This window comes from Brevibacillus ruminantium (genome assembly GCF_023746555.1).
Taxonomy (GTDB): Bacteria; Bacillota; Bacilli; order Brevibacillales; family Brevibacillaceae; genus Brevibacillus; species Brevibacillus ruminantium.
The window spans coordinates 878,187-935,857 of record NZ_CP098755.1 but is presented as its reverse complement, the minus strand read 5'-3'; the positions used below and the strand labels follow the sequence as shown (position 1 = coordinate 935,857).

Sequence of the window (57,671 nt, the reverse complement as noted above, 5' to 3'; positions counted from 1 at the left end):
ACCAGTACCTTGGACCCGCGGGGACAATGGGCCATGATCGAAGACAAGTTCGCCATCGTTCCACTTGGCATCAAGCAGGCTGCTTCCATTCCGAGCATACGGGCAGCCAAGCTCTCCAGCTCATTGACTGTCTGATCCTGGCCATACACGTCATCACCGAGCACGGCCTGTTGTATCGCTTCCATCATTTCCTTGGTCGGCAGGGTTACCGTATCACTCAGAAAGTTCAGCAAAAGTTACACGCTCCTTCATCCCAATATCCACCACATCGATTTGATTCAGCAGATGACGAAGCTCTTTTTCGTCTGCTGCTACCGCGATCATATAGCCCAAGCGGCCATACGCATTGACCACCCTTGGCACAACTTGTCCTAGCTGTGCCCGGCATACGACTTCCTTCACTCCCGGAAGCTGTTTGAGCTGTTCCAGACCCGTGACCTCTCGAATTTCTCCGGCTTCTTTGGGTATCAAGAAGCGAATGCCTGCATACTGAAAAGGCCGACTGGAAAGATCAGGAGACAGCCCAACCGCTGCTTTGAGCTGTTCCTTCAGTACATCCATGCCCGTGGCATACCGAATCAGTTCCGGAATCATCCCGCCGGCCAATCGTCCATTGCATTCGACGAGAAATACCTTTTGATCGACGATTTTGATTTCCAGATGGCACGGGCCAAAACGCCACTTCAGTTTGTCTAGCAGGGCTAGCACTCCCGCTTCTACAATTTCTCTGAGCTCGTTCGTGGACAAGGACGGAAAAATATGGCCGGTCTCGATAAAATAGGGCTCTCCTCCCGTGCTCTTATCCGTAATGCCGATGATCGAATGCTCCCCGTTGTAAGAGAAAACCTCGACACTGTACTCCGGCCCCTCTACATATTCTTCGACCAGCGCTACTTGCGCGGCTGGTTGCTGACGTACATTTTGTTTCACAGCCAATATCTCTTTCACCCGCTGCCGCAGCTCTTCATAAGAGCGGCACACGACCACCTGGTTGGAGCCACTGTCGTCCACCGGTTTTACGATGCACGGGAAGTGGAGCTGCCCCTTCTTCTCCTCTGCCTCTTGCAGAGAATCGACAGGAAAAAACCAGGGCTGATACAGCTCGGGAAGCCCCTGGAGCAAGGTTCGTACCGCCGCCTTGTTCCGGCAGCTTTTCATCGTGGCCGGGGGATTGCCATCCCATCCAAAATGTTCGGCCAGCAGCGCAACGGTATAAATATAGTATTCGCTGGTCGTCGTTACCCCTGCGATCTCCTCCGTGCTGAACCGGCTCTTGATGCTGTCCTGCAGTCCATCTGGTTGATTCGTATCGCAAACGACAACTTCACACGCTTGGTCGCTTAGACCCTGATAACGAGTGGGATCGTTGGTAAACAGAACAGGATCGTAGCCGAGTTCTTTTGTCTTTTGCAAAGCAAGCATGCCGGTGCCCGTCGTATTTGACTCAATAAACAGCAACTTTTTCTTCATGCTCAAATTTCCCCTTCTGAAAGTGAAAATAGGCCCATGCAGAGACATCTTGTAATTTTTCAATATGCTGGGGGGATAGAGAGAGGCCGTCTGGATTCAGATGATGAGCCTGGAAAAAATCATCGCTGTAGATCGACTGCACATACCGGTCTCCCCTGTCGGGGAAAATGCAGGCGATCACCGCGTCTTCTGCTGCCTGCGTGCTCAGCCACCTGGCGACAGCGTACACGCTGCCCGAACTGTTGCCAGCGAAGATTTTCTCCTGACGGGCGAGCTCGCGCGTCCAGGTGAACGCTTCTTCATCATTTAACCAATGGACTTCGTCGATCACCGAAAAATCTACATTCGGGGAGCGCAAACTGTTGCCAAGGCCGCTTTGCAAACGCTTGGGATTATCCGTTTGATAAAAAATAACACTGCCTACGGCATCTACAGCGACGACGCGCAAATGAGGATTTTTCCTCAGCAATGCTTTCGCTGTTCCGCACAGTGAACCCCCACTGCCCACCGACCCGACCAGATAATCGACTCGCCCCAGCTCTCCTACCAGGTCATCGGCCAATGTTTCGTAGGCCAATGGATTTTGTGGATTTTCGTACTGTTTGGGCCAATAGGCATTGGGATATTTGAGCATCAATCCTTGCAAATACGCCAGCCTTGCGCTTTGCCACCCGCCGCTCGCCTGCATTTTCTCCACAATATGCACATGCGCTCCCAGTGCTTTGAGTTTCGCCAGGGTTAGCTCATCGATACGCGGGTCTGTGACGATGTGGACCTCATGCCCCAAGTAGGTTCCGATCATGGTAACCCCCAAAGCCAGCGTTCCAGAGGAGCTCTCAACGATCGGGGCACCGTCCTGCAGTTCGCCCGTCCTCTTCGCTTCCAGAATCATGGCTTTCGCTACTCTGTCTTTCATGCCGTAGGGATTGAGCAGCTCCAGTTTGGCATAGGCCAAAGCTTTGCTGCCCTCCCCCAATCGCAGCCGAATCAACGGTGTTGTCCCGATCAGGTCGATGATGTTCATGCACTGGTTCATTACACTGGCACCTTCTTTCTTTCGGAAGTGGACATCGAACGGAACATTTCAGTCGGGCATCCCAGCTCCCCTAGCAAAGAGAGTCCTTCTTTTACCTTTTCATGGTACGCACTGTCCTGTTCAGATATGAGGATGCCGATAAATGTCCCGCTATGAGCGGTAACGACACCTGTTCCCTGAATGGTGCGGCAAATCTCCCTGACCTTTGTGAACATCCTTTTGGGATGGAGCTTCTGGTTCATCTCAGCACTTCGGGTGGCGACTTCACCGATCGCCCCCACATCTTGCGTGCGGATGGCGGCCGTAATTTTCTCCAGCAGCAGCTGATACTCTTGCTTTTCGTCTGCGTTGAACGGTTTCGGTCTATTGTTGAAATCTACGGTACTGACTTCTCCCCCTTCATCGAGCGCAACGACTGTCAAGGGAGGGCATTCTCCTATCCATTCCCGGAGCCTCACTTCTTTGTGGTAGTAAGAAACGACGCCCGGGTACATGAGGCCATCGGATGGCTCGATTTCGCGAAGAACAGCCTCGATCACCTCAGGAGGGACAGCCATTTGATAGTAGGATTCTATCGCTCTCACTGTGGCCATCATATCTGCGGTGGAACTGGCCAAGCCTTTGCCCTGCTGAAGCTGGCTTTCCAGAAACAATGTTCCTTTCAAAGGCAATTGATAGTGTTGCAGGATCGCCTTGCCGAACTGGAGCGATTTTCGCTTCCAGGAAGGCTGGACGCTGAGATCCTCGTCCTTCGCCGAATAGACGTATTGGCAAGTCGAGTACTTATCCACAGGAAACGTCACCAGGAAGTCCTGGCCGCTTGGCAGCACCCCCTGCAACAGCTCGCCGAATGTACCGTGTGCTTCTCCTTTACCTACTTTTCCTCTCATGCTTTATGCTCCTTGCCTTCAGACGTCATCCATGTATCCAGCTCTTCCAGCTTTTGTTTGATAGCGGCAGAAATCCGATTGGCTGCCTGATCGAAATGAATCGCTTCTTTTGTTTGCAGAGCTATCACCTCTTGAACTGCTTCCGGATGGGTCGACCCGATCGATCTCTTCATGGTTAAGGCAGAATCCACAGCAAACAGAGCTTGCAGTTCCTCCTGGGTCAATGGATGGTCAAATCCGTACTCGCGGCAAATTTTCTGCAGGACCATCGTGCAGACATGCTGCGGAGAGTGTCCGGCTTGTATCGATGCCGTGATAAAACGGCCGGCAATCACCTGGGACTGGCGATAAGGGATGCCGCCCTGTGCCGTCAGTCGATTTGCAAGTGAAAACCCTCCATAATAATCTTTTGAGCAGCATGCTCTCATGTTCTCTTCCTGAAAGGTCATGTTCTCAAAGACCAGCTTGAGCAAATCCAGCAATCCATGCATTTCCTGGAAAAGGGAGAGGAGGTTTTTGCTCGACTCTTTGGAAACCTCCACCAGATTGCTGTAGGCGGTGTTTCGTTGTCCCAGCAGAAAATCCACGTAATACGTGAGGAGATGGCTCGTCTTCCCTCTTGCTCGCTCCAGAATCGGAAAATTGCGTTTTTGCGGCATCGAGGATGAAATGCCTGTCAGTTCATCGGGAAAATCAATAAATCGGTATTCGCTGCTGCCCCAGTTCATCAAGTCTGTCAAAAAACGGCTCAGATTGTTCGCAAAGAACGCCAGGCAGCCTCCGATATCCAGCAACCAGTCTCTTGATGCCACTGCGCTCAATGCATGGCCGGTGTAGGCTGAAAATCCCAATGAGCGAGCGAGATCGTGGTTGTCCATGGGATACTCCTGCCCGGACATGGCACCTGAACCGAGCGGGCAAGACCGGTTCAGGGCATCCAATGTCTCCAGCATTCTTCTTTCAGTCTCGAGAAAATGCTTGCTGATCGCCGTCAGATAAAAAGCAACACTGATAATCTGAGCAGACTGATAATGGGTATAGCCAGGCATGAGGACGTCAATGCCATTTTTCGCTTTGTCCAGAATGACATCGCGCAGGACTTGTATTTTTTCGATCAGCGTCAGCCACTGCTCCCTGGCAAACATGACCTGCGCGCATGCCTGATAATCGTTGCGGCTCCGGTCGATATGCCATTTTACAACAGGCTGCTCCAACTGCTTTTCGATCTCCCTCTCCAGGGTAAAAGCGATATCGGTCATATTTTCTTTTGCCGATTCCAGCAGCCTCTCTTTCTCAATCCCTTGAATCGCTGTCCATAGAGAGACTGCTTCTTCTTTTGTGAGAATCTCCGCTTTTTCGTATGCTTGTACCAATGCCTTTTCAATGGAAAGATAGTGCGAAACATAGTGCTCCCATTCATAGGCAAACTGCGGATAAAGTACAGTAGCTGTGTATACGTCATGCGGTGATTGTTGAATACGCCCCGTCAACTGCGCCCGCATCAGCTCATCCCCATTTCAAAATTTCCGAGATTTTCTGCCCCACTTGTTCGACCTGTGGAGATGACATCAGATTATTGTGGTGTCCGGGCAGGGAATAGGTGTAGACGTTTCCGCTCGTTCGCTCCCTCCACTTCTCCGCGTTCACCAGCTCATGGGAGGTGGCTGGATCGAGCTCCCGGCATACCAGGAGATGCAAATCGGTCTGGATGGGAGTGGTGAAGGAATACTGATCACTGGCCAGATTATTGGCTGCCATGACGTTGATAATGCGATGGACGTCCTCCAGTTCAGCATTTTGCGGCAGTCGCTTGCTGTGGATGGCGGCTTCGAGGATAATCTGGCATTTTTCCATATGGGGTCTTTCCCCAAATTTTTTCACATCAATGGACAAGCTTTTTGCCCAGACTGTTAACGGATCTTCGTGTTGCTTTTTCAGGGCCACCCGGTCAAAGGCATGTGCATCCAGCAGGCCGAGAAAGCGGATGGACTCCCCCTCTGCTTCCAGAATCCGGGCCATTTCAACTGCAATGGTTCCGCCCAAGGACCATCCCGCCATCTGATACGGTCCCCGTGGCTGGATCTTTTGCATCTCTTTGACATACAATGCCGCCATTTCTTTCAGATCGGCAAGCGGAGCCAGATTTTTTTCATAGCCTTGTGACTGCAGCCCGTACATGTCGATATCCCGATCAATGTTGCGGACGAGCGGCACATAGCAAAGCGTTCCCCCTCCCCCCGGATGGATGAGGAATAAAGGCGGTTCATCGCTTCGGCCTTCCTTCAGCTTGACCAGAATCCCGCTTTCTTCGCGCGTTCCTTCCGCTTGCAGGTACTCACTCAAGGCTTCCACCGTTCGATACAGGAAGAGATCAGAGGGAGCTAGCCGGACATTCATCCGCTTTCGCAATAACCCCGCCATCTCAATCACTTTGATGCTGTGGCCGCCGAGATCAAAGAAGTCCTCGTTGATCCCGATTGCCCCTACGTTCAGGACTTCTTGCCAGATGGCTGCCAGTTGCTGTTCAAAAGGGGTTCGAGGCTGTATTTTTTCGTTGCTGGCCAAATCGTTCCCCTCAAACGAAAGCCGGCTTTTGTCCAGCTTTCCATTCAGGGAGACAGGTAATTGATCCATCCATTTGATCACATGAGGGACCATGTAATGAGGCAGCTTTTTGGCGAGGCGTTTTTTCAATTCGCTCGCTGTGAGCGGCATGCCGGTTTTTTTGACCAGAAACGCAAAGATCTTTTTATCCCCATACACTTCTTCCACCAGAACAGCCGCCTCTTTGATTTCGGGCTGCTGCCCGATGATATGCAGAATTTCATCCAGCTCAATGCGAAAACCCCTGACCTTTACTTGCGTATCTTTCCGTGAAACGAACAGATATTCACCCGCTTCCCGCTGCTTGACCAAATCGCCGGTCCGGTAATATCGTTCCGGTCCTCCTGCTATCTCCAGCAGAGGAAAAGCTTTTTCACTCAGTCCCTGATTATTTACGTACCCTTTGCCCACGCCTGGCCCGCCAATATACATCTCCCCGATCACGCCTCTGGGTACGGGCTGAAGATTTTCATCCAGCACCAGGACTTGATAATGAGGAAACGGATTGCCGATCGGTGTAATCACATGGGGGTGGTCAGCATCGCATCTCCAAAAGGTAGCTGCTACACACGCTTCTGTCGGTCCGTACAGGTTAATCAGCGGCGCACCACTTTCCATATTTTTGTAAAACTTTTGAACCAGTTTATGCGGCAATGGCTCTCCGCCGGTAAATAGATAGCGAAAATGCGGATTGGCCGTAAAGGAAGGGTGATCCAATAGCTTTTCCAGCAGACTGTGGAAAAGCTGAGCTCTGGTAATTCCCTCATCCCGCATCATCGCTGCCAGATACTCAATGTCAAACTGCTTGTCATGATCGGTGATGACCAGAGTTCCTCCCGCGATCAGAGAACAGAAAATCTCTGTCATGGCCGGGTCAAAGCTGCAGCTTATATTTTGCAACACCTTTTCTTCCGGCTGAAACGGAAATTCCTGAAGAAAACCGAGAATGTGATTGACCAGCGATCCGTGGCTGATCCGGACACCCTTGGGCCTTCCTGTGGTTCCGGAGGTATAAATGACGTAAGCAATCGCTTCCTGCGGACAAAGAGAAATCGTGATCTCCGGATCGTCCGTCCGCTGCCGGCCAAACACCTCTTGCGGCTCCAGCAGCGTGAGGGTCTCTCTCCACGGATGGAATAACGGATCATCGGTAATGATGGCAGTCGACCGGGAGTCCTCGATCATGAGCTGCACTCGCTCCATCGGCAATGCCGTATCAATCGGCATGTAGACGCAGCCGCTTTTCATCACGCCCAAAATCGCCGCGATTTGTGCAGGCGAACGGCGCAGCCGCACGCCAACGATGTTCCCCGGCTGAATCCCTCTCGCTATCAGTTCATGCGCGATCTGGTTTGATTTCTGATCCAACTGCGCATACGTAAAGGATTGCTCATTTCCTTTGACTGCGATCTGCTCTGCAAGTCGCGGCACCTGATCCGTCATCAACGTGTGAATGAACTGCGGCTGCATCTGGGCAAGCAAGAAATTTCGGGATTCGAGCTGTTCTCTCTCTTCTTTGGTTAAAATGTTCAATTTGCTGACTGGCTTCTGAGGATGGCTCAGGATTTCGCTGATCAACGTGATGTAGTGCTGCTGAAAACGCTCAATGGTCCTGCGATTGAACAGATCGGTGCTGTATTCGATTTCCCCTGATATCGATTCTTTCCCGCAGGCGAGGTACAGCACGAGGTCGAACTTGGACGTGCTTGTGTGAATCTTTTCGTTTTCAATCGTAAAGGGCGCATCTGTCTCTTTTTCCTGGTCGTCATGCAAGGTAAAGAGCGCTTGAAAAAAGGGATGGTAGCTGCTGTCCCGCTCCGGCTTGAGCTCCCGCACCAATTTTTCAAAAGGCACTTCACTGTTTTCATACGTCAGCAGAAAGGATTTGATCGTCGTTTTCAGGATTTTGGAAAAACTGCTGTAAGGTTTGATATAGGTGCGAACCGGCAGCGTATTGACAAAAAAGCCGATCAAATCCTGGGTTAATGGATGCGTGCGATTGGCGATCGGCGTCCCTATCACGATATCCTTTTGACCGGTATACCGGTACAGAAGTACATTGAACGCGGCGAGAAAAAAGGTATAGTGAGTCGCCTGGTGGGCCCGGCAAAACGCGTTGATGGGTTCTACCAACGAACTGGGCAACTCAAACCTGACGTTATCCCCTGCGTATGACTGTTCCTTGGGCCGGGGACGATCCGTGGGAAGCTCCAGCAACGATGGGACTTGCTCCAGATGCTGCCGCCAAAAGGTCAGTGTTTTCTGCAATGCCTCTCCCTCCAGCCGCTCTTTTTGCCAATTGGCATAGTCTGCGTACTGCAAGGGAAGCTCTTCATATCCATCAGCCCTGCCCTGCTCAATCAGGGGATAGAGGTCTACCAGCTCTTTCTTCAAGACCTCCAGTGACCAGGCGTCAAAGATGATATGGTGAATATTGATCAGCAAGTAGTGCACGCTTGGATCGACCCGAATGAGTTGAAATTTGACTAACGGGCCTTCTTCGAGATCGAATGGCTCCCACGCAAATTTCTCCAAAAATTGGGGAAAGGGCTGCTCCTGTTCCACTTCCTCCATCGTTTTGTATTCGAGCACGAGCGAAGGGAGCTGAAGGGAAACCTTTTGCTTCAGTTCCCCTTCGATTTCTACAAAAGTCGTGCGCAAAATTTCATGTCGTTCCCTGATTTTATCCAGCGTTCGGGTCAAGATTTCCGGGTCTATTTCCCCTGTGATTTTCAGCAACAGCGGAATATGGTAGGTCGCACTATTTGGAACCATTTGCTCAAAAAACCAGATGCGGTTCTGACCATAGGAAGAGGGGAGCAAATAAACTTCATTCCCTACAGAAAATGAGCACATGTAATCCCTCCCTTTTTGACGTAGACAAGCTACAGCTTTTGTCTAACTCTTGTTACTTTTTGGATTGGAAGATCGGTTTTCTTCTTCTTCGTTTGCAAACGCGCTGCCAATTCTCTGATGGTCGGGTACTCAAAGACTTCCAGGAGACTCGTTTCATATCCAAGCAGTTCACGGATGCGGGAAATCATTTTGACAATCAGCAGGGAATGACCGCCGCATTCAAAGAAATTGCTGTTTGGCCCGATAGACGACACGGGCAGCAACGCAAGCCAAATTTTCTCCAGCTCCAGCTCCACGGAATTTTGGAACTGATCATGCTCCCTGCTTTCGACCACAGCCTGATAGCTCGCCAATTTTTTTCGGTCTACTTTGCCGTTTGCGGTGACAGGAACCTGATCGATCTGGATGAACCGGTTGGGAATCATCGCCAGAGGCAAATCCTGGCGCAGCGCCTTCCGCAGCTGATCGGGCTGCAGCAGTTGTCCCTCTTCCATCACGATATACGCCTGCAGCAGAATCTGATCGGCTTCCTGCTTTTCGATAATCACGCATTGCTTCGTATGTGCTTGCCGCAAAATTGCAGCCGCAATTTCATTTTTATGGATGCGAATCCCTCTGATTTTGAGTTGATCATCGACGCGACCGTGAATCTCCAGGTTTCCATCCGGACGATAGCAGCCGATATCCCCCGTTCTGTACAGAAGATCATCTGCGTCCTCCCGGAAGAAACTCTGGATAAAAGTGTCTACGCCCTGATCCAGGTATCCGCGAGTCCGATAAGGCGTCCTGACGACAATCTCTCCTTGTTCGCCTACTCCGCATAATTGATTCTGTTGATTGACGACGAGCAATTGCGTATCAGGAATCGGCTTTCCAATCGGCATGATTTCTTCAAAGAATTGGTCTGGGACGATATGGAAACATTTGGCCAGCGTCGTCTCCGTTTGCCCATAAAAATTATTGATCTGGGCATCAGTGACCTCGCGCCAGGACCGAACAAGAGCGCCAGGCAGCGGTTCTCCGGCAAAAAAGATATGCCGAAGGGTATCCGAGAACTCATCTTGGGGAGATTGCTTCAGCCAATGGTCGGCCAGAGACGGAACCGCGTGCAGCAAAGTAATCTCTTTTTCCGCCAGCCATCTGACTACCTCTGTTTCCTGATGAGCAGGAAGGACGAGTGTGGCACCACTGGTCAGCGGCAAAAAGACATCACGCAAATATACATCAAACGTGATATGCGTTAACTGAGCGCTGCGATCAGCTGGCGTTACGCTAAACTGCATCCGTTGCCAATCCAGAAAATGCGCCAAACCAGTGTGGGTGCCCAGAATGCCTTTGGGCTCCCCGGTTGTGCCCGATGTAAAGAAAATATAAGCATGCGGACAAACCTCTTCCGGAAGAAGGTCTTCCCGTTCCACCGCCTGATCGCCAATCAGCTCGCCTATCTGATAGCAAGGAAGCTCTGCATTCGCGGGGACGTGGCTGTGCATGGAATCAAGGGTCTCCATCACTACCATCAGACGCGGTTTGGCGATGTGCAGGATCGACTCCATTTTTTTCGCGGGCATTCGCGCATCGATGTTCATAAATACGGCATCTGCCAGATGTACCCCAATCATGGCGGCAATCATCTCGTAGCTTCTGTCTCCATACAGGGCGACGACGTCACCGGAGCCGACATTTCTTTTGCGCAAGCCCTTGGCGACTCGCAGAGCATCCCGGTAGAGTTCCTGATAGGAATAGCTCCTCTCCGTCCCCTCCACTGCGATGTGATCGGGGATTGCTTCGCTCCAGCGTCTGATGCAGTGAGTGATGCGCGGGTAATCCTGACAGCGCAGGCTTGCGGTTGGATCGGGCAGGATGCTCCCCGCTTCCGGCGTCACCAGGGAATACGACTCGATCACTTGATCGGTTGAACGGATGACCTGTCCCAACAAATGGACGTATTGGTTCAGGAATTCTTCCATGCGCCCCTGTTCAAACAGATGGTTTTGATAGGCGAGCGATAACTGGAAGCTGTCAGCGGTCTCCTCGATATAGAGGGTCATGAAAAACTTTGATTCAATTTCATCCAGTTCGATTTTTTCGACGTTGAGGTTATGGACGTGAGATTGCTTGATTTCTTCAAAGTTGCGGTAGTTGATCAGCACGTCGAACAAAGGGTTGCGATTCAGATTTCGCTTCGGATTGACAACCTCTACTATTTTTTCAAAGGAAATGTCTTGATGAGCAAAAGCCTCCAGAACCGTTTGCTTAGTCTGCTGCAAAAGCTCTTGGTACGACACCTGTTCGTCCAGGATCAGACGCAAGGGCAAGGTATTCAGGTATAACCCTACGGCTTTTTCCAATTCGGCAGCATTCCGATTGACGATCGGTGTACCAATGATCAAATCGCGTTGACGGGACAGTCTCGACAGCAGCAGCCCGAAAACAGACAGCATCGTCATAAACGGTGTGACCCGCTTCGCTTGGCTGAACGCTTTGATATCCGCTGCGGCCTGTTGCGACAAGGATCTTTTCAGGGTGTTGTTCCCTTCCCTCGCTTCTTTTTGCCGGTTTCGGTCATGAGGAAGCTGGAGCAGGGGAAGCTCCCCTTCAAACTTTTTCTGCCAATAGAAAAGCTGCTCCTGATAGTCGGATTGCTGAGTGAACTGGTTTTGCGCGGTCACGTAGTCCAAATACTGGACAGGCGGCGTCGCCAAAAATGATGTCTCCCCTGCGTATAGCTGCAGCAGCTCATCCATGATCACCTGCAAAGACCAGCCGTCGCTGATGATGTGATGGAAGACCAGGATCAACACATCCGCTGCCTTCCCTTTTACCAATCTCCCTCTGACCAAGGGGGCCACTGACAAATCGAATGGTATGGACATCTCGCGCTGGACGATCCGTTGCAAATCCTGCTGGTCCCACTCCTCCACCTGCAGAGTGAGAGATGCCTCTGGCAGTACGCTTTGTTGCGGCTCTCCATTTGCATGATGGAAAGCGGTGCGCAATGATTCATGTCTGGCGATCAGTTGATTCAGACAATCTGTTACTCTCTTTGCGTCAACCGATCCCTGGAATTTCAAAACCAGCGGCATGTTGTATTTCGTATCCTGGTGAAGCTGGTCCAAAAACCACAGCCGCTTTTGCGCATCGGAGAGGGGAGACGGCAGATTTCGATCTGCCTGTGCGAAAACCAGTTTGTCCGCATCACGGCTTAGGCGTCTGTCGAGAACCTCTGCCAATGTCTCAACCGTTGGATGCTCAAACAAATCTTTCACATACAGCTTTGCGCCAAATCTTTGATTGATTGCGGAAATGATTTGCACCGCCAACAAGGAGTGGCCGCCCAATTCAAAGAAGTGATCCTGCGTTCCGATCTTTTGAACGCCCAATTTCTCCAGCCAGATGGAGACAATCGCTTGCTCCTTTTCATTCTTCGGAGCGACATAAGCGCCGGTTACCGCCAGATGCTCCTCTGTTGGCTTCGGCAGCTGATGTCGGTCAATTTTTCCGTTAGCGTTCAGCGGGAAGGTCTCCAATGGCACGTAATACCCGGGAACCATGTAATCCGGCAGCCCCTTTTTCAAAGCATGTTTGAGTCGGCCAGGCTCCATCGGGCCATCTGTGCTCGTATAGTACGCTGCCAAGTATTGAATGCCGGATTCCGTGTTATGCACCGTGACGACGGCATCCGATATCCCGTCGATGGACCGGAGCGTGGTTTCAATCTCACCCAGTTCTACACGCATTCCCCTGAGCTTGATTTGATTGTCCTGCCGCCCGAGAAACATGATGCTTCCGTCTTGATTCAGGTATCCTCGGTCACCGGTCAGGTACATGTTTTCCCCGGGATAAAAGGGATCGGGCAAAAATGACTGACTGGTTCGCTCCGGATTATTGATATACCCTCTGGCAAGGCCGATACCGGCAATATACAGATCGCCCGGCACTCCCGGCGGCAGCGGCTTTAAAAACGAATCCAGCACATAGATGCGGTTATTATCGATCGGACGGCCGACGGAGACGATCTCTGAGCTGTTCTCCTGGTGCGGCTCGCAATCAAAACAGGTAGAGTCAATCGAAACCTCCGTGGCCCCCCAGGTGTTATACAGCCTGCCGGGCAGCTTTTCATAAAAGGAGCGGACCACGTCGGCATGCAAGGCTTCTCCGCTTGACACGACAATGCGCAGATTGGTCAACTGCTGTTTCTGTTGAGGCGTGATTTGCTCCAGGACCATCTTCAGCATGCTGGGAACAAATTGAAGCAAGGACACATTGTGCCGGATGGCATATTCAATAATGCTGACAGGGTCCCGATGAGCTCCCTTGGGCAGAAATGCGATCTTGGCTCCCACCAGCAGCGGCCAAAAAATTTCCACTGCCGCATCATCAAACGTCAAAATGGTTTTCTGCAACACCACTTCATGCTCCGCCAAACGATGCTTCTTCTGCATCCAGTTTAGGCGGTTTACCCAGCCTTTATGGGTGTTGCTGACTCCTTTGGGCTTTCCTGTCGAGCCTGACGTGTAATAGATGGAGACGAGATGGTCCGGAGTGACCGGAACATCTGGTTTCGTTGCGGGATAACCGTCCAGGAGATTCCCGTGGATCAGATATGAGAGCAGCTCGATCCCATGTCCGGCCTTCATATTCGTCCCCGGCTGCGTTATGCAGATCGACGCTTGTGCATCCTGGAGCATGGCATTAGCCCGTTCCCAAGGCGTCTCCGTATCAATCGGCAGGTAAGCCCCGCCTGCTTTCAGGATTCCCATGATGGATACGAGAAGCTCCAGCGAGCGTTCCATGCATACCCCAACCGGCGTATCAGGCTTTACTCCCTTTTCCCGCAGCAGGTGCGCGAGCTGGTTCGCCTTTTCATCCAGTTCCCTGTAGGTCAGGCACTCTCCTTCATACTCTGCAGCGATGTGGTTTGGAGTGCGCTGCACCTGGGCTTCGACCCATTCATGCAGCCCGACATCGGGGAAATCGCACTCGGTTTCGTTAAAACGATGGAGCACAAGCGCTTTTTCTTCCTCAGTCAGCAGTGAAAGCTGTTCCACTGGCTGTGACGGATGCTCCAATACCTCACGACAAAGCTGCAGGAAATGCGAGGTAAATCGCTTCATTGTTTCTTCCGGGTACAAATCCGTCCGGTATTCCCATTTTCCGATATAGGTATCCCCGCTCCGCTCCATGAACAAGGTCAGATCGAATTTGGCGGTTTGGTTATGAAGCAGAATCGGCTCACCGACAGTCAAATGCTTGGCTTCCACCGGTTCGAACGCAAAGTCCTGAAAGCTGAACATATGGGAAAACAAAGGAGACTGATTGACGGAGCGATGCGGCTGTATTTCTTCAACTACCTTGTCAAAGGGCACATCGCCGTGTGAAAAAGCTTGGACCGCGGTATCGCTCACCTGCTGAAGCAGCTCTACAAAGCTGCTTCCTTCCCGGATTTGATTGCGGATCACCAGCGTATTGACGAAAAACCCTATCAGCTTTTCTAATTCAGCGTGATTTCTGCCGACGGCCGTGGTTCCAATCGCGATATCCTTTTCATGCGACAATCGATATATCATCAGTGTAAACACTGAGAGCATTGCCGCGTACAGGGTACTGTGATGCTGTTTGCAAAAGTTTTGCAATTGCTCGATCACCTGGGGCGGTATGCGGAAAGTGCTGACGTCCCCTTCATGCCCCTGCTCGTAGGAAGGATTCTGACTGGCAACCAGCTTGAGGGCAGGTGATTCGACGTTTAATTGTGTTTTCCAATACGCCAGCTGTTCCTGGTATTCAGGGGAGTCGACGAAAGCTTGCTCCCAATTGATATAGTCCCTGTACTGGACAGCCGCTTCAGGCCTTTCCTCATCTGTACGGTCTGAACAGTCCATGCCGCCTTCCAACTCGTTGTACAACTTGAACAGGTCTGACTGGAAAACATACGAGGACCAGCCATCCGAAATGATGTGATGCAAATGAAAATAAAAAAGATACTGATCCTCGGAAAGCTGAAACAGCTTAAACCGGTAGAGAGGATCGGCAGACAAGTCGAACGGGATCCTCGCATCTTCCTCCATCTGTTGAAGCGCTGCCTGCCTCGCCGATTCATAGGGCTGATCCAACAGCGAGATCCACTCCAAATTGCTTGTACGCGAATCATCTATCACCTGGTAGGGATGACCATTTTCTGTGATAAAATTGGCTCGCAAGCTTTCATGACGGGCCAGCAGCTCTTCCAGACTGGCACGTAGAACATCGTGCTTGAGCGGGCCATTGATCTCGAAATAATTGGGCAGGTTGTACATCGAACGGGTGTCTTGCCATTCATGGATAAACCAAAGCCGTTTTTGTGCAAACGATAAATCTGTTTTCTTTTCCCTGTGTTTGGTCGGCTTCACTTTCAACGGTGACAGCTCTCCCGATGGAACTGACAGTGAATCAATCCAGTTGGCCAATTGATGAATGGTCGGATGCGAAAAGACATCCCTCAGGGAAATCGGAATCTGCAGCTGCTGCTTGATACGGGATACCAGGCGAGCCGCAAACAGAGAGTTCCCCCCTGCCGAAAGAAACGGCGTGTGAATGGAGACTTCCCCTAAAAACAGCAGTTCCTTCCAAAGGGAAGCTACCTTTTTTTCGGTTAGGGTTGTAGGCAGAGCATCTTTGGGCACCATCCTGTTTTTCCAGGGGGAAGGCAAGCTTTTCCGATCCACCTTCCCATTGGACGACAAAGGAAAAGCGTCTAGCCGGACAAAAAAGGAAGGGATCATGTAATCCGGCAATACTTCTTCGAGCTGTTGCCGCACATAGTTCTCGTCCCATTTCTCGCTGTCCTGCACACTCATATATGCCGCAAGATAAGTGTGGTTTTCTTCTGTAATCGCCGAAACGACACACTGCTTGATGCCGGGCAAGCGCTCCAATTCTGCTTCAATCTCACCCAGTTCGATACGGAAGCCCCGGATTTTTACCTGAAAATCGATCCTTCCCAGATACTCGATGGCCCAGTCTTCGCGATATCTGCACAGATCACCTGTTTTATAAAGACGTCCTCCTTCCTCGAAGGGGTTGGGAATAAATTTCTCTTCGGTCAGCTCCGGCTTGTTATAGTAGCCTCTGGCAAGCCCGATGCCGCCAATATGGAGCTCTCCTGCCACTCCAGGCTCAGTGATCGGGTTTCCCGCCTCGTCCAGAATATACAAGGAAATATTGCTGATCGGAAATCCGATGGGAATGACGGTTTCCTGTTCATCCCCGGTACATCTCCAGTACGTGACATCAATCGCTGCTTCCGTGGGTCCGTACAGGTTGTGCAGTTCCACCGTGTCGAATTTGGAGAAGAAGGCGCGTTCCATCGCTTTCGGCAAGGCTTCCCCGCCGCATATAACACGCTTGAGAGACGGAAGCGGTATATCCCTTTCATAGGCGTCCAGAAAGATTTGCAGCATGGAGGGCACAAAATGTATGGTGGTAATGCTCTGCTCCTGAATGGTTTGAATCAAATACGCGGGATCTCTATGTTCTCCCGGTCTCGCAACAACAAGGGTGGCGCCGGCAAGCAGCGGCCAAAAAAATTCCCAGACCGACACATCAAAACTGAACGTTGTCTTTTGCAGAACCCGATCTTTCTCATCAAGCTGAAGTACCTTTTGCTTCCACTGCAGCCGATTGTTTAGAGCCCGGTGTGTATTCATTACCCCTTTGGGATTCCCGGTCGAACCGGAGGTATAGATGATGTAGATAAGATTGTCCACCGTCAGCGGAATGGTCAGATTGGTTTTCTGTTGGCCGGACCATTCTTCCCGATGATCGACGACGATCAGCTTTGTATCTCCCAGACACTGCCCGGCAAAGAGCGCTTCTCTGCTTTTGGAGGTTACGATCACGGGAGCTTTTGCATCTGTCAGCATGTATTCCAAACGCTTTTGCGGATATTCCGGGTCCATCGGGACATAGGCGCCTCCCGCCTTTAACACGCCCAACAAGACGATGACCATTTCCAGCGAGCGATCCATGCACACCGCCACCGGATCTTCGATACTAAGCCCGCATTTCACCAGATAATGGGCAAACTGATTGGCCTTCTCATTCAATTCCCGGTAAGTAAGTGCCGTCTCTTCATAAATGACAGCTGTCTGATCTGGCCGTATCTCCACCTGCTGTTCGATCAGATGATGGATGCACGCCTCCATGTTTGGAAACTGCTCCGTATACATCCTATTTCCTCTCATTTTCGTTACGCTCATGGCGCTCCCCTCCACATTCATCCTTGCCATTCTTTTACGACGATACAGGCATTGTATCCGCCGAAGCCAAACGAATTATTCAAGACGGCCCGCAGGGTATGCGTCTGTGCTTCATTTGGCACATAGTTGAGATCAAATCCGTCATCAGGTTGATGGTGATTGATCGTGGGCGGCACGATCTGATGCTGAAGAGCCAGGATGCAAGCAATCAATTCAACGGAACCGGACCCGGCAAGCAGATGGCCGGTCATGGATTTGATGGAACTAACCGGAATCGATTTGGCATCCTGGCCAAACAGGCTTTTGATCGCAAGCGTTTCAATCTGATCATTCAAACGCGTGCTTGAACCGTGTGCATTGATATAATCGATATCAGCCGGTGTAAGCTCCGCGTCCAGAATCGCCTTTTTCATGGCCATAATGGCACCTTTTGCTTCCGGGTCCGGTGCTGTGACATGATACGCATCTGTAGTGGAACCGTATCCCGCAACTTCTGCAAGAATAGTGGCCCCTCTCTCCTTCGCTGATTCCTCGGATTCCAGCACAAGAATGCCCGATCCGGCCCCGACGACAAAGCCATCGCGATCCTTATCAAACGGTCGGCTCGCCTCCTGCGGGCTTTCATTGCGTGTGGATAATGCTTTGATTTTGCAAAAGGAGGCCAGATCAATAGGCGTGAACTGCCCTTCTGTGCCGCCGACAATCATGATATCTGCTTCTCCGTATTGAATAGCTCTGCAGCCTTCGCCTATGCAATTATTTCCGGTTGCACAAGCCGTAGACCAGGTACCGCTCTTTCCTTTTGCCCCAACCAGGATGGAGATTTCACTGGTGGGGGCATCGACAAGCGAGGCAAATGCCAAATACGAACTCACCTTCCGATACCCGTGTAGCCGCAACTGTTGATGATTTTCCAGGATCAGTCTGGTTCCGCCCATGCCTGTGCCCACGATCACTCCCACGCGATAAGGGTCCAGCTTGCCCATATCCAGCTTCGCTTGTGAGATGGCTTGTCTGGCAGCGACAACGGCGTACTGCGTAAAGGTTTCCATTCGGCTTTTCTCTTTGACAGTAAACCACTCATCGAGATCAAGGCCTTTTACCTCTGCGCCAATCATGGTTGAAAACCCATCCGCATCAAAAGCACGGATGTAATCCACTCCGCTCACACCGCGAACTACATTCTCCCAGAACGTTTCGATACTTACCCCAATTGGCGTAACGACACCCATCCCTGTAACGACTACACGTTTTTTCATGATGAGTCCCCTTTATCCAACAATTTACAACCATCATACAAAAGGGAGTTTTTCTCCTACATCCGTAATTCCCGCAACATTTCATTTTGGCAAATGACGCTCGAACCCGTGCATTCAAGAAAAATAGCCTCCACACAGAAAAAAATGGGAAGTGTCTTTTTACCTATTTTTGGATTTTTATCTTTATGGGAACCTTTTGTTGTGTATACTGAGTATATAGTTGTTATATACTCAGTATATAATTCGCGGGAGGTAACCAATGATCACCGTAAAAAACCTAACGAAATGCTATCCGGTCGGAGATACATCCTTTCAGGTTTTAAAGGGCATTGACCTGGAAATAGCTCAGGGAGAATTCGTGGCTGTCATGGGACCCTCGGGTTCAGGGAAGAGCACCTTTTTAAATCTGTTGGGCGGCCTGGATACCCCGGATTCCGGAGAGGTTTTGATTGAGGGAAATCCTATTCATGATCTGCAGGAGAGGCAGCGCACGTTATTTCGCCGGAAACATGTCGGCTTCGTCTTTCAAAATTATCAATTGCTGCCCACCATGACTGTCGAAGAAAACATCGCCTTTCCCATGGAAGCGGAAGGCTTGCCCAAAGCCGTCATCGCCGAAACGGTGGCGTCGCTGGTGAAAGCGGTCCATCTTCAAGGAAAGGAAGGCAATTTTCCTTCGCAGTTAAGCGGCGGACAGCAGCAGCGGGTTTCGATCGCCAGAGCGCTTTCCATGAAACCGCGCTTAATCCTGGCCGATGAGCCTACTGGCAACCTCGATCGGCGAACGGGAACAGAGATCTTGGATTTGCTCCTCTCCTTGCAGAAAAACGAGCAGTTAACCATCATTATGGTCACGCACGATGTCTTCTCCGCCAGCTATGCCGATCGGATTATTCTTCTGAAGGATGGCGTGATCGAGACGGATATCAAGCAAAAGGAAGGAGATCATCATGATGTTTTGGCGAGTATCCTGGCGCAACTTAACGCGTAAAAAATTGCGATCGTTCTTTACCATCCTCTCCATCCTCATCGGCGTCTCCAGCATTTTTGCCGTGGTCAGTACGGTGGAGACCGCCAAAGACGTCACAACGAAGCGCTTGGAGCTGTATACAGGCAACGCAGATTACTCCATTCTGGCAAACAGCTATACGTTCCCGGATCGCCTACTGGCTGACATCCAGCAAGACGGCCACGTACAAGCAGCCATCGGGGTAATGCATAAACAGGCGAAATTTGATTTGGGCGGCTCGCAAAATCCCTCCCAAACAAGCCTTCGCATCACGGGTCTGTCCTCCATCCAAAACGAACTGCTTACACTGGAGGTCATCTCCGGCAAGCCAACCAACGACGGGATAGTGATCCCGCGTAGCACCGCCCAATTATGGGGCAAGTCGGCCGGAGATCTGATTCATTTGCAGCTTCCTACTGGTGATCGGCAAGTCCCGATTGCAGCAATCGTGAAAGATACCCCGCTTCTGGAGGGACCGGTCAACTGGGAGGAAGCCAGCAGCAAAAGCTGGCGGGCGCTCTCTTCTCTGCAGGCCGTCCAGCATTGGTATGGTCTGGAGGGCCAGGTCCAGGAGATTCGGCTCCAATTCCGCGAGCAGGCTGACGAGCAGGCCTCCGTGGCCTCGCTCCGAAATACAACAGCGGGCTACCCGGTCTACCTCGAAAAAATTGTTCTGGATGAAAAACAAACCAATCAATTGGAAGAGTTGTATCTCATGCTGTATGCCATCGGCGGTTTGGCCATGATCATCAGCGCCTTTATTTTGTACAACACCCTGTATGTCAGTGTTGTGGAACGAAAAAATGAGATTGCCGTGATGAAAACCGTTGGGTTTATCCCGGCCCAAATTAAAAAGCTGTTTCTCTGTGAGGTTCTGATTCTGTCCTTGTTTGGGCTGCTTTTCGGCATTCCGCTCGGGTTCGGGCTTGCCACTGTCATGCAGGAGGGATTATTTAATTCCTTCCAGACCAACATCAGCTATTCACCATCATATGTGCTTACGCTGCCCATCACGATTCTCCTGGGCCTGTGCATCCCGCTTGTCGCCTCACTTCTGCCGGTTTCGTATGCCAGCAAGGTGGACGTGATTGCGACACTAAAGCAAGTCCCCACCCAAAAGAAGGCCCACACCAAAACTCGTGTGATCGTTGGTCTGGTGCTGCTGCTGGGGATGTTCGTGAACAGTATTGTCTCGCTTCTGTTTTTACTCGCAGGCATCACGCTGTTGTTCCCGTTTCTCATGGGGCAGCTCATCCGTCTTTTGAAAGCAGCGGGCTTTCTTGGCTACGAGGGGAAGGTGGCCAGCAACAATATCCTGCGCACCATCAGCCGCTCTGCCAATATGTCGGTAATTTTGGCATTTGCCATTTGTTTGGGTCTGTTCGTCTCTTCGATATTCACCTCTGTTGAAGCCAATATCGAATCAGAGGTGAATCGATCCTTTGGAGGAAACCTGCAGTTTTCCACGGAAACCCCGCTCACCTCGGAAAAGCTGGGGGTGATTAAGCAGTTTGACGGAGTTCAAGGGGTGATGGCTTACAAAGAAAAAGAGGTGCTGTGGAGTTCCGATAAGAAAACGAACCGCTTCACCATCATCGGCACGGATGCGGATTGGTACCAGAGCCATCCACTGTTTTACGATACCCAGAAGAACCATATCGACCTGCTCCGGCTTCTGAAAGAGCAATCGGATGGCGTGTTGCTGGGTGACTATGCTTTTCGGGAATGGGGCGGAAAAGTCGGTGACCCGATCACGATTATCCAAAATGATCAAGAAAAAGTTCTGACGGTGCTGGGCAAGGTCGGCACCTCTCAATACGGCGGGTATACCGCTTTTATGGAGGCAAACCATTTTGACAAGCTGTTTCCTGATTCCGAGCCTTACCGGGGCTTGATTACGGTGGGAGAGCTCTCAGTAGAGAAGCGGGTAAAAGACTCTTTGCTCCAAACCTTTCCCTTTGACTTGGAGCGCGTGCAGACTTCGCAGGAGGAGCTGGATAAGCAAAAACGTGCGCTTCCCGGCATACAAGCACTTTTTAACGGCTTGCTGCTGATCTCGATCATCGTGGCCGGAATCGGTATTCTGAATACATTGGTGATGAATGTCATGGATCGCGTGCGAGAGATCGGTGTGATGAGAGCAGTCGCGTTTACGGCTGGACAGGTCACCAAATCTATCGTGGGCGAGTCGGTCATGATGGGGATTTGCGGAACCCTGATGGGGATCATCACGGGAATCCTGATGACCTATGTAAATACCTTAACCATGGAGACGGCCGCCAGCTTCGTCATTCCCATCGATACGCTGATCCTGTCTGCCATCTGCGGCATTCTGATCAGTCTGCTGGCCGCCGTCATTCCTGCTCAAAAAGCCGTGAGATACAGACTGGACCAAGCGCTAAAACAAGATTAAACTAGAAGGAATGGATTTTTATGTCTGTGAAGCATGCGATACTCACGTTACTGTCGGAATCTCCCCGCCACCGCTACGATCTCAAGGTTTCCTTTGAAAGTATGGTATACCATCAATGGGAGCTGAATGCCGGTCAAATTTACACAACGATTGACCGGCTTGTACGTGACGGGCTTGTCGAAGAAACGATGGGTGACTCCTCTGAGCTCAAAATCTATCGGATATCGGAAAAAGGAAACGAAGAATTGTTTGCCTGGCTTCTTCAGCCTGTGGAGAAAACACTGCTGAAAGACGAGTTTTACTTCAAGCTGCTCTGTGCCAAAAAGATCAGCCACGCCTCCCTGCAACACATGATCAAAAGTCAGCAGGAGCACATCATCCAAACCATCTTTCAATTGCAAAAGCTGCGGAGAAGCATCGACCCGACCCGTGAAAATGAAGGTATCCTGTACCTGATTGAAGGAAAAATCTTGCACCTGGAAGCCGATATGAAGTGGCTTTCCATGTTCCCACACACTACGTAAAAAAGGAGACAGACGTATGGATTTTATACTCACGCATAAATGGGCGTTCCTGATTGCCGCGGAGGTCATCTTTTGGGTCTCCGTCATCACCTTCTTGATCGCCCGCTACTGGTTTGGCAAAAAAGCGCTCAGTGCCGTATTTTTGCTGCTTTTTATCCTGAATGATCTGTGGATTGCCACTTTGGGATTTTTTGACTATTTGCAAACGGGGCAATTTTCCAGTTATCAAATCATTGTTGTTGTGCTCTTCCTCTACGCCATCACGTACGGAAAAAGTGACTTTAAAAAGCTGGATTACTATGTCCAAATCAAAGTGGCAAAGTGGAAAGGACTGCCTGCCCCAGATATAGAAGCGCCCAAAAAACTGGTAGGAAGAGAACATGCTAAACGGGAACGGAGTAATCTCTATGTCCATCTCTCCGTCTATGTCGCCGCTCACCTGGTCTTCTTTTTTCTGGTTGGGTTATCCCCACGCGTCTATGAAATGGCAACCTGGAGTCAGTTTTTCACCGAGTTTTTCTCCGCTCAGGAAGCCCTGCTGCCCTTTCAGAATGAGACATTGAATAACCTCAGCCGCGTCTGGACCTTGATCCTCGGGATTGACACCGTCATTTCTCTTTCGTATACGGTATTTCCGAAAGGCGGGAGCTCCTCTTCGAGTGCCTAGACATACAGCCACCATGAAAACACTCTCCTTTTCGTGGTGGCTATTTTTCTACTGATTTGAATTTATAAAAATCTTGTCTGCATAAGTGCAACTAAGGCTTCTCCTAAAGCTTGGCGAAGCCAAGTTTTCTCATGAAAATTACCATTTTTTAAATTAATGGTTGTTTTTATCTGTTTCTAAATGTAATATATATACAAATTTACCTATAATTATAAATTTGCAAAGGAGTGTACTTGATTCATGCCCAAGAAAGTGAAGCTGTTTCCGTTAACGGTAAGTGCCTTGCTGGCAGGAGTGCTCAGCACCCACACCTTGGTGTTCCCCTCCCCTTCCTTCGCAGAAGGCCTTCATCCAGACCCCCAAATCGTACAAGCCCTGGAGCAAGCAGAAGACAGTCAGACGAGTGAAGCGGTTAAGCCCGATGTTGATCGCGGTGGCGGGGATGCCGCTTATGATGAGGAAAAGGATACTGGCGAGGATATCGGTACCGGTGAAGATACCGATACTGGTGAAAACCGCGATTCTGAAGAAGACGCTCCCCCATCTGAGCTGGACCCTGCCCCTGAGAATGACAGTCTTTACGAAGAGAATTCCGCAAGAGCGTTATCCGCCAAGTATGATCACACCAAATTTCTCACCCTGTTTGATAAAAAGAAAATCATCAAGAACTTTCGCTCCATGGATAAAATTTTCCCCAGCTACAAGATCCTCAATGATAAACGAAATGTCTTTCGGTTCGATCAAAAACCCCGCAGACTGCCTAACTTCACCTACCAATACAACAAGCAGACACATAGATTTGAAGATCTGTTGAAACGAACGGGAACGACAGGGCTGCTCGTCATCAAAGACGATAAAATGGTGACAGAACGCTATTACCATGGAAATGATGCAAAAGCGCTAAATACGTCATGGTCCATGTCAAAGTCGATCACCTCTGCTCTGGTCGGCATCGCTATCGATGAAGGGTATATCGAAAGCGTCGACGATCCGATCACCGATTATCTTCCCGAGCTGAAGGATTCCGGCTATGACGGCGTATCGATCAAGGATATCCTGAACATGGCTTCCGGCGTCAAATATCCGGTCTATGAAGAGCCTTTTCTCACCGAATGGTACCAGACGTTATTTGTAAAGAAGAAATCCTTCAATGAAATGATGACCACGCTGACCACCGCTGCACCGCCAGGCACCTTTACCTATAAAGGGTCGGATACACAGGTTCTCGGCATGCTCCTGAAGAAAACGACAGGCAAACAACCTTCCAAGTATCTGGAGGAAAAAATCTGGAAGCCGCTCGGCATGGAAAGCCCCGCGAACTGGAACACCGACCTGCACGGTGATGACATGACCTTTGCTTACCTGAATGCAACCCTGCGGGATTACGCGAAAATCGGCCGTCTCTACCTGAATAACGGCAATTGGAACGGAAAGCAGATCATTTCCGAAGATTGGGTGAAAGAAACGTACATTGGCAGTGAAGGCTTTCCGTTTTACAAATACCAGTGGTGGATTCCACCTAGCAATAACCCCAACAGCAAAGAAATTCTCGCCAGCGGCATTTATGGACAGTCGATCTACGTAAACCAGGATGAAAATGTGATTATCGTCAAAACGAGCGTAAACTCCACGGATGAGGACCTGGGCGAAGAGATTACCGTCTTCCGGGAGATCGTTGAAATTTTAAAATAGAGAAAGAGATTCCGAGCTTTCCCCGTCCCATCCCCTCCTCCATACTCCCCACTCATCGGTGGGGATTTTTGTTTTTTTGTCTTTGCCTTGACGCTTGTTTTTGCGATCTGGCATTTGTTCCATGGCGTGTACCACTATGACCTGTATGCCATTTTCACCGCGTGTGTTGCTGCGAGAAGGATATACTGCTCAATAAAGACGGGGGCTACACACGCGGGATCACTGCGGACGATAAGTTTCTATGTGACTTGGTTCGACCACCGTCGTGATGCTCCACTTCGTGCGAAGGAAAGAGTCGCACGTTTAGAAAATTACCACATGTATCATCAAACAAAAGGAAGGGGCCAAAGCTCGGCGCCCTTCCTTTCATTTTTTCGCAGCCTGATCTGATTCTTTCATGCTATTCCTGATCAAGCTCTTCATCATCTTCCATACTCTTCTTTTAACATGCCGAAAATCTCCAAATCGACGATACCTTTACCCGACCACAGTGCTGCTTGTCGCAGGGTTCCTTCTTTCACGAAGCCGTTTTTTAACAACACCCTCTTGGAAGGCTCGTTGGGAGGCATCACTTCGGCCTGAACTCTGTTGACGTTGACCTCCGTAAACAAAAAATGGAGCAAGATCTTTACCGCTTCCGTCGCAATCCCTTTTCCCCAGTGCGCTTCTGCCAAAAAGTAGCCAACCGTCACCATGCTTACCTTTTGCTGAAAATCAAAAGCTTCGATGATTCCAAGCAAGCGGTCGGGCTGATCGTTGGCGAATATCCCCCACTTGATCCTTGCCTTTTTCTGATAGTCTCTCTCAAAATGCCCGATCATGTTTTTTACCGTCTCTTTTTTGTGTTTCGGGATGATGCCGCAGTACGCAAATACCTTGTCGTTGCTGTAAATGTCAAAAACGTCGTCCAGATGGTGATCTTCAATCTTCTTCAAAACGAAACGATCGGATTTTAGGATCGGAAACTCCCCAAAGACTGCTTCGATATTCATTCCTTCCCCACTCACTCTCTATTTTTGATCGGAATGTCTGTGAACCCGCACTCTTGCAAAAACGGATTGTGAGTAACCAAACTCTTAAGCCGCTCAATGGTGTCTGGCCCACTTGGTGTGCCGCCGTATCTGTTCAGCAGCGTCCATCTGAGGCAAGCCAGCGCTTCAAAAACGGCAAGTTCTTTCTCCTGGATCGGATGCTCCAGCAGATAGGCAGACCGAAACACGGCGGCATACCGCTCCGGGATATACAGCTTCATCAGGATCAGTGACCAGACGAAATCATATCGCGCATCCCCTATCTGTGCATTCGTCCAGTCGATTACGGTGATCCTGTCCTGCTCCTCCAAGATGTTTTTCAAGTGGAAATCGCCGTGAATGATACAATCCTGCTTGATCGGTATGAGGGGAACCAGAGAGGTTACCGCCTGATAGATGTCAGCGTGTTCTTTCACTCCCGGATAAAAATAGTCGATAAAATCGTGCTGCGGCAGACGGAGATTTCCCAGCTCTTCCACGCGGATGCGGTGGATATGGGCCAGGAGTTTTGCCATTTCGGTCATTTTCTGATCTGACAGCTTATGAACAGGGATGCCGTCAAAGGTCGTGAGCAGCACATGATCCGCGTTTGCATCAATTCCCCACCCCACGGGCTTTGAGACAGATACACCTTGCTGATAAAGGGCATTCAACAAGTGAAATTGAAACCGAATATCCGGCTTGGAACGCTTATTCCATACTTTCCACACATAGCTTTCTTTCTCTATATTGATCTTGATGACTTCTGCTTCAAAGCCTTGTTCCATCGGCTCTGTGGTTACGAGAGCCGCTTTGCGCAACAAATCATCCAGCTTATCACTTTTGTCTACCCACTCTACCCGATCTATGAAAATGCCCAATTCTCATCTTCCTTCCATACTGTTCTGATCATTTCTTTTTGATTGGTATGTACAAATCGACTTTACATTTTCCTTCCGGGTCCCTGGCAGGATCATTCATGCAAAATTCAAGGCAGGGCCGATCGTCGGCATCATACTCACTATTTGGCAGCCATAGGCGAAATACGCTTTGATAGGCCAGGACAAATTTCTCCACGGTGTCGTAATAAGGATACCGGGCGTACAAACCGCCCGCTAGCGTTTGAAATGCTACATCCTTTTGATGACCGCGTTTCTCGAATCCCTGTGGCAATGTGACGCAAGCATCATAACGACAAGCATATTCCTCGACCAGGTTTCCGTCATCCAGGGAGATGCCGATAAACTGTTGATTGCGCGGAGTTAACTCCTGCCTGCTTGCCCAACGTCCCAGCTTGTCCCAGGCAACATGCGTATCCAGATAACTGCCAACATGCCGGACATATGCCACTTCATGTTCAGGAAGCTCCTTGATTGTGATCATATTCTGCCAAGCCCTTTCCAAAAGAGGATTTTTCCTCTTTCTATTGTAATCAGCGAGAGGGGCTAACTCTTCCTGCTGATTGCTGAGAAATGACGAAAAATTGCTATTTTTCCTGGCGTTTTTCCTCACCTCGCTGGGAGTCTTGGCATAGTACTTCTTAAAAAGAGCATGGAAGGTGGACAGGGATTCGAAACCGCATTGATTGGCAATCGCCAAAATGGCCTGGTCGGTCTCCACCAACTGAGAAGCCGCCTTTTGCACCCGCACTCGATTGACAAAGGCTACGGGTGTCACACCGACAATCGCTGTAAAGATTCTGGCAAAATGGTACTTCGAAAAGTTCGAAACGGCTGCCAATTGATCCAGCGTAAGTTTTTGCTCACTGTTTTCCTTTATATAGGTGATCACTTTTTCGATTCTTTCTTGATAGTCCGCATTCATTCCGCCGAACGCCCCAATCCCATCTCCTGATATGAGTACCAAAATTATATATCGGCCATACGATTTTGGGATAGCTGAATCTCATTTTCCTAAAAAATGCAAAAGGGACAACTCCCATAATGGATTGGAGCTGTCCTGTTTCTTCATTATATAGTCGATTTTTCTGGAGGTTGCCCCTCCGGCATACCGTCTGGGTTCAGCATCGACGACATGCCTGTGGTTTGCCTGTGGTTATTTCAAGTTGACCCAAACGCTTTTCACTTCGGTGTAGTTGTCGAGTGCATAGGAGCCCATTTCACGTCCGATCCCTGACTGTTTATAGCCGCCGAACGGAGCTGCCGCGTCTTCCAGGTTGTAATCATTAATCCAGACGGTGCCTGCTTTCAGGCGGTTCGCTACTTGATACGCGGTTTTAATGTTCTCTGTCCATACACCAGCGGCAAGTCCATATGGCGTGTTATTTGCCCGTTCGATCACTTCTTCCACCGTGTCGAACGACAGCACGACAACTACAGGGCCAAATATTTCTTCTTTTGCGATGACCATCTCATCGGTGACGTCAGCAAATACGGTCGGTTGGACAAAGTAGCCTGTTTCAAACGCTTTCCCTCCGCCGGCTACCAGTCTGGCCCCTTCGGCTTTTCCCTTTTCGATATAACCGAGTACACGCTCTTGCTGCTTTTTGGAAACAAGCGGCCCCATTTCCGTGCCCGTTTCCATGCCCGGCCCCAGCTTTACAAGGTTGGCCAGTCTCGCCAGTTCTTCCACTACGGTATCGTAATGCTTTCGATGGACAAACACGCGGGAGCCTGCGCTGCAGTTTTGCCCATGGTTGTACATGATCCCGTTGAAAGCACCTGTGATCGCCGCTGACACATCGGCATCTTCTAAAATGATATTGGGCGATTTTCCGCCAAGCTCCAACGTCACATGCTTGATTGTTTCCGCTGCCTGGCGCATGATGTATTTCCCCGTGTCTGTGGAACCGGTAAATGCCACTTTGTCGACGTCGGGATGATTGACAATCGCTGCCCCTGCTGTTTGACCAAATCCAGGTACGAAATTCACGACACCGTCCGGGAAACCGGCTTCTTTAAAAAGCTGTGCCGTATACAGCAGGGATAACGGCGTTTGCTCGGCAGGCTTCAAGACAATCGTACAACCTGTCGCAAGAGCGGCACCCATTTTCCACGCGGCCATGACCAACGGATAGTTCCAGGGAATAATCTGACCGACAACTCCAATCGGTTCATGACGGGTATAGTTGAAATAGTTCGGAGAAATCGGTGTTGTTTGGCCCAGGATTTTCGTAGCCCAACCGGCGTAATAGCGGTAATGTTCGACGGTTGCCGGGATATCGTCTTGCAAGGCGACGTGATATGGTTTCCCATTGTCCAGCGCTTCCAATTGGGCCAGTTCTTCTCCATGCTCTTCAATCAGATCAGCCAGCTTGTAGATCAAGCGCGCTCTTTCTGCCGCACTCAGTTCGGGCCATGGCCCTTTTTCAAATGCCCGCCGCGCAGCTTGCACCGCGATCTCTACATCTTCTTCCTGCGCTTCGCTGACGGAAGCAAGCACTTCTTCTGTCGCCGGATTATACGTTTCAAATGTCTTTGCGCTGATGGCCGGCACAAATTGTCCGTCGATGAAAAGCTCGATCTTCCCTTCCAGAAACGCTTTCACTTTTGGCTTTAATGCAATTTGTTCTGTTAGCATGCTCGTGCCTCCTAACGATTTCTCTCCCGCTCCCTATCTGTTTCTGTCTTCTCTATTTATGCCCGCGCCCCAGCAGTCAGGCTTGCCAAAATATCCTTCAGCTTTTGATCTTCCTCTGCAGTCAATCCCAGACGCGGATAGCGGGACGGGCCGCCTGCCTGACCGTTCAGTTCCATTGCACGTTTGACGATCTGCACATATTTTCCGGAGCCTTCAAGGAACGTGCAAAGCGGCAAAATACTGTCATTGATCGCCCAGGCTTGTTCCAGCTCGCCTTTTCGGAAATGATTGAACATGTCGGTAACCAGCTTGGGCACGACGTTCCCGGCGACGGAAATCCAGCCGGTCGCCCCCACCAAATACGACTCCATGACCAAATCCTCCGAACCGCAGAAAACCTGAACATTTCCTTGTCTCACCAGATCTCTTGCCTTGCGGATATCGCCGCTCGACTCCTTGATATGGGTGACTTTTTCACACTCTTTCCCGATCCGCAGCATCAGCTCTGTGCTCATGTCAACACCCGAGGTAAACGGATTGTTGTACAGCATGATCGGGATATTTACCGCATCGGAGACCTGTTTAAAGTGAAAGAAAATCTCTTCTTCTTTCGGTTTGCAGTAATAAGAGTTGATGATCAGCGCGCAATCCGCCCCGTATGCTTCAGCCTGCTTTGTATTTTCGATCACTTCCTTCGTCGTTTCCGCAGCCGTTCCCACGATCACCGGAATGCGGCCCTTTACTTCTTTCATGACCGTTTCTACCATTTGAAATTTCTCTTCTTTTGACAGGCTTACAAATTCCCCGGTGCTTCCGTTGATGACAATCCCCGCAACTCCTTGCTCCACGAAGTAGTTGACGTTGTTTTTGACGCCGCCCCAATCGATCTCCTGTGCCTCGGTCATCGGTGTAATGAGTACGGGATAAGCTCCTTGAATGGTTGCCATGTTTATCTGCTCCTCGCTGTTTTTTCTATATGGAAATTTTGGTTGCTGCTACTGTCACTGTTTTTTTGCTTTTTGGATTTCTTCATACAGTTCTTTTCCATTCGGAATGTCCTGCAGCAAGCTCTCGTGCGTTTTTTCCGCCTGCTGCTTGAACCCGCTCAGATCTGTTTCGATGATTTGCACACCCTGCTGTTTGGCTTTTTCCAGAGATTCCGCATAAGACTGCTTGTAGAAATCAATCCCTACCTGAAGGGCTTCATCGGCTGCTTCCTGCAACGCTTTCTGCTGATTCGGCGACATCTCATCCCAGTTCTTTTTGGACATGACCAACAGAGCAGGCAGATAATGCGTTTTCGTCAGGTTGTAGTATTTCGCCACTTCCACAAACTTGTCCATCATAAACTGGTCCGGGGAGATGTCACCGCCATCGATTACCCCTTGCTGCAACGACAGATACACTTCGGCATAAGACATGGGAGTTGGCTGCGCCCCGAGCTGCTCAAAGGTTTTGACATAGCCGGGAGCTTGCATTACACGAATTTTGAGTGCCTTCATATCCTCCACTGTTCTAACTGGTTTGGTGGAGAAGATGTTGCGTTCCATGGCAGACAGCCATCCCAGACCAACCAGATCATGCTGCTTGAGCATTTCCAGATACTTTTTGCCGACATCTCCCTTCAGTACCTTGTTGGCTTGATCGATATCGTCGAACAGGTAAGGAAGGTCAAGAATCGCATATTCCTTTACGGTATTCTCCAGCGCCGCTTGACCTGTGATAAACATGCCCAGGGTTCCGGAGCGAGCGGATTGAATCATTTTGACCTCTCCGCCCAATTGCGATTGCGGGAATGCCGTGATTTTAATCGTTCCGTTTGACTTCTGGTCGGCAAGCTCCACCAGCTTGTTGACCATGACCTGGTAGTGGCTTTCCGGTGTCAGGATGTGGCCCAGATTCAGCTTCACCACTTTGTCGCTTTCAGCAGCGCTGGCGGAACCTTTGGAACTGGACTCGGTGCCGCCGGAGCCGCCGGAACAGCCGGCCAACACGGTCGATAGAGCAAAAACACCAGAAATCATTGCGATCAGCAATTGTTTCTTCATACTTACATCTCCCCCTTTGTTCTATAGAAAAAGTTTACGAATTGCCTATTTCAAGAAAGACGGCAGCCAGGTGGACAGTGCCGGCACGTAGCTGATCAGCAGGACATCGAAAACCAGCACGGTCAGGAACAACAGGAGCGGCCGAATCAGTTGGTCGATCCGCAGGTTGGCAATCTGGCAGGCTACGAACAGGTTTACGCCGACTGGCGGAGTCACCATGCCGATTGCCAGATTGACAATCATGATCATTCCAAAATGAACGGGATCAATGCCGTACTGGATCGCCACCGGTGCGAAGATCGGAGCGATGATGATGATCGAAGCCAACGTTTCCATAAACATTCCGGTGATAAACAAGAAGATGTTGACCAGGATCAGAAAGAGAATCGGGCTGTCCGAGATTTGCGTAATCGCTTTGCCGACTTCGTGCGGGACTTGCTGCATGGTCAATATGTAGGCAAAGATAGAGGCAAACGCGACAATGACCATGATAATCGCCGTGGAAACGGCGGAGCGAGACAAGATGGCCAGCAGATTGGACCATTTGATTTCCCGGTAGATAAATTTCCCGACAATAAAACCGTAGATGACTGCCACTACAGATGCTTCTGTTGGAGTAAAGATCCCTTTGTAGATCCCGCCCAGAATAATGACCGGCATTAGCAGTGCGAGAAACGAGTCGGCGAACACGCGGACCAGCTCTTTGAACCAGTCGCCCAGGTTTCGCCTTTCTACCAAGTCAAAGCCTTTGATGCGAGCCGTAACTATCACCGTTAAGATCAGAGAAAGACCAATCAGAAGGCCCGGGATAAAACCGGCGAGAAACAGACTGCCAACCGATACGTTTGCCACAAGCCCGTAGACGACCATCGGGATGGACGGCGGAATAATCGAGCCCAGCTCGCCGGATGCGGCACATAGAGACGTGGCAAAAGGCTTGGGATATTTCTTTTTCTCCATCTCGGGAATCAGAGTGGAGCCAATTGCTGCTGTCGTCGCCGCCGAAGACCCGGAAATGGTGGCGAAGAACATGGACGTCACGACGGCAACCGAGCCCAGTCCGCCCCGGAACCAGCCAACCAGCACATTGGCAAGCGCGATCAGCCGTTTGGAGATGCCCCCCGTCTGCATCAGGTTGCCCGCCAGGATAAAAAACGGGATCGCCATGAGCGAAAAGGAATCGAGGCTTTCATACACGCTTTGGGCCAGCGTAACCAACGGAATGTCATGGGTTTGCAAGGCGATTACCGATGAAAATCCCAGCGATACGGCGATCGGAACACTGATGACGAAGAGAACAGCCAGGCAGATAAATAGTGTGGATATCACGGTGTTACCCCCTCTCTAGTTGTTGACCCGCAACCAAGTCAGCCTCTTCCTGTTCGTCATTGCCCGACTCGCGAATGTCTTTGCCCGTGGCAAATGTTTCGATGAGAAAAGCGACCGTGTTGATCGTCAGCAGAACGGCCCCCACCAGCATGGACGAATACACAAATGACATGGGTATTCTCATCACGGGAGCCGTTTCACTCAACCCGAACATCGTCCACTCCCAGCCAATGAACGCCATGATCAGGTAAAAAGCAATGGAAGCGAGATACGAAAGGACCTTTATCGTTTTTCCCGCCATGGCCGGCAATAAGAAGACCAGTGCTTCTACGGCAATCAGCTTGGCTCTGCGGGCGGCGATGGCGCTGCCGATAAACGTAAGCCAAATCATTAGGTAGCGGGCCAGCTCTTCCGTCCAGGGAGCGGAGAATTGACTGCCGAGTGAAGAGATCACGAAGCGAACCAATACCTGATAAAAAACAACAATCGTCATCAGAGCGAGGATCAAACCCACAACGATCTCTAACACCCTGCCCAGTTTGTCCACCCATTTTACAAAAGCCATACGATTCCCCCTCTTCTGGATAACAACGGAACGAGAAATGAGATTCGGAATTGAAATATTACTTCAATCAAATTGAAGTGGTACTGTAATACAATTGTAAAAAAAAAGAGGCTCATTGATTTGATTTTCATTATAGAATGAATTCTGAATACTGTAAACCTTTTCATTAAACAAAAATCATTTATTTCTCTTAACCTTTACTTTCCCTCCCGCTGATTGTATAATTCCTAAAAACTATTTATATGAACCTGAGAGGTATGTATGGAAGGAATCATCGGAAAACAGATAAAAGCACTCCGCCTTCAGAAAAAGATGACGTTGAAGCAAATTTCCGAAAAAACCAATCTGTCGATCAGCTTTCTGTCTCAGGTGGAACGCTCCCAATCTTCCATAACGTTAACTTCGTTGAAGAAAATCTCCAATGCTCTTGGTGTCAATCCGAGCTATTTTTTTTCTGAGGGTGAGGAAGACAGCAAGCCAAGCATTATCCGGCGCGGTTATGGGAAAGAAGTGCAGATCAACCGTTCCCAGTTCATTATTCAAAATCTCTCGGGCAAACTCTCCAACCCGGTTTTTGAGCCGGTCCTCGCGACGTTGATGCCCGGAGATAAAAAAGTGGCGTCCTACTCACATATCGGCCAGGAATTTATCTATGTGCTGGAGGGGACCCTCACTGTGCTGTTACAGGAAGAAGAGTATGATCTGCTCCCCGGAGACAGTATGCACATTGATTCGAACACGCCCCATAATTGGTACAACCGTTCGAAGAGTCCGGTCAAACTGTTATGTGTCAGCGCTCCCCCCATGTACGCAGGCGAATAACGGGAGCAACCTTCGGGAAACAGAAAAAAACAGCCCCGCTTTTTTTCGTTGGGGCTGTTGCTGACTTTTTGTGTTGTGGGAGATGTGTAACCAATATGATTCGCATCTGGATACGCCTATTATCGCTGAAGTGTCCCACAACCTGCCTCGACTCGAATCGTTTGCTTACAACTGATGCAGCTTATCCAGGGCTTCGGACTCCGTGCTCACGAACGCAACCATCTTTCCTTTATTGCTTTCGTAAATAAAGTCATTCAGGCTTTTGCTGTTATAGTGGCCAAATTCGCCAACGATGGCAATCTTCATCCGGTAGTTCGTAAATTTCTGCAAGATTTCCCCAGCCAGCCCCGTCTTCAGCTCGAAGAAGTCCTCCGTGATGTTCTCTTTTCTCACAAGCATTTTATCCATACCGTTATACCCGACGTTTCCCAAAATGTCCAATGCATCGTTTACATTTTCGATGAGGACCCCGTCGCCGGAAATGATCGCTACTTTCGAATCGTTCCTTTGATCCACTGTAATATTCATGAGTGATGACTCCTTTCCAAAACCTTTCCTAAAGTATCGGCTAACCATTAAAAATAGTCCATACTCATGGCTTCACGAATCTCTCGCATGGTTTCTTTTGCTACAAGGCGTGCTTTTTCTGTACCCGACATCAGAATTTCATCGACCCTTTTCGGATCATTTTGATACACGATTCTTCGTTCCCTCATGGGTTCCAGCAGATCGTTAATCCTTTCCGTGACTTTTCCCTTGCATTCCATACAACCGATTTGACCTTTTTTGCAGCTCTCAAAAATTTCATCGGAGCCCTCTTGGCGAAATGCTCGATGATACGCATAAACTGGACAAATTTCCGGATGGCCGACATCTGTTTTGTGGATTCGGGCAGGATCTGTTGTTGCTTTCTTTATCTTCTCCCTCACCTCTTCTTCAGAGGAATCCAAATAAATGGCATTTCCAAGACTTTTACTCATTTTATGGTTCCCGTCTAATCCAACAAGTCTTGGAATTTCCCCAATAAGCGGTTCTGGTTCTACTAACACAGGTTTATACAACTGGTTAAAGCGACGAACGATTTTTCTGCTTTGTTCAATATGAGGCAGCTGGTCCTCTCCTACAGGAACTAATGTCGCCTTGCAAAAGGCAATATCTGCCGTCTGGCTTACAGGGTATCCCAGAAATCCGTAATACATATCTTGAAATCCCCGTTCCTTGGCTTCTGCTTTAATCGTAGGATTGTGGCGTAAAGAATTGACCGTCACGAACATGGAAAAATAAGTCGTCAACTCAGCAATCTCCGGAATCAAAGATTGAATAAAAATAGTAGCTTGTTCAGGGTTAATTCCTGCGGATAAATAATCCAATGCTACATTACGCAAGTTTTGTTTGATCAACTCCGGATTTTCGAAATGGGTAGTCAGGGCTTGAACGTCTGCCAATATGAGATACGTTTCATATTGATTCTGCAGCTCCACTCGATTTTTTAAGCTCCCGACGTAATGTCCAAGGTGAAGTTTTCCCGTAATCCGATCTCCTGTTACTATTCGCCCTTTCATTTGTGAGCCTCCTCATAATTTGGTTTCTGTCATGTAAACTTGAGATCCACCAACCGTCATCCATGGACATCCCCCCTTTCAAGGAATAAAAAAAACCCCGCCCAGTAAAGGACGAGGTCATCGTGGTACCACCTTTTTTAACCGCAACAAAGCGATTCACTCTAAAGTACGGCAAGAAATAAAAGATCCTTACGATACTCCTCTCTTGATAACGGGGAGAGAATCCCGGCAGCGCCTACTCATTGTTCAGCGGAGCGATTCAGAAGCCCATTCGGCATCAGGTGAGGATCGGTTCGCAGCAACCACCGACTCTCTGAACCCCATGATCTGATACGTACTTGCTCTTCTTCAACATCGTTAATCCGGTCATTTATTTATTATCATTTTATGCGAAAATGATCAATAAAACAAGTCAACCAGCTTTCCTGAAATCGCTCAGACATGGGAACTGCCCTCTCCCTCCTCCAGCCTCATTGAAACTCCCACTTGGAAAACTTTCCATGATCTGTTATCATTTTTGTAATCTGTTTGAATGGAAAGGAGCTCGTCACACGTATGCCAACAACTACTTTGTAATGGATCACAAACTGGATAGCATTACCCTCGAAAAACAGCATGTTTTTCACCAGGGGGTAGTCTGCCCATTTTCCCATTACAAAGGAACGTGACGATATCTGTAGAGTTGACGCTTACGGAGATTCGCCCTTTGGGTGAATCTCCTTTTTTGATTGGATGAATGCTCTTTAGCCAATCCAACGCTTCACCCTACAAGACATTCAAATAGGCCATCGCGTTCCTTTATCTACTCGTGAGGTGAAGGATATGCATACCATCGAGCTTTTCTGGACGCTGCAAGCTTCAGCGAACACAGCTGGCAGCATCGAACGCCATTGCAAAAATTGCGGAAAAACAGTCCGCTTTACCGATACCAACATACGCCGTCACAACGCCAACGGAAAAAACGTATACCGTTTCTCCATCTACAAATGCGAAAAGGGGCATACATGGAACAAAAAGCTGGCTATTTACAAATCGTTCTCGGAGCATGCCGAGATTCTTGAAGAGGCGCTTCCCATCGACGGCGATGCACCCGAGCAAATCAACATCTCAGACTATCTAGCGTGCGGAATCAAGGAAGTAAAGATCATCATCGACCACGCGGACGGTCGCTTCCGTATCGATAAGCTGCTTGCCGAACAGCTTGTCGGCTGGAGCCGTACACAAATCGCCCAACGCATCAAGGCGGGGCTCATTCGATTGAATGACCAGCAAATCAAGCCGGGTGTCGCCGTCAGTGTGAATGACAGGATTTCCATTTTGATTGAATAGCGATACCCTGGATGCATCCAGAGTCGCAAAGGACCCGGAGTATTCCTGGATTCGCGTCCTTCTTTTGTGAATTTAATAGATGAGGGCCGCACCTGCCTGAAATCGGCGGTGCAGCCCTCTTCTTTTTATACGGTTACAGATTGTGTCCCCGTTTCATTGTACACATGAGTATCCAGCTCTTTTGTTGCTTTGCTCGTCAGCACGCCAGCCGTCATGCTTCCACTCACATTAAGCGCGGTACGCCCCATATCAATCAGCGGTTCTACAGAGATCAGCAATCCCACGATCGCAACCGGCAAATTCATAGTGGACAATACCAACAGCGCTGCAAAGGTTGCTCCTCCGCCCACCCCTGCTACCCCAAAAGAGCTGAGAGCAACGACAGCGATCAACGTGAGAATGAATGAAGGCGTCAGCGGATCAATCCCTGCCAGGGGCGCAACCATCACGGCGAGCATGGCTGGATAGGTCCCCGCGCATCCATTTTGACCGATGGAAAGACCAAATGAGCCAGCAAAGTTGGCAATCCCCTCAGGAACTCCTAAATCCTGTGTCTGTGTTTTGACATTCAGCGGCAAAGCTCCAGCGCTCGTGCGCGACGTAAATGCGAAGGTGAGGACGGGAAACGCCTTTTTGATATACGTAATCGGATTTAAACCAGCGAAAGCCAGCAGCAGCAAATGAACGATGAACATGAGAGCTAGTGCCACATACGAGGCAGCGACGAATTTCCCCAGCTGCCAGATCGCATTGTAATCGCTGGATGCTGCCACTCTGGTCATGATCGCGAGCACACCGTATGGAGTCAGACGCAAAATCAGTGTTACGACCCGCATGATCACCGTATGGAAGGTCTCGACGATTTTGGAAAACAGTTCGGCTTGTTCGGGATTTTTCTTTCTGATTCCCAAATACGCAATTCCGATAAAGGCTGCAAAGATGACGACCGCTATGGTAGAAGTCGGACGATCACCTGTTAAATCGAGAAACGGATTTGCTGGCAAGAGCTCCAGTACCTTTTGCGGCAGCGTCATGTTCTGGATCTCGCCCAAACGTTGCTCGACCTGACCGATTCGTGCTGTTTCTGCATCGCCTTGCTGGAACTGGGTACCATCCAGATGAAATGCCAACGTGGACGCTATTCCGATCGCAGCAGCAACGGCAGTCGTCCCCACCAGCAAACCAATGATGAGGCTACTGATTTTCCCGATATTATTGGATAATTTCATTTTGGTAAAAGCAGAGACAATCGAGATAAAAACCAGAGGCATGACAATCATTTGCAGCAGTTTGACATATCCTTTTCCGACGATGTTGTACCAGTCTAAGGTGGTTTTTAGGATATCGGATTTTGTTCCATAAATCCATTGAAGGATGAGTCCAAATAAAATACCTACACCCAAACCTACAAACACCCGCTTGGAAAACGAAATGTGTTTCTTTTGCATAAAGAACAATCCAGCAATGATGACAAGCATGATCACGATGTTAACAATCGTCCATAATGCAGACACTTTATTTCCCTCCATTCCGATTGGAAATCGGTTTTCGCAAATGAGAATACACATACTATATTACTGACAATACCTACAGGTCAAGTATGAATTATGCTTTGGGGGGAAAAAGAAGAAATTGCGGTGCATGGGGGTTATCCCTGCACCGCCGTTTCCTGCTTTTGGTTTATTGCCGTTTTGGTTTCGGCAGCAATCTGCTTACACCCTCGCTGTTCCCATTTAAACGGTAGTGTCCTCCCGCGATGCGTAACGTTCGACGGAAGGAGCACTTGACCAAATGGCATATCCGAACAGAATCCATGCGACGCTCCAGAACCCGAGCAGTATTGGCGAGGGCTCCCCGCTCGGGATAATAAAGAACACGATTTGGAACGGGATCATCGCTACGTAGTACAGCCCAACGAAAAGGGGAGCCATCCGCCGCCATCCTGTCAGCGATCGCGCAACGAACACCACGATCCCGAGAGTCAGCATGCCGACTCCAACCAGTAATGCACCTGCGGGATAAAAGAACTCCAGTTCATACCCGACAACGTACTTTGACAATGCCGCTGCCAAATAAGAACATATCCCCAGCAGGCTGATAGACGTACCAATGTGTCCGCCCCACCTCATCCGGCTGCTCCCGCTGGCGCGAAGTGCGAACAGACTTAGCGGCCCGCACGCCATGCCAAGCAACATCGGAACAGGGATCAGCAAATCGGTGACGATAGATGCTACTGATACCTGCAAGTGTTCGACAACAACAAGCACCGCCCATAGCACTCCGCCCATGAGGCAGGCCAGACCGGCGAAGCGAATACGTCCTGACGATGCGGCTGGTCTTGCTCGGCTAGATGGCTGCACATTTCCAACGATAGGAACCACCCCCTTCGTTTTGACAGAAGAAATCTTTATATGTATATATGTATCCTCAAGGACTTTGGAATCAGCATCTTCCAGCTTGTTACGACAAAATATCTATCCAAACTTTTGCTTACATCGTAGTTTTTGATGATCTCGGTGGAGATTTTATGCAAGTAGTCCAGTCCTTACGAGCATGGGAGATTTTCTCGTGAACACCGGCAACTTTCACCCGTTGCTTATGCCAATTTGGGCCACCTTTCTTTCTTCTCGATAAGATCCGTTGCTCTCTCGCCAATTTTTCTGCGAGAACGGGAGAATGTTGGATCAGTGGGACAGGTTTACATCAGGTTTACTGATCCGCTAGCTTGAATATGATCCAAAAACAATAATAATGAAGCCCAAGCTCGTTCTGCTTGGGCTTCAAGGTAAATCCCTAATATGCGTAAGATACTTCGTCATATTCGTATCGTCCTGGATGTTGTATGGATACCGAAAATGCGCAGCCACATCTTTGGCAAGAATCCGAAACAGTTCACATGCTGTCCGTACGGAATTCCACATATTCTCGTAATCGCTGTCTGAATAGGTTTGTTTATACATCTCCCAATAGGTTTCGGGAAGGTATGCTTTCATGTATTTTTCCATTTTGCCCAGAGAGACCTGAAAATCATTTTGGATGCCCACCCACCACGCAATCATTTCATGCAGACGAGGCCGGATCACTTGCTCAAACATCTGTTTTGCATACGGTAATTCATCTCGCCAAATTCCCTTCGCCACATTTTGCAGGCACCACCAAAATTCATTGCAACACCCCAGATATAATGGCTCTGTGGGCTTTTTCACCCAATAATCGGTGTTTGTGGGTGCAGGCAGGGCTGGCAGACAATTGTCTTTATCCAGCAGCGGCATCGTCAATGTATCATGCGCATATCTTTCCAGCATCGATTCTTTTGTCTCGATGCGAAGATCGATGCGGTTTCCATCTGTAAAGAGCATGAGATACGTGTAGGATCGGGTAAAATCCATATCCATTCCGATCGCCCGGTCATTTTTATCAGGCTCCTGCATCATCAGCAGTTCCCCAAATACATGTATCCAGTTTTCCTCCTCCAGAAAGGAAGACGTCTCGGTCACGACGTACACAATATCATAGTCCCGGAGAATATCTTTGGGCGCATGGGGATTGGTACGCGAGCCGTTCATATACACGGCGCGAACGCGTTCATCCTTCTGCGCCACTCCCAGGATCAGATCAAGCATTTCTTTCTCACTTCTCACGTACGTCCCCCTTCTGCGGTTTTTTCCTATGAAATTTAGAGTAGCATATTTGGGATATATTTACTGAGGTTTTTTCTACTTGCGGGTAACAATTGCTCTACCGGCTGGTCCCAGTCCCGGATGTTGATGTTACCATTCCCGTTCCTGCCCCCCAATCCTTTCACCGCATGTACATCGCATGACCAAAGTGTGCAATAATGACATATTGAGACAGAAAAACGAAAAGGGTGCGGAAACATGCAAACCTATGTTGTAATTGGCGCCGGGATACTGGGAGCTTCTACGGCCTACCAATTGGCAAAAAGCGGAACAAAAGTGATCATGGTGGACCGGGGAGATAAAGGACAGGCCACAGATGCCGCTGCCGGCATTATTTGTCCCTGGATATCGCAAAGACGCAATCAGGCATGGTATAAACTCGCCAAGGAGGGGGCGCTTTTTTATCCATCTTTGATTAAAGAACTTGAACACGATGGAGAAACGCAAACCGGTTATGCCCGTGTTGGCGCACTCAGTATCCATACGAATCGAGAAAAGCTGACCGAACTGGAAAAGCGGGCGCAAAAACGCAAGGAGGATGCCCCGGAAATCGGAGACATCACCCAGCTCGGCCCAAGCGAAGCGAAGCGTCTGTTTCCTCCGCTTTCCGATGGCTTTGCGGCTGTACATATAAGCGGTGCGGCCCGAGTGGACGGTCGTGCCCTGAGGGATGCTCTCGTGCGGGCCGCTGTCAAAAAGGGTGCTGTATTTCTCAGCGGTGAAGCCACTCTTCGATATGACGGGGCATGTGTGACAGGAGTCAGTGTAAATGGGGAATCCATCGATGCAGACGCTGTTATTGTTTGTGCCGGCGCGTGGGCCCATCCATTGTTGCAGCCTCTAGGCATCGAGTTTCAGGTGTCGTATCAAAAGGCGCAAATTGTTCATCTGGAATTGCCGGATGCAGGCACCAACAACTGGCCGGTCGTGATGCCGCCGAGTGATCAGTATTTGTTGGCATTCAATCATAACCGAATCGTCATCGGCGCAACGCACGAGAATGATATCGAAGGTTTCGACACCCGGATAACGGCTGGCGGCCTGCAGGAAGTTTTCAATAAAGCGCTGGAATTTGCCCCTGATTTGGCCCATAGCACGTTTCTGGAAGCAAGAGTAGGGTTTCGTCCCTTCACCCCAGGATTTCTCCCTGTCATCGGCCCGTTGCCCGGTTGGGAAAGAATTTTCGTTGCCAATGGACTTGGCGCATCAGGTCTGACGATGGGGCCGTATATCGGCTGGCAGCTAGCAAAGCTGGCTATTGGGCACGAAGTCGATATCGATTTGGACCATTATCTGGTGGAGGGTGCCATCGGGAAGCGGTAATGGCTGATGGCTGCATGCCCATGTCCATACGGAAAAAACTGTAACAACCTCCTCTGTCATTTCGTCCTTACAAAAGAATGGAAATGAAGGAGGTTACTTCATGAGAATTTTCTTTTTCGCATTATTGCTTTGTACTGCAATTACGGGATGCCAACATACAGATTCTTCGCAAACGGCAAACTCACCGATTGGGAACTCTTCCACAGAGAAAGGCCTTCAAAAAGAAGATATTCATGAAGCATTGAGGCCGTTTGTAGAGGCATCGACCTCAGATCCCACGTCATATGTGAACGACTTGCGTTATACATTGCAAGACTTGCGCGAGATCCAAATGGTCGCAAAAAAGCATGGAATTGAGAATCCCTTTATCCCGACAGAAGGCATTGCTACCGACGATGTTGTGTCTGTGGATGAAGAAACGGACACGCTCAAAATTACTTACCCGCATTTTAGCCTGCGGCAATCCAGGAAAGAAATAACACCAGATAGCGGGAATGCAGAGAGAATCGTAAAAAGCGATCGGGGCGAGTTCAACTGGGTGTATGCAGACGACACTCCCCTGCTTTTATTCACTGTAAGAGACGGGATTACGATTAGCATCAGCTCTGCAAAACCGTTTGAGACAAAAGAGTTTGAAACGGTAATGGAATCCCTCGTCCCTTTATTTGATCACGAGCTGGAAAATGAGGATGTGGAAAAAGGGGCATCGCCTACAATCGGCTAGCCCCTTCTTTCTATCCATCTTTACACGTTGGTTCAGTGAACTATTTCAATATGACTACCCGGCCGGTAAATGCCCCCTCAGCATCTTTTGAGAATTGAAGAGCTGATTTTCCGTCCTTTCCTTCCGATACGCTTATCGTTTTATACTCTCCCACTTTCCACTCTTTCGGGTCCAAGAAAACGTTTGCCTCGTAACCGTCATATTCATAGTGCGCCATGCCTTTTTTATCCAGCGTAACTTTTTTTACGGACTCGGGAATGACAACCCCGTGTTTTTCGATCTCCTCGATCTCCTTGTTCAACTCGGCCTCTAGTTCTCCGTTAGCATCGGAATCAGCCTCAAATTTTTGGAACAATTCTTTCAAATATTTGTCCGCTTTCTCATGATCAGCCTTTTGGGCATCGAGAGGCAGGTTGAAAAGTGCGTTTGCTCCTTCATAATTGGCATTACGACCGATTTCGCCGGTTTCTTCGTTGTAATGAAACGCATTGACATCAAAGAAGGTGCCGGTATTAATGCCAAGATAAAGTCCTCTGTCGGCAAACATTTCCACCCCGTCGCATTCAATCAGCCTGTACATGACGCCATCCTTGGTAAACTCCCTGTAACCGCCATTCAAGGTAGCAATGTTAACCTGCCAAGGCTTTTGCCCCTTAATGAGAGGAGTGACAAAAAACGGCTCTTGCCCATACGCTTCATCCTGCGTATCCGGCATTTTGCTGCCATCTTTTTTGGAAATGGAGACGACAGCGTAGGTTTTATTCGGGTAGAGATCGTTCACGTCGTCTGCAAAGTTGCTGATATTTTCGCCTGATACGATGCCCAGCAAAGTGAACACGTATGGTCCTGAAACAACAGATTCATTTATTTTCACTGCGTTTTTTTGTTCAAACGCTTTGGCAAGCTTTTGGTCTCCGAGTTGCTCGACCACCTGTTTTGGACTTAAATACTGCCAGGCGGCTACTGCCGTTATCGACATGGTTAAAGCAACGGTTGAAGCAATCAATGCAACAGATATCCTTTTTTTGTATACCGGCTTCATAGTATCATTCTCCTTTAACTGGTTCAATATTTTTTGATTTAGCTCTGCATCGGGCTCTATCGTTGAAGAAAGAGCTTTCTTGAGCAGACGGTCAAATTGCTCAGAATCGTGCATCTTGATCCACCTCCAACTCCAAAGTATTTCGCAAGGCTTTTCGCGCCTGGAAAAGCCTGCTTTTCACCGTTCCCGGAGGAATCTTCAAGGCTGAGGCTATCTCTTCTATGGACATTTCCGCCGTGTAGTACATATACAGAGGTATTTTCAATTTATCGTTCAAGGCATCTGTTGCGGCTGCGATCTTCACACAGCGCTCATTGGATAAAAGAATGTCCTCGGGTGTTGATTCATCCCTGAAAAGGTGGTCGCTTTCCACATCTTCTTTCATCTCCTGGATGGGAGCGATTCTTAGCCGCCAGGCAAATTTACGGCGCTTGTTTTTCCATAGTCCGATGGCAATCGAGATGAGAAACCCTTTCGGATTATTGTTTTTATCGATTTTATGGCGCAATTCCATCGCTCTGAGAAAGGTTTCCTGATAGAGGTCATCGGTATCGGACTTGTTTTTCGCGAGTTTATGACAAAATCCATAGATCGCATTACCATGCAGCGTCACAAGCTCGCTCAAATCTGAACTTTCCAAAAAACTTCTCCCCTTTCACCATTACGAAAGCCTCCTTTCTAAATATCTCTTCACCTCTATATTGTCACGAGATTCGAAACGGTTCATTTTTTGTGTCCGGGCATAAAAAGATGGGGCTGTCCAGAAAGTCGGTTTTAACTGACTTCCTGGGGCCCCTTTTTTTCAAAAATAAGCACAAAAAAATCGTCTCTTCTTGTAAAATGAAAGTTCCCACACCAACATTTTAGGAAGGACGATTTTTATGTGTAATCTTTCGATTACTCCCCCATATTATACCACGCAATTAACTCTTCCCCTAGAGGGAACAGTAGAAAATATTGTTTCCAAGAGACAATGCGCTCCTACATTCAAATCATATAATAACCGTCAGGTTCAAGTTATCTTCGATATCGAGGAACTTATTCCCGTGCACCATGTCGCACGTGTGGTAGATGAAATGGTTGAGGCCATTCCTGATGATAAGTTATTTTCTCATTATCCAGGCGGTGGCAGACCTTCGTTCCACCCTAAGATGATGCTAAAGGTCATCCTGTTTGGCTACTCCCAGAAGGTGTACTCTTGCCGTGGTATCGAACAGCTTACCCGTGAAAATATTCCCACCATGTGGCTGGCAGCGATGCAACAACCAGACTACCGTACCATCAACGAATTTCGTGGCAGACGGATGAAATCGATGATGAATGAACTTTACGAAACCATGATCTTGAAGCTCATCGAGGCCAACTATATCACCATGGAAAATTACTTTCTGGATGGGACAAAAATCGAAGCAAATGCCAACAAGTATTCTTTCGTATGGAAAAAATCAACGATCCGATTCGAGGAAAAACTGAAGGAGAAGATCCGAGAAACCTTGCGGCTCATTGAGGAGACAGCCAAGGAGGAAGAATTGGAAATCCTTGCGGATAACCTGATGGATACAGTGGAAGACCCCTCCAAATTGGAAGAGATTGCTGTTGGCTTGGAAACCCACATAGCCGTTTTATCAGATGAGATGGAAAATGAGACAAATACAGAAGTCCGTAAGGAAAAGCGAAAAAGACAGAGTACATGGAAGAAATCCCTTAAGCTGATCCGTAAAGATTTCCTACCAAGGCTTGCCAAATACAAAGCTCAAAACGAAACTTTTGGTGACCGCAATAGTTATTCCAAGACAGATAGTGACGCAACATTCATGCGGATGAAAGAAGATCATATGAAAAACGGTCAACTTAAGCCTGGCTATAACGTACAGATGGCAACGGAGAATCAATTTATCCTATTTTACACCATTCATCAACGTCCAACGGATACACGCTGCTTCATCCCCCATCTAGAGAAGCTGGCTTCTTCCTGGCTGCCCATGCCCAAAAATGTCATCGCGGATGCGGGGTATGGGAGCGAAGAAAACTATCTGTATGCGGTGGGGGAGGAAAAAGAACCACGGTTTGATTTCCTCATTCCTTACGGAACCTATTTGAAGGAAAAAACCCGAAAAGCCAAAAGGGACATCAAAAGTGTAATAAACTGGGTCTATGTTGAAAAGGATGATTGTTTTATCTGCCCAAATGGAATGAAAGTTACGTTTAAGAAATACCAGAACAAGAAGAACGCCTCTGGTCATGAACAAAGTTACAAAATTTATGAATGTGAGGATTGTTCAGGGTGTCCATTCAAATCGCAATGTACCAAAGGTAAAGGGAACCGTCAGGTTCATTGGAATACGATCTTTGAAGAAATGAAAGCAAAGGCAAAAGCAGCCCTTGAATGTGAAGACAAAGCAGCTATCTATGCCCGACGTAAAGTCGAGGTCGAAAGCGTGTTCGGTCACATCAAGGGCAATCGGTCGTTCCGCCGATTTTCTCTTCGTGGGCTCGACAAAGTGCATGTCGAGTTCGGAATTGTGGCACTAGCACATAACTTGTTGAAAGTGGCGGGCATCCGCCTGGCCACATTCCTCAAACCAATAAGGGCAAAAAAAGAAGCTGGGGGAAAAACGAAACGGTTTTCCCCCAGCTTCTTTACTTTTTAGGGACTTTTTAGACAGCCCCTCCTATTGTAATCTCTCGTCAAACATTAATTGTATTTGAATGCCGAACGGGTCTTTGATAATACCGTACGCTTTGCTAAATACATTCCTTGATAAAGGAACAATGATTTTCACTCTCTCATCTGAAACCAAGCTTCGATAAAATTGTTCAATTTCTTCCAGGTCAGCACTTTGAATACATAATGAAGTGTTATTACCAACTCTATATTCTTCACTGGTATCCATTGTATCTTCTGCGATCATTACTTTTGTTTTTCCGATGGATAAGACAGAGTGAGTAATATAATCCTTATTTTCATCAGTAAGCCGGATGGAGCTGTCACGTTTTGCCATGTCCTGATAGGTAACAAGCAACAATTCCTCTGCGTGAAAATGTTGTTTGTAAAAATGGATCGCTTCTTTTGCGTTTCCGTTCATAGATAAGAAAATCGCGATTTCCAATGTTGCACTCATGGTTTCAATCTCCTTTTCCATCATGGTTTTAGGCAGATATCTAATCCATTTGATCTATCACCTTGAGCTTATTATAATTTCTAAAAGCATCAAAACATGACACCTTTAACAGGAGATTGCTATGAAGAAATCGGAACGTTTACATGACATGATCAGATACGTAAACAGTCGAGAGTTCTTTAATTTACAAGACCTCATGGAGAAATACAATATTTCCAAAAGTACGGCTCTCCGTGATATCCGTTCATTGGAGCAGCTAGGTATGCCTATTTATTCGGAGCATGGCAAATATGGAAGATATGGTATCCTGAAAAATCGGTTGTTATCCCCCATTTTTTTCACGATTGATGAAGTGTATGCCCTGTACTTTGCCATGTTGACGTTAGAATCGTATCAATCAACACCCTTTCATTTAAGCGTTACGAAACTACATGAAAAGTTTGAAAGCTGTCTTTCTAAAAAACAAATTGATCAGATTCACAAAATGAAAAAGGTCCTGCAGTTTGAAGTTTATCAACATCATCATGTTAGTCGTTACTTAGACAAAATTTTAGAAAGCATTCTTCATGAACGTAACTGTAAGATTGAATATACAAAAAATAACCAGATAAAAAGTTACCATATTCAATTTTTTAAAATATCCGCTGCGTTTGGTCAATGGTATGCTACTGGAATCGAGTTGGATACGAATAAATATAGAGTGTTCAGATGTGACAGAATCACCTTTATTGAAGAAGAAGAAGAAGAGGATAGCAAACCCCACTTTTCAATAGATGAACTCGTTCGACGTTCGTTAGACATTTATAAATATGAGGAGAGTATTGCCTTTGAAGTAGAGATTTCAGAACAAGCAGTGGATCTTTTTTATAAAGAGCATTATCCTTCTATGAAATTAGAAAGTGGGGATAAAACGATCATTACGGGATTTTATCATCCAGGAGAAGAGGAGTTTATCACCAGCTATTTTATGAGATATGGGAATCAGGTGCGATCAGTGAAGCCTGAATCGTTAAAACAATTGATTCAGGATCGTGTGGAGAATCTCTTTAAGCACTATCAAAAGTTATAAATCTAAATAGGGATCACTATACTTTCGGGTAGTGTCACTTTCTAGTATTAAGTAACCATGGCTGACAATTCCCCAACGAAGATAAGTGGATAAAAGGACGAACAGGGTAACCGCCCTTTTATCCGTGGCACGTTGCAATTAATGCTGTCCAGAAATGACAGCAGCTCTTACTTGACGTATCAGCCATTACAATATTTCGATATACCCTTCTGTTCCATGCACGCGAATTCGTTGCCCATCTTTTATCAGTTTGGTGGCATTTTCCACTCCGACAACTGCTGGCAGGCCATATTCACGTGCGATAACGGCTCCATGGGTCATCAGTCCACCAACTTCGGTGACCAGGCCTTTTATGGATACGAACAAGGGTGTCCAGCTAGGGTCAGTAAAGGAGGTGACTAAAATATCTCCCTCTTCCAGGTCAGCATCTTCCATGTTTAAGATGACACGTGCCCGCCCCTCTATAACCCCGGAAGAAACAGGCAGACCCGCAATAGCTCCGGCTGGGAGATTTTCTCGTTTGTACTCACCTGCAATGATTTCACCATCAGACGTGATAACACGCGGTGGAGTTAGTTTTTCGTATACTTTGTACTCGTCTTTTCGTTGGCTGATAATCTGGTAATCCAGTTGATTGGTGCGGACGGCTTCGTGAAGTTCTTCAAAGGTGAGATAGTAGATATCTTCTTTTTTACGAATAACTCCCGCTTGCACGAGTTGTTCGGCTTCTTTGAGCAAAGCCTGCTTATAAACGAAGTAGCGGTTAATATAACTATATTTTGGATATTCCCGATACCCAATGAGATTCCGGACTAGGTCGATCATTCTTTTTGTCTCTTTGGCTTTTTGTTCGCCATCCGGTAATTGTTTCAATCGCTTCAATAACTCTTGTTCTTTTTTCAAAGCTTCCTGTCGCCCTTGCTCAAACTTCCGCTTTGCGGCATTAGGCTCAAAGTTTTTGATATTACCCAAAATCATGGGGACAAGTGTAATTGGTTTTTCGCTCCAACGAGGTCTGGTAATATCGATTTCTCCGGCGCATCGCATACCGTATTTGCTGAGATAAGCATTGATCGCATCATGTGCTTCCTGCCCGCCCTCAAACTTATGCAATTCATCCATAAAGTGATCATCTTGTACTTGCTGCAAATACGCAATGACTTCCGGATAAGGACGTATCACATCTGCGACATCCATTAGAGCCAGACCCATTTCCGAAGTGATATTGTTTGGTACAGATTGAGACAGCGTATCTGCTGCGTTTTTTTCACCCAACCACTCCATCATTTTTTCATTGATCCATGATGAAGCATTCATAGCAGTCATGATCACACCAAAGCTTCGTGGATCAGATACGCTCTTCCTCTCCCTTAATTCCTGGATATCTTTCAGGATAAAATCAAACAGATCGGCTCCTGATTTCGTTTGGATCTTATGTTTTAACTCCTCGATCGATGATTCACTTTGCTTAATCAACTCAGAGACGATTGTCGGATCGTAATCGTTTAGTGTTTGATAATCCGCAGGCGCCGGACCTTGATTGCTTTTTCCGTTACTCTGTTCTTTTTTGTCATCCGGTACCGATTTTATAAAATTCCCCCGCTCTATGACGGTCGTCAATGCATCTTTTATGAGCGGATCGTTTTTTCCCAGGACATTTATTAAAGTTTCCCTGCCGGAAGGTGAAGCCAGCATAAGTGAAACATCAACAAACAACCTTCCGCCGGCTTTACGCATGGGCGCAGGAGTTAGCAACAGGTAAAAAGACAATCCCAATGGTTTCATGGGGTCGGTCATCATTTGTTGGTGACCCACAGATACATAAACGTGATTTTCCTGATCATTCGCCTCAGGGATCGGGTATAAAGTCGTGATTTGACGGCTTTGGACGATATAAAATTCATTGTCAGCCAAACACCATTCAATATCTTGCGGCTGGCCGAAATAAGCTTCGATCTGTCTCCCGATGCGTGCCAGTTGTAAAATTTGCTCATCCGTGAGGGTTTGCGTGTTTTGCCGATCAGGATCGATCTGCTTTGTCTCCGTCCCCCCTTCTTTCCGTCCATAGATCGCTAAATTTTTGGCGGCTATCCTTTTATCGACGATTTCCCCATCCCGTACTTTATAACCATCGGCAGATACCAAGCCGGACACCAACGCTTCTCCAAGCCCAAAACTGGCATCGATGGACAGCAGCTTCCGGTTCGAAGTAATCGGATCAGCGGTAAACAATATCCCTGAAGCCTGTGGGAAAACCATCCTTTGCACGATAACGGATAAATAAACCTGACGGTGGTCGAATCCGTTTTGCTTTCGGTAGATGACCGCGCGATCGGTAAACAGCGACGCCCAACATTTGCGGATATGCTGCAAGATGGAATCGACGCCGATGATATTTAAATAGGTGTCTTGTTGACCAGCAAAAGAGGCATGTGGCAAATCTTCAGCAGTCGCACTGGAACGCACTGCATACGCATGTTCCTCACCAAACTGGGAGAGATAGTGAGTAACGGCGCACGCAACATCGGAAGGAATTTCTGCTTCCATTATGATTTGCCTGATCTTCCCGCTGATTTCACCAATTTCATCTCGATCTTCTACTTTTAGCACGGTTAGTCGATCCAACAATGCATGATACATTTCGTTTTGTTCGATGGCTTTTTGGTATCCTGCTGTTGTAACACAAAATCCTTCTGGTACTTGTATTCCTTCCATTTTTGATAATTCCCCTAGATGTAACCCTTTTCCGCCAACGAGCGAAAGCTGCGTTTTTTCCATTTCCTGAAAACTGAGAGCCAAAGAACTCATTCAATATCTCTCCTAACCATTAAATTGAGAAAAAACATTTGACATGAGTTTACCGGCATGGTACAATTAAAGTGTAAAATGATATAATTATATTTATTTTTAATAAAAAGACAGTCGTAGTCTGATTTTATCATCGTGCCTGATTATGTGCAATATAAAAGAACCTGGTAAAACCATCCAGGTTCTTTTTTGATTTCCCGCTATCATTCGTCATATCAAAAGCCGTGGTTCGAGCCGAACACGCCATCTCAGCGTGAACTCTTTCGGGTTCGATTGTTTATACGATTCCTCACGTTCAACCCAAGAAAGCAATCGAACGTTTTACCTTCCTTGCAAATGCAATCGGATTATCGATCGACTCCCAGTGAATATACATAAGACGCGGGTTTTCAAACAGCCAGTGATTATGAACTGCTGTTACTTTGATCCCGTTATTGCGAAGATTTGTCAGCAATCGCTGTACCTGGTTTTGGAAGAGGGCCGTTTCCCCTAAACAGAGTGCGCGGCCCGAGCTGTCCAGTGATTCAAACGAGAACAGTTGATAACGGACCAAAGGAGATGTCGTACGCCTTCCTAAAATAGAAGCGTTTACCTTCCTGTTTCTGCTGACAAAACAAACGGGACCTTTTGTAATTTCATGCTCTGTCCCACCTAAAATGGTTGAAAATTGGTTACATAGTCTTTTAAAACGGGCGCTTACCTTCACTTTTCCCGTCATACAAAATCATCCTTTCCTGAATAGGATTTTACATACAGCTCCACAGCTCAACTCCCTTAACCCAGGAATGCGATAGATTCTTTGGTTTTTCTAGCAAATACAACCGGCTTCTCGATGGCCTCCCAGTGCATATACATTAAGCGTGGATTTTCTTTTAACCAGTGATTATGAAGTGCAGTTACTTTTATCCCACGTTTACGGAGATTCGAGAGCAATCGATTCACCTGATTTTGGTGTACGGCAGTCTCACCTAAACAAAGAGCGCGGCCCGACTTATCAAGAGATTCAAACGAAAACATTTGCATTTGAACCAATGGGGAGCGGGTTCTTCTTCCCAAAATCGTTGCCGGCAGGTTCGTCATCCGCGTGACAAAACAAACCGGACCTTCATCAACTTCCGACTTTCCTCCCAGGATTTTTCCAAATTGGTTACAAAGTCTTTTGAATTGCGGGCTTACCTTCACTTGTTTTGCCATATACATCCTCCTTCGATCATTTTCGAAATATCGTATGACCATACAAGGAAAATGTATTGGACGAAACACCTGAGTGATTAAATCTATTTTTGTGTCCATGTATCCTGCGTTGCATCACAGAGCTTGAAAGTTGATTCGTTAAAAACACATAACCCCGCCCTGATTTAGGACGGGGTTAAACTTAACATAACCAAAGAGTCGTTTAGAACTAGCATTTCATCTATTTCGACATAAAGTTACTTCTGCACGATCTGAATAAGGTTGCCGCATGTATCGTCGAAGACGGCTATTGTGAGTTCTCCCATTTTTGTCGGCTCCATTGTAAACTTCACGCCGTTTTCCAATAATCTTTTGTACTCATTATGAATATCAGCAACCCCAAACATGGTTGCGGGGATGCCATCGGCAAATATCTTCTTTTGATACTCTTTGGCAGCAGGATGGTTATTCGGTTCGAGTAAAAGCTCCGTACCGTCTTGATCATCCGGGGAAACGAGCGTTATCCACCTATATTCTCCGACGGGAACGTCATGCTTTTTTACAAAGCCCAGCGTTTCTGTATAAAACGCCAGTGCCTTGTCTTGATCTTGAACGAATATACTCGTAACGATGATTTTCATATTGTTTTTGCCTCCTTTTGGTTCAGCAAATTTTTAAGTGGTTCGTTGTTGAATAGAACCACTCGATATAATAGTTCACCGCCCAAAATCAACGTATTCAGCCAGAGTAACAAGCCCTTGCCAAACGTAAAACGGCACTGGAATCCATCCTCGAAGCACAAAAAGACAGGGGCAGACCTAACGGAATAATTCATGTTAGGTTTGCCCCTAATGTATATTGCTATTACTGTTGATCTCGAACTTCCAACATTCTGAGCAGCATTACTACCGCTTCCGCCCTTGTCGCCGTATCGTTCGGAACGAAATTGTTGCTGTTGCGGCCACTAGCGATGCGCTGTTTGCGAACCATCTCCACGGTGCCTTTCGCCCAATTCGGAATCTCCCCGTCGTCTGCGAAGCTGGTTGTTGCATTCTCGTCAAGGGAGAACCTTAACACTCTGGCAATCATGACCGCCATCTCCGCGCGGGTGATCCGCGCATTTGGCCGGAAGCTGCCGTCCTCGTACCCGCTGACAATGCCCGCCTTCACTGCCAGGGCGACCGCTTGCTTCGCCCATGCGCCGATTTGATCGTTATCCGTGAATGCAAGCGCCTCACTTGATCCTTCCAGTTTCAAGGCACCCGCAAGCATCACGGTAAACTCGGAACGGGTGATCGGTCCGTTCGGATTAAATGTGCCGTCTGGATAGCCACTGACGAAACCCATGCGAACGGCTTGCTTGATATTTGCCTTTGCCCAGTGTCCCGAAAGATCACTGAAGTTGACTGGTTGTTTCGTGTCTCCATCTCGGTCTATTGCGAATACCGCAAATTTTCCTAAGTGGTTGACTTTTACGGTGATTGTATTGCCGTTTACCTTGCCGCCGATATCAACCCAAACCTGCTTCGATTCGTCATAATAAAATACAGAAGGCTTTTGATGATCTTTCAAGCTTTTCGGATCGAAGGTAAAAGTAAGGGTAATCAGATTGCTGAAGTCCTCCGAAACGTTCTTCCAAATTTCGAATACCGGGCTGGCCAGAACGTCTTTGCTCGTGAACAGGTTCTGTGTATTTGCCACTTTGTTGATCGTTAGTTGCAGTTCTTTATCGAAAGCATCGGCAGGAATAACGATCTTGATCTCATCACCTAAGCTAAGTTCACCTTTTTTGCCTACTGGAAGCGTTAATTTGCCGTTTGTCGAAATCACCGTATCACTCGGAGGCTTTGATGATGAACCCCTATCAGATGAATCTTCTCTGGAAGAACGGTCTCTGGAAGAACCGCCCGTATGGTTGACCTTCCACTTCGCATATAGCGTGACGTTCGCCGTGCCCATCGTGAACGTGTCTCCTGCGGCATAGCTCGTTCCGCCGCCGTCCGCCTGCGTGTTCCAGCCCGCGAATGTGTAGTCCGTCTTTGCCAGTTTACCGCTGTTGCCAAGTACCTTGACCGTCGTTCCTTCCTCATATTCATTGCTGTCGATCGGTACGTTGCCGGATGTAGCACCGTTGTCGTGATAGGTTACGGTGTAGGTTGGTGTCGGATGCGGCGTCTGTTTCGCTCTCCACTTCGCATATAGCGTGACGTTCGCCGTGCCCATCGTGAACGTGTCTCCTGGGGTATAGCTCGTTCCGCCTCCGTCCGCCTGTGTATTCCAGCCCGCGAATGTGTAGTCTTCCCTCGACAGATCGCCGCTGTTGCGAAGCACGGTGACCGTCGTTCCTTCCTCATATTCATTGCTGTCGATTGGCACGTTGCCGGAAGTAGCGCCGTTGTCGTGATAGGTTACGGTGTAGGTCGGAGTTGGATGCGGTGTCTGATTCGCTGTCCACATTGCATACAGCGTCACATTCTCCGTGCCCATCGGGAACGTGTCTCCTGGGGCGTACCTCGTTCCGCCGCCGTCCGCCTGCGTGTTCCAGCCCGCGAATTTGTAGTCTTCCTTCGATAGATCGCCGCTGTTGCGAAGCACGGTGACCGTCGTTCCTTCCTCATATTCATTGCTGTCGATCGGTACGTTGCCGGATGTAGCACCGTTGTCGTGATAGGTTACGGTGTAGGTCGGAGTTGGATGCGGTGTCTGATTCGCTGTCCACATTGCATACAGCGTCACATTCTCCGTGCCCATCGGGAACGTGTCTCCTGGGGCGTACCTCGTTCCGCCGCCGTCCGCCTGCGTGTTCCAGCCCGCGAATTTGTAGTCTTCCTTCGATAGATCGCCGCTGTTGCGAAGCACGGTGACCGTCGTTCCTTCCTCATATTCATTGCTGTCGATCGGTACGTTGCCGGATGTAGCACCGTTGTCGTTATAGGTTACGGTGTAGGTCGGTGTCGGATGCGGCGTCTGTTTCGCTCTCCACATCGCATACAGCGTCACATCCTCCGTGCCCATCGTGAACGTGTCCCCTGGGGCGTACCTCGTTCCGCCGCCATCCACCTGCGTGTTCCAGCCCGCGAATGTGTAGTCCGTCTTTGCCAGTTTACCGCTGTTGCCAAGCACCTTGACCGTCGTTCCTTCCTCATATTCATTGCTGTCGATCGGCACGTTGCCGGATGTAGCGCCGTTGTCGTTATAGGTTACGGTGTAGGTCGGAGTCGGATTAGGCGTCTGATTCGCCGTCCACATTGCATACAGCGTTACATTATCCGTGCCCATCGGGAACGTGTCCCCTGGGGCGTACCTCGTTCCGCCGCCATCCGCCTGCGTGTTCCAGCCCGCGAAAGTGTAGTCTTCCCTCGACAGATCGCCGCTGTTGCGAAGCACGGTGACCGTCGTTCCTTCCTCATATTCATTGCTGTCGATTGGCACGTTGCCGGATGTAGCGCCGTTGTCGTGATAGGTTACGGTGTAGGTCGGAGTCGGATTAGGCGTCTGATTCGCCGTCCACATTGCATACAGCGTCACATTCTCCGTGCCCATCGGGAACGTGTCTCCTGGAGCGTACCTCGTTCCGCCGCTATCCGCCTGCGTGTTCCAGCCCGCGAAAGTGTAGTCTTCCCTCGACAGATCGCCGCTGTTGCGAAGCACGGTGACTGTCGTTCCTTCCTCATATTCATTGCTGTCGATCGGCACGTTGCCGGATGTAGCGCCGTTGTCGTGATAGGTTACGGTGTAGGTTGGTGTCGGATGCGGCGTCTGTTTCGCTCTCCACATCGCATACAGCGTCACATCCTCCGTGCCCATCGGGAACGTGTCCCCTGGGGCGTACCTCGTTCCGCCGCCATCCGCCTGCGTGTTCCAGCCCGCGAATGTGTAGTCTTCCTTCGACAGATCGCCGCTGTTGCGAAGCACGGTGACCGTCGTTCCTTCCTCATAATCATTGCTGTCGATTGGCACGTTGCCGGATGTAGCGCCGTTGTCGTGATAGGTTACGGTGTAGGTCGGTGTCGGATGCGGCGTCTGTTTCTCTCTCCACATCGCATACAGCGTCACATCCTCCGTGCCCATCGGGAACGTGTCTCCTGGGGCGTACCTCGTTCCGTCGCCATCCGCCTGCGTGTTCCAGCCCGCGAAAGTGTAGTCTTCCTTCGACAGATCGCCGCTGTTGCGAAGCACCGTAACTGACGCTCCCTTGTGATACGTATTACTGTCGATCGGCACGTTACCAGACGTACTTCCGTTGCCGTCATAGAGAACCGTAAAGAACGGATAAACACGAAAAAAATAAGGATAACCGTTGTTTATTCCTTCGCGGATGCTCCATATTGAGGAGAAATTCCATCCGACATAGGTACTTTTCTGCCACATCTCATCTGTACGTTTGCCTTCCCCTTTTCCTTCATCCGTTTGCCCTGTTGTTTCCTTATCATAATAGGATTCGATAACGGTAGAGTTATTTATCCCCACAAGTCCGCCAACGCCAGATCTCGTCATGTTTGCAACCACCGCTCCGGTCGCATAGGTGTCCACAATCCTTTCGGAATCATGTACCCCCACCAATCCGCCAACGACTTGGTCACCTGTTACCGAACCTGTCGCATAGGCGTCTCCTATGTAACCTTCATTCATCCCAACCAACCCACCGACATAATAACGCCCAGTTACTTCGCCCGTCGCAAAGGATAGTTGAATCGAACTGGCTTTGTTACTCCGACCCGCTAACCCGCCGACTTCATCTACAGCTTGAACTGCACCTGAAGCATTGGATTCCAGAATGGAGCCGTAGTTGTACCCGACCAGCCCGCCTGCATGTTTATTGCCCTCGACTGTTCCTGTTGCATAGGATTTGGAGATGGCGCCGTTGTAGTCATTGGCGCCGATCAGTCCGCCGACATTATCGCCAATGCCCTGACTCTTTACTGGTCCTGTCGCATAAGTGTCTGATATGATACCTCCGTTATTGTAACCAACCAGCCCGCCGGCCCCGTATTGGGTGCTCGTTACTACCCCTGTAGCATGGGAGTGCTGAATAGTCCCATTATTTTTACCGACAAGCCCGCCAACATCGCTGCTGCCTGTGACTGCACCTTCGGAATAGGAGTCGGCAATAACCGAAGAATTCTCACCTACCAGCCCACCTACATTTTGACCATTGCCAGTTAATTCGGTTGTCGCGGAGGAGTTAGAGATTGATCCGTAATTGTATCCCGCAAGCCCTCCGACAGCAAAGTTGCCGGCTACCGTTCCGGAAACCCAGGAATTCGTAATCGAACCGTTGTTATTGCCGACGAGAGCGCCAACACCATTGTTACCGGTTACGTCCGCTCCAGTGAAACCAACATCCTGAAGTTCGGCATTGTGTGCCGTATATCCAAATAACCCTTGGTTATCTGCGGCAGGTCGATTAATACGTAACCCCGTAATCACCTTTCCGTTCCCGTCGAAAGTTCCGGTAAACGGTGCGCCTGCCGTTCCAATCGGCACCCAGCCCGCGCCGCCGTTATATCCTTCGCCACCATCGGAGAGATATTCGGTTAAATCAATATCCGCGATCAGCTTATAAGAAGCGCTCAATGCGTTCCTTACACGACTCAGTTGATCAACCGTTTGAATTTCGAAAGGGGAACCTGCCGATCCGTCTCCACCCGCAAATTTCGCTGTCCACATCGCATACAGTGTCACATCCTCCGTGCCCATCGGGAACGTGTCTCCTGGGGCGTACCTCGTTCCGCCGCCATCCGCCTGCGTGTTCCACCCCGCGAAAGTGTAGTCTTCCTTCGACAGATCGCCGCTGTTGCGAAGCACGGTGACCGTCGTTCCTTCCTCATATTCATTGCTGTCGATCGGCACGCTGCCGGATGTTGCACC

40 protein-coding genes, 1 pseudogene and 1 other annotated feature (2 of these 42 cut by a window edge) are annotated in these 57,671 nt (G+C 48.8%); of the genes and pseudogenes, 11 read left to right on the top strand and 30 right to left on the bottom strand.

The annotated features are described in order from the left end of the window. The 8 genes in view from ltaE to fabF are tightly spaced (at most 29 nt apart) and all read right to left on the bottom strand, a layout consistent with a single transcriptional unit that may run on beyond the window. Positions 1–233: the 5' end (the start) of a low-specificity L-threonine aldolase gene (gene ltaE / locus NDK47_RS04610; protein WP_251873695.1), read on the bottom strand. The gene continues 814 nt to the left of window position 1, outside the view; only the first 233 of its 1,047 coding nucleotides appear in the window; the start codon lies at positions 231–233; the stop codon falls past the left edge of the window. Further along, the gene (locus tag NDK47_RS04605; protein ID WP_251873694.1) at positions 214–1,470 is read right to left on the bottom strand and encodes an ATP-grasp domain-containing protein; all 1,257 of its coding nucleotides are present in this window, start codon (positions 1,468–1,470) and stop codon (positions 214–216) included. The genes ltaE and NDK47_RS04605 overlap by 20 nt, the downstream gene beginning before the upstream one ends. Beyond that, the gene (locus NDK47_RS04600) at positions 1,445–2,506 is read right to left on the bottom strand and encodes a cysteine synthase family protein (RefSeq protein ID WP_251873693.1); all 1,062 of its coding nucleotides are present in this window, start codon (positions 2,504–2,506) and stop codon (positions 1,445–1,447) included. The genes NDK47_RS04605 and NDK47_RS04600 overlap by 26 nt, the downstream gene beginning before the upstream one ends. After that, positions 2,506–3,396, bottom strand: a complete 891-nt coding sequence (locus NDK47_RS04595; RefSeq protein ID WP_251873692.1) for a GHMP family kinase ATP-binding protein — start codon at positions 3,394–3,396, stop codon at positions 2,506–2,508. Before NDK47_RS04595 ends, NDK47_RS04600 begins: the two co-directional genes overlap by 1 nt. Continuing rightward, the gene (locus tag NDK47_RS04590) at positions 3,393–4,898 is read right to left on the bottom strand and encodes an argininosuccinate lyase (protein WP_251873691.1); all 1,506 of its coding nucleotides are present in this window, start codon (positions 4,896–4,898) and stop codon (positions 3,393–3,395) included. Before NDK47_RS04590 ends, NDK47_RS04595 begins: the two co-directional genes overlap by 4 nt. A 4-nt stretch (positions 4,899–4,902) precedes the next feature. Further along, positions 4,903–8,856: a non-ribosomal peptide synthetase gene (locus tag NDK47_RS04585; protein ID WP_251873690.1), complete on the bottom strand. Its 3,954-nt coding sequence runs from the start codon at positions 8,854–8,856 to the stop codon at positions 4,903–4,905. A 29-nt stretch (positions 8,857–8,885) separates the two neighbouring features. Continuing rightward, positions 8,886–17,090 carry a non-ribosomal peptide synthetase gene (locus NDK47_RS04580; RefSeq protein WP_251873689.1) on the bottom strand — a complete coding sequence of 2,735 codons (8,205 nt, stop codon included), beginning with the start codon at positions 17,088–17,090 and terminating at the stop codon, positions 8,886–8,888. A 17-nt stretch (positions 17,091–17,107) separates the two neighbouring features. Beyond that, entirely contained in the window at positions 17,108–18,349 is a 1,242-nt protein-coding gene (gene fabF, locus NDK47_RS04575) for a beta-ketoacyl-ACP synthase II (RefSeq protein WP_251873688.1), read from the bottom strand. A 259-nt stretch (positions 18,350–18,608) separates the two neighbouring features. Here fabF and NDK47_RS04570 point away from each other — a divergent pair, with 259 nt between their 5' ends. The 5 genes from NDK47_RS04570 to NDK47_RS04550 all read left to right on the top strand — a co-directional run bounded on the left by NDK47_RS04570 (position 18,609) and on the right by NDK47_RS04550 (position 24,654). Beyond that, positions 18,609–19,340: an ABC transporter ATP-binding protein gene (locus NDK47_RS04570; RefSeq protein ID WP_251873687.1), complete on the top strand. Its 732-nt coding sequence runs from the start codon at positions 18,609–18,611 to the stop codon at positions 19,338–19,340. Then, a complete protein-coding gene (locus tag NDK47_RS04565) occupies positions 19,300–21,771 on the top strand; it encodes an FtsX-like permease family protein (protein WP_251873686.1) in 2,472 nt (823 codons plus the stop codon). Before NDK47_RS04570 ends, NDK47_RS04565 begins: the two co-directional genes overlap by 41 nt. 20 nt (positions 21,772–21,791) lie before the next feature. After that, positions 21,792–22,295, top strand: coding sequence for a PadR family transcriptional regulator (locus tag NDK47_RS04560; RefSeq protein WP_251873685.1), 504 nt, complete (start codon positions 21,792–21,794; stop codon positions 22,293–22,295). A 16-nt stretch (positions 22,296–22,311) separates the two neighbouring features. Further along, positions 22,312–22,962 (top strand): hypothetical protein, encoded by a 651-nt coding sequence (locus NDK47_RS04555; RefSeq protein WP_251873684.1) that lies wholly within the window; start codon positions 22,312–22,314, stop codon positions 22,960–22,962. A 240-nt stretch (positions 22,963–23,202) separates the two neighbouring features. Beyond that, a complete protein-coding gene (locus NDK47_RS04550) occupies positions 23,203–24,654 on the top strand; it encodes a serine hydrolase domain-containing protein (protein ID WP_251873683.1) in 1,452 nt (483 codons plus the stop codon). 422 nt (positions 24,655–25,076) lie between these two features. Here the strand turns inward: NDK47_RS04550 and NDK47_RS04545 are convergent, their stop codons facing one another. The 8 genes from NDK47_RS04545 to NDK47_RS04510 all read right to left on the bottom strand — a co-directional run bounded on the left by NDK47_RS04545 (position 25,077) and on the right by NDK47_RS04510 (position 33,146). After that, positions 25,077–25,646 carry a GNAT family N-acetyltransferase gene (locus NDK47_RS04545; RefSeq protein ID WP_251873682.1) on the bottom strand — a complete coding sequence of 190 codons (570 nt, stop codon included), beginning with the start codon at positions 25,644–25,646 and terminating at the stop codon, positions 25,077–25,079. A gap of 11 nt (positions 25,647–25,657) precedes the next feature. Then, entirely contained in the window at positions 25,658–26,545 is an 888-nt protein-coding gene (locus tag NDK47_RS04540; protein ID WP_251873681.1) for an aminoglycoside phosphotransferase family protein, read from the bottom strand. A gap of 28 nt (positions 26,546–26,573) precedes the next feature. Further along, the gene (locus NDK47_RS04535) at positions 26,574–27,488 is read right to left on the bottom strand and encodes an AraC family transcriptional regulator (protein WP_251873680.1); all 915 of its coding nucleotides are present in this window, start codon (positions 27,486–27,488) and stop codon (positions 26,574–26,576) included. Between the two features lie 231 nt (positions 27,489–27,719). Continuing rightward, a complete protein-coding gene (locus NDK47_RS04530) occupies positions 27,720–29,204 on the bottom strand; it encodes an aldehyde dehydrogenase family protein (RefSeq protein WP_251873679.1) in 1,485 nt (494 codons plus the stop codon). Between the two features lie 56 nt (positions 29,205–29,260). Continuing rightward, a complete protein-coding gene (dapA, locus tag NDK47_RS04525) occupies positions 29,261–30,151 on the bottom strand; it encodes a 4-hydroxy-tetrahydrodipicolinate synthase (protein WP_251873678.1) in 891 nt (296 codons plus the stop codon). A 54-nt stretch (positions 30,152–30,205) separates the two neighbouring features. Continuing rightward, on the bottom strand, positions 30,206–31,252 hold the full coding sequence (locus NDK47_RS04520) for a TRAP transporter substrate-binding protein (protein WP_251873677.1): 1,047 nt from the start codon (positions 31,250–31,252) through the stop codon (positions 30,206–30,208). A 45-nt stretch (positions 31,253–31,297) separates the two neighbouring features. Further along, positions 31,298–32,581 (bottom strand): TRAP transporter large permease, encoded by a 1,284-nt coding sequence (locus tag NDK47_RS04515; RefSeq protein ID WP_251873676.1) that lies wholly within the window; start codon positions 32,579–32,581, stop codon positions 31,298–31,300. A gap of 4 nt (positions 32,582–32,585) precedes the next feature. Further along, positions 32,586–33,146 (bottom strand): TRAP transporter small permease, encoded by a 561-nt coding sequence (locus tag NDK47_RS04510; protein WP_251873675.1) that lies wholly within the window; start codon positions 33,144–33,146, stop codon positions 32,586–32,588. 261 nt (positions 33,147–33,407) lie between these two features. On the opposite strand from NDK47_RS04510, the gene NDK47_RS04505 reads away from it, so the two are divergent. Beyond that, entirely contained in the window at positions 33,408–33,968 is a 561-nt protein-coding gene (locus NDK47_RS04505) for a helix-turn-helix domain-containing protein (protein WP_251873674.1), read from the top strand. Between the two features lie 165 nt (positions 33,969–34,133). On the opposite strand, the gene NDK47_RS04500 is transcribed toward NDK47_RS04505, so the two are convergent. Next, the gene (locus NDK47_RS04500) at positions 34,134–34,496 is read right to left on the bottom strand and encodes a DUF4180 domain-containing protein (RefSeq protein ID WP_251873673.1); all 363 of its coding nucleotides are present in this window, start codon (positions 34,494–34,496) and stop codon (positions 34,134–34,136) included. A gap of 47 nt (positions 34,497–34,543) precedes the next feature. Then, positions 34,544–35,530, bottom strand: coding sequence for a tryptophan--tRNA ligase (trpS, locus tag NDK47_RS04495; RefSeq protein WP_251873672.1), 987 nt, complete (start codon positions 35,528–35,530; stop codon positions 34,544–34,546). Between the two features lie 104 nt (positions 35,531–35,634). Next, positions 35,635–35,891 (bottom strand) — a binding site (T-box leader). A 461-nt stretch (positions 35,892–36,352) separates the two neighbouring features. On the opposite strand from trpS, the gene NDK47_RS04490 reads away from it, so the two are divergent. After that, on the top strand, positions 36,353–36,859 hold the full coding sequence (locus tag NDK47_RS04490) for a S4 domain-containing protein (RefSeq protein WP_251873671.1): 507 nt from the start codon (positions 36,353–36,355) through the stop codon (positions 36,857–36,859). Between the two features lie 125 nt (positions 36,860–36,984). On the opposite strand, the gene NDK47_RS04485 is transcribed toward NDK47_RS04490, so the two are convergent. The 4 genes and pseudogenes from NDK47_RS04485 to NDK47_RS04470 form a co-directional block, all read right to left on the bottom strand. After that, entirely contained in the window at positions 36,985–38,373 is a 1,389-nt protein-coding gene (locus NDK47_RS04485; RefSeq protein WP_305883370.1) for an L-cystine transporter, read from the bottom strand. A gap of 219 nt (positions 38,374–38,592) precedes the next feature. Then, on the bottom strand, positions 38,593–39,240 hold the full coding sequence (locus tag NDK47_RS04480; RefSeq protein ID WP_251873669.1) for a hypothetical protein: 648 nt from the start codon (positions 39,238–39,240) through the stop codon (positions 38,593–38,595). Between the two features lie 110 nt (positions 39,241–39,350). Then, a pseudogene (locus NDK47_RS04475) lies at positions 39,351–39,520 on the bottom strand (transposase); the annotation flags it as partial. Positions 39,521–39,639: 119 nt separating this feature from the next. Beyond that, the gene (locus NDK47_RS04470; RefSeq protein ID WP_251873668.1) at positions 39,640–40,500 is read right to left on the bottom strand and encodes an aminoglycoside 6-adenylyltransferase; all 861 of its coding nucleotides are present in this window, start codon (positions 40,498–40,500) and stop codon (positions 39,640–39,642) included. A gap of 237 nt (positions 40,501–40,737) precedes the next feature. Here NDK47_RS04470 and NDK47_RS04465 point away from each other — a divergent pair, with 237 nt between their 5' ends. Together NDK47_RS04465 and NDK47_RS04460 are read left to right on the top strand one after the other, a co-directional pair. After that, positions 40,738–41,862, top strand: a complete 1,125-nt coding sequence (locus NDK47_RS04465) for an NAD(P)/FAD-dependent oxidoreductase (RefSeq protein ID WP_251873667.1) — start codon at positions 40,738–40,740, stop codon at positions 41,860–41,862. Positions 41,863–41,962: 100 nt separating this feature from the next. Further along, the gene (locus NDK47_RS04460; RefSeq protein ID WP_251873666.1) at positions 41,963–42,586 is read left to right on the top strand and encodes a hypothetical protein; all 624 of its coding nucleotides are present in this window, start codon (positions 41,963–41,965) and stop codon (positions 42,584–42,586) included. Positions 42,587–42,626: 40 nt separating this feature from the next. Here the strand turns inward: NDK47_RS04460 and NDK47_RS04455 are convergent, their stop codons facing one another. Both NDK47_RS04455 and NDK47_RS04450 read right to left on the bottom strand, forming a co-directional pair. Further along, positions 42,627–43,742, bottom strand: coding sequence for a hypothetical protein (locus NDK47_RS04455; protein ID WP_251873665.1), 1,116 nt, complete (start codon positions 43,740–43,742; stop codon positions 42,627–42,629). Then, complete coding sequence (locus NDK47_RS04450; RefSeq protein WP_251873664.1) at positions 43,729–44,268, bottom strand: RNA polymerase sigma factor; 540 nt, start codon at positions 44,266–44,268, stop codon at positions 43,729–43,731. The genes NDK47_RS04455 and NDK47_RS04450 overlap by 14 nt, the downstream gene beginning before the upstream one ends. 241 nt (positions 44,269–44,509) lie before the next feature. On the opposite strand from NDK47_RS04450, the gene NDK47_RS04445 reads away from it, so the two are divergent. Continuing rightward, positions 44,510–46,279, top strand: coding sequence for an IS1182 family transposase (locus tag NDK47_RS04445; protein ID WP_251870983.1), 1,770 nt, complete (start codon positions 44,510–44,512; stop codon positions 46,277–46,279). A 21-nt stretch (positions 46,280–46,300) separates the two neighbouring features. Here the strand turns inward: NDK47_RS04445 and NDK47_RS04440 are convergent, their stop codons facing one another. Then, positions 46,301–46,750 carry a VOC family protein gene (locus NDK47_RS04440; RefSeq protein WP_251873663.1) on the bottom strand — a complete coding sequence of 150 codons (450 nt, stop codon included), beginning with the start codon at positions 46,748–46,750 and terminating at the stop codon, positions 46,301–46,303. A 121-nt stretch (positions 46,751–46,871) separates the two neighbouring features. Between NDK47_RS04440 and NDK47_RS04435 the strand changes: the two genes are divergently transcribed. Further along, positions 46,872–47,819: a helix-turn-helix transcriptional regulator gene (locus NDK47_RS04435; protein WP_251873662.1), complete on the top strand. Its 948-nt coding sequence runs from the start codon at positions 46,872–46,874 to the stop codon at positions 47,817–47,819. Positions 47,820–48,005: 186 nt separating this feature from the next. Here the strand turns inward: NDK47_RS04435 and ppsA are convergent, their stop codons facing one another. The 5 genes from ppsA to NDK47_RS04410 all read right to left on the bottom strand — a co-directional run. Next, positions 48,006–50,627 (bottom strand): phosphoenolpyruvate synthase, encoded by a 2,622-nt coding sequence (gene ppsA, locus NDK47_RS04430; protein WP_251873661.1) that lies wholly within the window; start codon positions 50,625–50,627, stop codon positions 48,006–48,008. A 295-nt stretch (positions 50,628–50,922) separates the two neighbouring features. After that, positions 50,923–51,345, bottom strand: coding sequence for a DUF1259 domain-containing protein (locus NDK47_RS04425; protein ID WP_251873660.1), 423 nt, complete (start codon positions 51,343–51,345; stop codon positions 50,923–50,925). Positions 51,346–51,401: 56 nt separating this feature from the next. Then, the gene (locus NDK47_RS04420) at positions 51,402–51,821 is read right to left on the bottom strand and encodes a DUF1259 domain-containing protein (protein ID WP_251873659.1); all 420 of its coding nucleotides are present in this window, start codon (positions 51,819–51,821) and stop codon (positions 51,402–51,404) included. A gap of 236 nt (positions 51,822–52,057) precedes the next feature. Then, positions 52,058–52,441 carry a VOC family protein gene (locus tag NDK47_RS04415; RefSeq protein WP_251873658.1) on the bottom strand — a complete coding sequence of 128 codons (384 nt, stop codon included), beginning with the start codon at positions 52,439–52,441 and terminating at the stop codon, positions 52,058–52,060. A 223-nt stretch (positions 52,442–52,664) separates the two neighbouring features. After that, positions 52,665–57,671, bottom strand: the 3' portion of a protein-coding gene (locus NDK47_RS04410) for an InlB B-repeat-containing protein (RefSeq protein WP_251873657.1). Its footprint extends 1,326 nt past the window's final position; the window shows 5,007 of its 6,333 coding nt (coding positions 1,327–6,333); its start codon lies off the right edge, out of view; its stop codon occupies positions 52,665–52,667.

Bases quoted from the DNA above. Each gene is read 5' to 3' on its own strand.
- NDK47_RS04605 (WP_251873694.1), bottom strand. From the start codon at position 1,470: ATGAAGAAAAAGTTGCTGTTTATTGAGTCAAATACGACGGGCACCGGC.
- NDK47_RS04600 (WP_251873693.1), bottom strand. From the start codon at position 2,506: ATGAACCAGTGCATGAACATCATCGACCTGATCGGGACAACACCGTTG.
- NDK47_RS04595 (WP_251873692.1), bottom strand. From the start codon at position 3,396: ATGAGAGGAAAAGTAGGTAAAGGAGAAGCACACGGTACATTCGGCGAG.
- NDK47_RS04590 (WP_251873691.1), bottom strand. From the start codon at position 4,898: ATGCGGGCGCAGTTGACGGGGCGTATTCAACAATCACCGCATGACGTA.
- NDK47_RS04585 (WP_251873690.1), bottom strand. From the start codon at position 8,856: ATGTGCTCATTTTCTGTAGGGAATGAAGTTTATTTGCTCCCCTCTTCC.
- NDK47_RS04580 (WP_251873689.1), bottom strand. From the start codon at position 17,090: ATGAGCGTAACGAAAATGAGAGGAAATAGGATGTATACGGAGCAGTTT.
- fabF (WP_251873688.1), bottom strand. From the start codon at position 18,349: ATGAAAAAACGTGTAGTCGTTACAGGGATGGGTGTCGTTACGCCAATT.
- NDK47_RS04570 (WP_251873687.1), top strand. From the start codon at position 18,609: ATGATCACCGTAAAAAACCTAACGAAATGCTATCCGGTCGGAGATACA.
- NDK47_RS04565 (WP_251873686.1), top strand. From the start codon at position 19,300: ATGATGTTTTGGCGAGTATCCTGGCGCAACTTAACGCGTAAAAAATTG.
- NDK47_RS04560 (WP_251873685.1), top strand. From the start codon at position 21,792: ATGTCTGTGAAGCATGCGATACTCACGTTACTGTCGGAATCTCCCCGC.
- NDK47_RS04555 (WP_251873684.1), top strand. From the start codon at position 22,312: ATGGATTTTATACTCACGCATAAATGGGCGTTCCTGATTGCCGCGGAG.
- NDK47_RS04550 (WP_251873683.1), top strand. From the start codon at position 23,203: ATGCCCAAGAAAGTGAAGCTGTTTCCGTTAACGGTAAGTGCCTTGCTG.
- NDK47_RS04545 (WP_251873682.1), bottom strand. From the start codon at position 25,646: ATGAATATCGAAGCAGTCTTTGGGGAGTTTCCGATCCTAAAATCCGAT.
- NDK47_RS04535 (WP_251873680.1), bottom strand. From the start codon at position 27,488: ATGAATGCGGACTATCAAGAAAGAATCGAAAAAGTGATCACCTATATA.
- NDK47_RS04530 (WP_251873679.1), bottom strand. From the start codon at position 29,204: ATGCTAACAGAACAAATTGCATTAAAGCCAAAAGTGAAAGCGTTTCTG.
- dapA (WP_251873678.1), bottom strand. From the start codon at position 30,151: ATGGCAACCATTCAAGGAGCTTATCCCGTACTCATTACACCGATGACC.
- NDK47_RS04520 (WP_251873677.1), bottom strand. From the start codon at position 31,252: ATGAAGAAACAATTGCTGATCGCAATGATTTCTGGTGTTTTTGCTCTA.
- NDK47_RS04510 (WP_251873675.1), bottom strand. From the start codon at position 33,146: ATGGCTTTTGTAAAATGGGTGGACAAACTGGGCAGGGTGTTAGAGATC.
- NDK47_RS04505 (WP_251873674.1), top strand. From the start codon at position 33,408: ATGGAAGGAATCATCGGAAAACAGATAAAAGCACTCCGCCTTCAGAAA.
- NDK47_RS04500 (WP_251873673.1), bottom strand. From the start codon at position 34,496: ATGAATATTACAGTGGATCAAAGGAACGATTCGAAAGTAGCGATCATT.
- trpS (WP_251873672.1), bottom strand. From the start codon at position 35,530: ATGAAAGGGCGAATAGTAACAGGAGATCGGATTACGGGAAAACTTCAC.
- NDK47_RS04490 (WP_251873671.1), top strand. From the start codon at position 36,353: ATGCATACCATCGAGCTTTTCTGGACGCTGCAAGCTTCAGCGAACACA.
- NDK47_RS04465 (WP_251873667.1), top strand. From the start codon at position 40,738: ATGCAAACCTATGTTGTAATTGGCGCCGGGATACTGGGAGCTTCTACG.
- NDK47_RS04460 (WP_251873666.1), top strand. From the start codon at position 41,963: ATGAGAATTTTCTTTTTCGCATTATTGCTTTGTACTGCAATTACGGGA.
- NDK47_RS04455 (WP_251873665.1), bottom strand. From the start codon at position 43,742: ATGCACGATTCTGAGCAATTTGACCGTCTGCTCAAGAAAGCTCTTTCT.
- NDK47_RS04445 (WP_251870983.1), top strand. From the start codon at position 44,510: ATGTGTAATCTTTCGATTACTCCCCCATATTATACCACGCAATTAACT.
- NDK47_RS04440 (WP_251873663.1), bottom strand. From the start codon at position 46,750: ATGAGTGCAACATTGGAAATCGCGATTTTCTTATCTATGAACGGAAAC.
- NDK47_RS04435 (WP_251873662.1), top strand. From the start codon at position 46,872: ATGAAGAAATCGGAACGTTTACATGACATGATCAGATACGTAAACAGT.
- ppsA (WP_251873661.1), bottom strand. From the start codon at position 50,627: ATGAGTTCTTTGGCTCTCAGTTTTCAGGAAATGGAAAAAACGCAGCTT.
- NDK47_RS04425 (WP_251873660.1), bottom strand. From the start codon at position 51,345: ATGACGGGAAAAGTGAAGGTAAGCGCCCGTTTTAAAAGACTATGTAAC.
- NDK47_RS04420 (WP_251873659.1), bottom strand. From the start codon at position 51,821: ATGGCAAAACAAGTGAAGGTAAGCCCGCAATTCAAAAGACTTTGTAAC.
- NDK47_RS04415 (WP_251873658.1), bottom strand. From the start codon at position 52,441: ATGAAAATCATCGTTACGAGTATATTCGTTCAAGATCAAGACAAGGCA.